61 protein-coding genes are annotated in these 54,696 nt (G+C 58.0%); 37 read left to right on the top strand and 24 right to left on the bottom strand.

Annotated features, from left to right (window positions below):
* Window positions 1-70: 70 nt before the first annotated feature.
* Window positions 71-403 carry an ArsR/SmtB family transcription factor gene (locus ACR0IV_RS18390; protein WP_480660248.1) on the top strand — a complete coding sequence of 111 codons (333 nt, stop codon included), beginning with the start codon at window positions 71-73 and terminating at the stop codon, window positions 401-403.
* Window positions 404-406: 3 nt separating this feature from the next.
* On the opposite strand, the gene ACR0IV_RS18385 is transcribed toward ACR0IV_RS18390, so the two are convergent.
* The 3 genes from ACR0IV_RS18385 to ACR0IV_RS18375 form a co-directional block, all read right to left on the bottom strand.
* Window positions 407-820, bottom strand: coding sequence for a universal stress protein (locus ACR0IV_RS18385; RefSeq protein ID WP_480660249.1), 414 nt, complete (start codon window positions 818-820; stop codon window positions 407-409).
* A 90-nt stretch (window positions 821-910) separates the two neighbouring features.
* A complete protein-coding gene (locus tag ACR0IV_RS18380) occupies window positions 911-1,822 on the bottom strand; it encodes a DMT family transporter (protein WP_480660251.1) in 912 nt (303 codons plus the stop codon).
* Window positions 1,819-2,697, bottom strand: a complete 879-nt coding sequence (locus ACR0IV_RS18375; RefSeq protein ID WP_480470726.1) for a LysR family transcriptional regulator — start codon at window positions 2,695-2,697, stop codon at window positions 1,819-1,821. Before ACR0IV_RS18375 ends, ACR0IV_RS18380 begins: the two co-directional genes overlap by 4 nt.
* A gap of 120 nt (window positions 2,698-2,817) precedes the next feature.
* Here ACR0IV_RS18375 and ACR0IV_RS18370 point away from each other — a divergent pair, with 120 nt between their 5' ends.
* Together ACR0IV_RS18370 and ACR0IV_RS18365 are read left to right on the top strand one after the other, a co-directional pair.
* Entirely contained in the window at window positions 2,818-3,399 is a 582-nt protein-coding gene (locus ACR0IV_RS18370) for an FMN-dependent NADH-azoreductase (RefSeq protein WP_480660254.1), read from the top strand.
* Between the two features lie 64 nt (window positions 3,400-3,463).
* Window positions 3,464-4,204: an aspartate/glutamate racemase family protein gene (locus tag ACR0IV_RS18365; RefSeq protein WP_480660256.1), complete on the top strand. Its 741-nt coding sequence runs from the start codon at window positions 3,464-3,466 to the stop codon at window positions 4,202-4,204.
* On the opposite strand, the gene ACR0IV_RS18360 is transcribed toward ACR0IV_RS18365, so the two are convergent.
* Window positions 4,205-4,735 (bottom strand): prolyl-tRNA synthetase associated domain-containing protein, encoded by a 531-nt coding sequence (locus tag ACR0IV_RS18360; RefSeq protein ID WP_480660258.1) that lies wholly within the window; start codon window positions 4,733-4,735, stop codon window positions 4,205-4,207.
* An 88-nt stretch (window positions 4,736-4,823) separates the two neighbouring features.
* On the opposite strand from ACR0IV_RS18360, the gene ACR0IV_RS18355 reads away from it, so the two are divergent.
* A complete protein-coding gene (locus tag ACR0IV_RS18355) occupies window positions 4,824-5,342 on the top strand; it encodes a hypothetical protein (RefSeq protein WP_480660260.1) in 519 nt (172 codons plus the stop codon).
* Between the two features lie 3 nt (window positions 5,343-5,345).
* Here ACR0IV_RS18355 and ACR0IV_RS18350 read toward each other — a convergent pair whose 3' ends face one another.
* Window positions 5,346-6,233: a sulfotransferase domain-containing protein gene (locus ACR0IV_RS18350; RefSeq protein ID WP_480660262.1), complete on the bottom strand. Its 888-nt coding sequence runs from the start codon at window positions 6,231-6,233 to the stop codon at window positions 5,346-5,348.
* Between the two features lie 256 nt (window positions 6,234-6,489).
* On the opposite strand from ACR0IV_RS18350, the gene ffh reads away from it, so the two are divergent.
* The 12 genes from ffh to ACR0IV_RS18290 all read left to right on the top strand — a co-directional run bounded on the left by ffh (window position 6,490) and on the right by ACR0IV_RS18290 (window position 13,835).
* The gene (gene ffh / locus ACR0IV_RS18345) at window positions 6,490-7,998 is read left to right on the top strand and encodes a signal recognition particle protein (RefSeq protein ID WP_480660264.1); all 1,509 of its coding nucleotides are present in this window, start codon (window positions 6,490-6,492) and stop codon (window positions 7,996-7,998) included.
* Window positions 7,995-8,552, top strand: coding sequence for a GNAT family N-acetyltransferase (locus ACR0IV_RS18340; protein WP_480660266.1), 558 nt, complete (start codon window positions 7,995-7,997; stop codon window positions 8,550-8,552). Before ffh ends, ACR0IV_RS18340 begins: the two co-directional genes overlap by 4 nt.
* Window positions 8,549-9,100, top strand: coding sequence for a GNAT family N-acetyltransferase (locus tag ACR0IV_RS18335; protein WP_480470734.1), 552 nt, complete (start codon window positions 8,549-8,551; stop codon window positions 9,098-9,100). Before ACR0IV_RS18340 ends, ACR0IV_RS18335 begins: the two co-directional genes overlap by 4 nt.
* Window positions 9,097-9,636, top strand: coding sequence for a GNAT family N-acetyltransferase (locus ACR0IV_RS18330; protein ID WP_480470735.1), 540 nt, complete (start codon window positions 9,097-9,099; stop codon window positions 9,634-9,636). Before ACR0IV_RS18335 ends, ACR0IV_RS18330 begins: the two co-directional genes overlap by 4 nt.
* Window positions 9,633-9,929, top strand: coding sequence for a chorismate mutase (locus tag ACR0IV_RS18325; RefSeq protein ID WP_039541590.1), 297 nt, complete (start codon window positions 9,633-9,635; stop codon window positions 9,927-9,929). The genes ACR0IV_RS18330 and ACR0IV_RS18325 overlap by 4 nt, the downstream gene beginning before the upstream one ends.
* Before the next feature lie 43 nt (window positions 9,930-9,972).
* Window positions 9,973-10,362 carry a 30S ribosomal protein S16 gene (gene rpsP / locus ACR0IV_RS18320; RefSeq protein WP_010437590.1) on the top strand — a complete coding sequence of 130 codons (390 nt, stop codon included), beginning with the start codon at window positions 9,973-9,975 and terminating at the stop codon, window positions 10,360-10,362.
* Window positions 10,363-10,374: 12 nt separating this feature from the next.
* Window positions 10,375-11,010 (top strand): 5,6-dimethylbenzimidazole synthase, encoded by a 636-nt coding sequence (bluB, locus tag ACR0IV_RS18315; protein ID WP_480470737.1) that lies wholly within the window; start codon window positions 10,375-10,377, stop codon window positions 11,008-11,010.
* Window positions 11,011-11,012: 2 nt separating this feature from the next.
* Window positions 11,013-11,159 carry a hypothetical protein gene (locus ACR0IV_RS18310; RefSeq protein ID WP_480470738.1) on the top strand — a complete coding sequence of 49 codons (147 nt, stop codon included), beginning with the start codon at window positions 11,013-11,015 and terminating at the stop codon, window positions 11,157-11,159.
* The gene (gene rimM, locus ACR0IV_RS18305) at window positions 11,152-11,655 is read left to right on the top strand and encodes a ribosome maturation factor RimM (RefSeq protein ID WP_480470739.1); all 504 of its coding nucleotides are present in this window, start codon (window positions 11,152-11,154) and stop codon (window positions 11,653-11,655) included. The genes ACR0IV_RS18310 and rimM overlap by 8 nt, the downstream gene beginning before the upstream one ends.
* Window positions 11,655-12,470, top strand: coding sequence for a hypothetical protein (locus ACR0IV_RS18300; RefSeq protein WP_480660270.1), 816 nt, complete (start codon window positions 11,655-11,657; stop codon window positions 12,468-12,470). Before rimM ends, ACR0IV_RS18300 begins: the two co-directional genes overlap by 1 nt.
* Window positions 12,467-13,276, top strand: a complete 810-nt coding sequence (gene trmD / locus ACR0IV_RS18295) for a tRNA (guanosine(37)-N1)-methyltransferase TrmD (RefSeq protein WP_480470741.1) — start codon at window positions 12,467-12,469, stop codon at window positions 13,274-13,276. The genes ACR0IV_RS18300 and trmD overlap by 4 nt, the downstream gene beginning before the upstream one ends.
* Window positions 13,277-13,472: 196 nt before the next feature.
* Window positions 13,473-13,835, top strand: coding sequence for a hypothetical protein (locus tag ACR0IV_RS18290; RefSeq protein WP_480470742.1), 363 nt, complete (start codon window positions 13,473-13,475; stop codon window positions 13,833-13,835).
* Here ACR0IV_RS18290 and ACR0IV_RS18285 read toward each other — a convergent pair.
* On the bottom strand, window positions 13,832-14,635 hold the full coding sequence (locus tag ACR0IV_RS18285; protein ID WP_480470743.1) for a glycoside hydrolase family 25 protein: 804 nt from the start codon (window positions 14,633-14,635) through the stop codon (window positions 13,832-13,834). The two genes, ACR0IV_RS18290 and ACR0IV_RS18285, sit on opposite strands and share 4 nt — an antisense overlap.
* A gap of 377 nt (window positions 14,636-15,012) precedes the next feature.
* Between ACR0IV_RS18285 and rplS the strand changes: the two genes are divergently transcribed.
* The gene (rplS, locus tag ACR0IV_RS18280; RefSeq protein ID WP_170575547.1) at window positions 15,013-15,396 is read left to right on the top strand and encodes a 50S ribosomal protein L19; all 384 of its coding nucleotides are present in this window, start codon (window positions 15,013-15,015) and stop codon (window positions 15,394-15,396) included.
* Between the two features lie 11 nt (window positions 15,397-15,407).
* Entirely contained in the window at window positions 15,408-15,629 is a 222-nt protein-coding gene (gene rpmE, locus ACR0IV_RS18275; protein ID WP_420586214.1) for a 50S ribosomal protein L31, read from the top strand.
* A gap of 79 nt (window positions 15,630-15,708) precedes the next feature.
* Here the strand turns inward: rpmE and ACR0IV_RS18270 are convergent, their stop codons facing one another.
* The 3 genes from ACR0IV_RS18270 to ACR0IV_RS18260 all read right to left on the bottom strand — a co-directional run bounded on the left by ACR0IV_RS18270 (window position 15,709) and on the right by ACR0IV_RS18260 (window position 19,009).
* The gene (locus ACR0IV_RS18270) at window positions 15,709-16,386 is read right to left on the bottom strand and encodes an SOS response-associated peptidase (protein WP_480660274.1); all 678 of its coding nucleotides are present in this window, start codon (window positions 16,384-16,386) and stop codon (window positions 15,709-15,711) included.
* 51 nt (window positions 16,387-16,437) lie between these two features.
* Window positions 16,438-18,027, bottom strand: a complete 1,590-nt coding sequence (locus ACR0IV_RS18265) for an MFS transporter (RefSeq protein ID WP_480660276.1) — start codon at window positions 18,025-18,027, stop codon at window positions 16,438-16,440.
* 94 nt (window positions 18,028-18,121) lie between these two features.
* Window positions 18,122-19,009 carry an AEC family transporter gene (locus ACR0IV_RS18260; protein ID WP_480660278.1) on the bottom strand — a complete coding sequence of 296 codons (888 nt, stop codon included), beginning with the start codon at window positions 19,007-19,009 and terminating at the stop codon, window positions 18,122-18,124.
* Between the two features lie 218 nt (window positions 19,010-19,227).
* On the opposite strand from ACR0IV_RS18260, the gene ACR0IV_RS18255 reads away from it, so the two are divergent.
* A complete protein-coding gene (locus ACR0IV_RS18255; RefSeq protein WP_480470747.1) occupies window positions 19,228-20,037 on the top strand; it encodes a division plane positioning ATPase MipZ in 810 nt (269 codons plus the stop codon).
* Between the two features lie 87 nt (window positions 20,038-20,124).
* On the opposite strand, the gene ACR0IV_RS18250 is transcribed toward ACR0IV_RS18255, so the two are convergent.
* Window positions 20,125-21,369, bottom strand: a complete 1,245-nt coding sequence (locus tag ACR0IV_RS18250) for an adenylate/guanylate cyclase domain-containing protein (protein ID WP_480660280.1) — start codon at window positions 21,367-21,369, stop codon at window positions 20,125-20,127.
* Window positions 21,370-21,431: 62 nt separating this feature from the next.
* Window positions 21,432-21,884, bottom strand: a complete 453-nt coding sequence (locus tag ACR0IV_RS18245; protein ID WP_480660282.1) for a MarR family winged helix-turn-helix transcriptional regulator — start codon at window positions 21,882-21,884, stop codon at window positions 21,432-21,434.
* 58 nt (window positions 21,885-21,942) lie between these two features.
* On the opposite strand from ACR0IV_RS18245, the gene hmgA reads away from it, so the two are divergent.
* The 3 genes from hmgA to fahA are packed head-to-tail and all read left to right on the top strand — an operon-like array spanning window position 21,943 to window position 25,200.
* A complete protein-coding gene (gene hmgA, locus ACR0IV_RS18240) occupies window positions 21,943-23,298 on the top strand; it encodes a homogentisate 1,2-dioxygenase (protein WP_480660284.1) in 1,356 nt (451 codons plus the stop codon).
* A complete protein-coding gene (locus ACR0IV_RS18235; RefSeq protein ID WP_480660286.1) occupies window positions 23,295-23,918 on the top strand; it encodes a LysE family translocator in 624 nt (207 codons plus the stop codon). Before hmgA ends, ACR0IV_RS18235 begins: the two co-directional genes overlap by 4 nt.
* Before the next feature lie 22 nt (window positions 23,919-23,940).
* Window positions 23,941-25,200: a fumarylacetoacetase gene (gene fahA, locus ACR0IV_RS18230; RefSeq protein ID WP_480660288.1), complete on the top strand. Its 1,260-nt coding sequence runs from the start codon at window positions 23,941-23,943 to the stop codon at window positions 25,198-25,200.
* Between the two features lie 20 nt (window positions 25,201-25,220).
* Here fahA and ACR0IV_RS18225 read toward each other — a convergent pair whose 3' ends face one another.
* Complete coding sequence (locus ACR0IV_RS18225; protein ID WP_480660290.1) at window positions 25,221-25,784, bottom strand: DUF2585 domain-containing protein; 564 nt, start codon at window positions 25,782-25,784, stop codon at window positions 25,221-25,223.
* 52 nt (window positions 25,785-25,836) lie between these two features.
* Between ACR0IV_RS18225 and ACR0IV_RS18220 the strand changes: the two genes are divergently transcribed.
* The 6 genes from ACR0IV_RS18220 to ACR0IV_RS18195 all read left to right on the top strand — a co-directional run bounded on the left by ACR0IV_RS18220 (window position 25,837) and on the right by ACR0IV_RS18195 (window position 30,349).
* Entirely contained in the window at window positions 25,837-26,787 is a 951-nt protein-coding gene (locus ACR0IV_RS18220) for an MBL fold metallo-hydrolase (protein WP_480660292.1), read from the top strand.
* Between the two features lie 134 nt (window positions 26,788-26,921).
* Window positions 26,922-28,532, top strand: a complete 1,611-nt coding sequence (locus ACR0IV_RS18215) for an FAD-dependent oxidoreductase (protein ID WP_480660294.1) — start codon at window positions 26,922-26,924, stop codon at window positions 28,530-28,532.
* Between the two features lie 5 nt (window positions 28,533-28,537).
* Window positions 28,538-28,735: a DUF2783 domain-containing protein gene (locus ACR0IV_RS18210; protein WP_480470756.1), complete on the top strand. Its 198-nt coding sequence runs from the start codon at window positions 28,538-28,540 to the stop codon at window positions 28,733-28,735.
* Between the two features lie 5 nt (window positions 28,736-28,740).
* Window positions 28,741-29,283 carry a VOC family protein gene (locus tag ACR0IV_RS18205; RefSeq protein WP_480660296.1) on the top strand — a complete coding sequence of 181 codons (543 nt, stop codon included), beginning with the start codon at window positions 28,741-28,743 and terminating at the stop codon, window positions 29,281-29,283.
* A gap of 7 nt (window positions 29,284-29,290) precedes the next feature.
* Complete coding sequence (gene maiA, locus ACR0IV_RS18200; protein ID WP_480660298.1) at window positions 29,291-29,929, top strand: maleylacetoacetate isomerase; 639 nt, start codon at window positions 29,291-29,293, stop codon at window positions 29,927-29,929.
* A gap of 87 nt (window positions 29,930-30,016) precedes the next feature.
* Window positions 30,017-30,349, top strand: a complete 333-nt coding sequence (locus ACR0IV_RS18195; RefSeq protein ID WP_480660300.1) for a DOPA 4,5-dioxygenase family protein — start codon at window positions 30,017-30,019, stop codon at window positions 30,347-30,349.
* On the opposite strand, the gene ACR0IV_RS18190 is transcribed toward ACR0IV_RS18195, so the two are convergent.
* Window positions 30,346-31,974 carry an acyl-CoA synthetase gene (locus tag ACR0IV_RS18190; protein ID WP_480660302.1) on the bottom strand — a complete coding sequence of 543 codons (1,629 nt, stop codon included), beginning with the start codon at window positions 31,972-31,974 and terminating at the stop codon, window positions 30,346-30,348. The two genes, ACR0IV_RS18195 and ACR0IV_RS18190, sit on opposite strands and share 4 nt — an antisense overlap.
* Window positions 31,975-32,193: 219 nt before the next feature.
* Here ACR0IV_RS18190 and ACR0IV_RS18185 point away from each other — a divergent pair, with 219 nt between their 5' ends.
* On the top strand, window positions 32,194-33,585 hold the full coding sequence (locus ACR0IV_RS18185) for an aminotransferase family protein (RefSeq protein ID WP_480470761.1): 1,392 nt from the start codon (window positions 32,194-32,196) through the stop codon (window positions 33,583-33,585).
* 98 nt (window positions 33,586-33,683) lie between these two features.
* On the opposite strand, the gene ACR0IV_RS18180 is transcribed toward ACR0IV_RS18185, so the two are convergent.
* Window positions 33,684-36,140: an autotransporter domain-containing protein gene (locus tag ACR0IV_RS18180; RefSeq protein ID WP_480660304.1), complete on the bottom strand. Its 2,457-nt coding sequence runs from the start codon at window positions 36,138-36,140 to the stop codon at window positions 33,684-33,686.
* A gap of 251 nt (window positions 36,141-36,391) precedes the next feature.
* Between ACR0IV_RS18180 and ACR0IV_RS18175 the strand changes: the two genes are divergently transcribed.
* Genes ACR0IV_RS18175 through ACR0IV_RS18165 form a run of 3 tightly spaced genes read left to right on the top strand, consistent with a single transcriptional unit; the run spans window position 36,392 to window position 38,773 of the window.
* On the top strand, window positions 36,392-37,207 hold the full coding sequence (locus tag ACR0IV_RS18175; RefSeq protein WP_480660306.1) for an ABC transporter substrate-binding protein: 816 nt from the start codon (window positions 36,392-36,394) through the stop codon (window positions 37,205-37,207).
* Window position 37,208: 1 nt separating this feature from the next.
* Entirely contained in the window at window positions 37,209-38,042 is an 834-nt protein-coding gene (locus ACR0IV_RS18170) for an amino acid ABC transporter permease (RefSeq protein WP_480660308.1), read from the top strand.
* The gene (locus ACR0IV_RS18165) at window positions 38,042-38,773 is read left to right on the top strand and encodes an amino acid ABC transporter ATP-binding protein (protein ID WP_480660310.1); all 732 of its coding nucleotides are present in this window, start codon (window positions 38,042-38,044) and stop codon (window positions 38,771-38,773) included. The genes ACR0IV_RS18170 and ACR0IV_RS18165 overlap by 1 nt, the downstream gene beginning before the upstream one ends.
* Before the next feature lie 46 nt (window positions 38,774-38,819).
* Here the strand turns inward: ACR0IV_RS18165 and ACR0IV_RS18160 are convergent, their stop codons facing one another.
* The gene (locus tag ACR0IV_RS18160; RefSeq protein ID WP_480660312.1) at window positions 38,820-38,975 is read right to left on the bottom strand and encodes a universal stress protein; all 156 of its coding nucleotides are present in this window, start codon (window positions 38,973-38,975) and stop codon (window positions 38,820-38,822) included.
* A 237-nt stretch (window positions 38,976-39,212) separates the two neighbouring features.
* Window positions 39,213-39,806, bottom strand: a complete 594-nt coding sequence (locus ACR0IV_RS18155; RefSeq protein WP_480734418.1) for a TetR/AcrR family transcriptional regulator — start codon at window positions 39,804-39,806, stop codon at window positions 39,213-39,215.
* A gap of 190 nt (window positions 39,807-39,996) precedes the next feature.
* Between ACR0IV_RS18155 and ACR0IV_RS18150 the strand changes: the two genes are divergently transcribed.
* Window positions 39,997-41,391 carry an aminotransferase gene (locus ACR0IV_RS18150; protein ID WP_480660317.1) on the top strand — a complete coding sequence of 465 codons (1,395 nt, stop codon included), beginning with the start codon at window positions 39,997-39,999 and terminating at the stop codon, window positions 41,389-41,391.
* Window positions 41,392-41,453: 62 nt separating this feature from the next.
* On the opposite strand, the gene ACR0IV_RS18145 is transcribed toward ACR0IV_RS18150, so the two are convergent.
* The 7 genes from ACR0IV_RS18145 to ACR0IV_RS18115 all read right to left on the bottom strand — a co-directional run bounded on the left by ACR0IV_RS18145 (window position 41,454) and on the right by ACR0IV_RS18115 (window position 50,256).
* Window positions 41,454-43,022, bottom strand: coding sequence for a trimethylamine methyltransferase family protein (locus ACR0IV_RS18145; protein WP_480660319.1), 1,569 nt, complete (start codon window positions 43,020-43,022; stop codon window positions 41,454-41,456).
* 24 nt (window positions 43,023-43,046) lie between these two features.
* Entirely contained in the window at window positions 43,047-44,246 is a 1,200-nt protein-coding gene (locus ACR0IV_RS18140) for an aromatic ring-hydroxylating oxygenase subunit alpha (RefSeq protein ID WP_480660321.1), read from the bottom strand.
* Between the two features lie 8 nt (window positions 44,247-44,254).
* On the bottom strand, window positions 44,255-46,321 hold the full coding sequence (locus tag ACR0IV_RS18135) for an FAD-dependent oxidoreductase (RefSeq protein WP_480660323.1): 2,067 nt from the start codon (window positions 46,319-46,321) through the stop codon (window positions 44,255-44,257).
* 92 nt (window positions 46,322-46,413) lie between these two features.
* Window positions 46,414-47,469: an ABC transporter substrate-binding protein gene (locus ACR0IV_RS18130; RefSeq protein ID WP_480468895.1), complete on the bottom strand. Its 1,056-nt coding sequence runs from the start codon at window positions 47,467-47,469 to the stop codon at window positions 46,414-46,416.
* Window positions 47,466-48,581: an ABC transporter ATP-binding protein gene (locus tag ACR0IV_RS18125; RefSeq protein ID WP_480660325.1), complete on the bottom strand. Its 1,116-nt coding sequence runs from the start codon at window positions 48,579-48,581 to the stop codon at window positions 47,466-47,468. The genes ACR0IV_RS18130 and ACR0IV_RS18125 overlap by 4 nt, the downstream gene beginning before the upstream one ends.
* A 20-nt stretch (window positions 48,582-48,601) precedes the next feature.
* On the bottom strand, window positions 48,602-49,396 hold the full coding sequence (locus tag ACR0IV_RS18120; RefSeq protein WP_480468893.1) for an ABC transporter permease: 795 nt from the start codon (window positions 49,394-49,396) through the stop codon (window positions 48,602-48,604).
* Window positions 49,393-50,256, bottom strand: coding sequence for an ABC transporter permease (locus ACR0IV_RS18115; RefSeq protein ID WP_480468892.1), 864 nt, complete (start codon window positions 50,254-50,256; stop codon window positions 49,393-49,395). Before ACR0IV_RS18115 ends, ACR0IV_RS18120 begins: the two co-directional genes overlap by 4 nt.
* A gap of 190 nt (window positions 50,257-50,446) precedes the next feature.
* On the opposite strand from ACR0IV_RS18115, the gene ACR0IV_RS18110 reads away from it, so the two are divergent.
* Entirely contained in the window at window positions 50,447-51,088 is a 642-nt protein-coding gene (locus tag ACR0IV_RS18110) for a TetR family transcriptional regulator C-terminal domain-containing protein (RefSeq protein ID WP_480660328.1), read from the top strand.
* A gap of 398 nt (window positions 51,089-51,486) precedes the next feature.
* Here the strand turns inward: ACR0IV_RS18110 and ACR0IV_RS18105 are convergent, their stop codons facing one another.
* Window positions 51,487-52,362 carry a LysR substrate-binding domain-containing protein gene (locus tag ACR0IV_RS18105; protein ID WP_480660330.1) on the bottom strand — a complete coding sequence of 292 codons (876 nt, stop codon included), beginning with the start codon at window positions 52,360-52,362 and terminating at the stop codon, window positions 51,487-51,489.
* 121 nt (window positions 52,363-52,483) lie between these two features.
* Here ACR0IV_RS18105 and ACR0IV_RS18100 point away from each other — a divergent pair, with 121 nt between their 5' ends.
* The 3 genes from ACR0IV_RS18100 to ACR0IV_RS18090 all read left to right on the top strand — a co-directional run bounded on the left by ACR0IV_RS18100 (window position 52,484) and on the right by ACR0IV_RS18090 (window position 54,317).
* Window positions 52,484-53,233: an SDR family oxidoreductase gene (locus ACR0IV_RS18100; RefSeq protein ID WP_480660332.1), complete on the top strand. Its 750-nt coding sequence runs from the start codon at window positions 52,484-52,486 to the stop codon at window positions 53,231-53,233.
* A gap of 17 nt (window positions 53,234-53,250) precedes the next feature.
* Window positions 53,251-53,640, top strand: coding sequence for an ectoine synthase (locus ACR0IV_RS18095; protein WP_480660334.1), 390 nt, complete (start codon window positions 53,251-53,253; stop codon window positions 53,638-53,640).
* A 257-nt stretch (window positions 53,641-53,897) separates the two neighbouring features.
* Window positions 53,898-54,317, top strand: a complete 420-nt coding sequence (locus ACR0IV_RS18090) for a hypothetical protein (protein ID WP_480692813.1) — start codon at window positions 53,898-53,900, stop codon at window positions 54,315-54,317.
* The last annotated feature ends 379 nt before the right edge of the window (window positions 54,318-54,696 follow it).

The following is a 54,696-nucleotide window of genomic DNA, read 5'->3' as shown; positions in this document are numbered from 1 at the left end:
CGGACCGGGGCGAATTCGCATATTCAACCAAATGGTTGACCAAACTCAAAGGCTATGGTTCAGCGGGACCATGTCCAGTGATCTCGACACCGTATTCGCGGCCCTTGCCGATCCGACCCGCCGCACCATCCTTGCGATGCTGCTGGAGGATGACATGGCCGTCACCGACGTGGCTGAACCGTTCGAGATGTCACTGGCCGCGATTTCGAAACATCTGGTGATCCTGACCAAGGCAGGGCTGATTTCTCAGGAGAAACGCGGGCGGGTCAAATGGTGCAAATTGGAACCCGATGCGCTGCGCGCCGCCTCGGTCTGGATGCAGGGGTTCGGACAATTCGAACCGGTCAATCTGGATGCGTTCGAGCGGTTTCTTGAGGTCGAACTGCCCTCGGAAGAGCCCTAGGCGTCAGCGCACGACAAAGACAGACATACTGGCATGTTTGGCCAGATAGCCGGCATGGCTGGAAAACAGATAATCGGTGATGCGCGGCGCGTGGGTTCCCACGACAATCAGATCGGCATCGATTTCTTCTGCGGTCCGGGTCAGGTCTCCGTCGACTTCCACCGCGACATCGACCGAATGGACATTGCGCGTATGAACCTCGGCCCCGCTTTGTTCGGCGATTTCGCGGGCGCAGGCGTTCAGCTTTTCCTCTATCGTGTCTTTCTTCAGGGCAACGTCGCCGGGCTGCGTTCCGGTCACGCTGACAATGGTGATCCTGGCACCCTGCCATTTGGCCAATTGCGAGGCGACCGCAACCGCCTTTTCGATCTCAGGCGGCATATGAAGGTCAATCGGGATCATGATATGTTTGAACATTACGTCTTCCTCCTCCGCCTAATGCATAGAGAAATTCGAATGTAATGGCTTTGACCTGCCTCAAAAGGGGTCAGATGCGGGCAGAGAGGGCTATTCCTGAATGGGGGCGGTATTGGCCGGGGCGTCCTCGCCCTTCAGCAGCAGCAACAGGGCCACTGCGGTCAGGACCGCACCGACCAGAACCAGCGCGGTCGGCGCAGGGCGGCCCAGCGAGATTTCCCACAGGATCACCCAGCTGGGGATCAGGTAGGTATAGGCCATGACCTTGGCGGCGGGCAGACACAGTGCCGCAAATTGCACGAGAACAAAGCTGGCGGCTGTCGCAAACAGCGAGATGTAGATCAGAGTCAGCCAGACGATCCCCGGCAGTCTCGCCCAATCGGTGGCCCGGATATCGGACCAGCCCCACAGGGTCAGGATCAGGCACCCGGCCAGAAGCGTGCCGAAGGCGAAGACAACCGCGGGTTCACCTCGGTTCAGTCGCCGCACCATCGGTGTATAGATCGCATGCGCGGCGCAGCCCCAGAAATAGATGATTTCTCCGACCCCGATCTCGAAAGCCTGAAAGGCCTGCCAATCGGCCCGGAAGATGACCCAAAGCGCCCCGACCGCGCCGACCGTCAGGGCCAGTGCCATGCGCGGGGTCGTTATCTGGCGCAGCAACACCCATCCGGCCAGTGCCGACATGACCGGGGTCAGCGTAAAGACCGCCGCCGCACTGACCGGGGGTGCGGTTTTCAAGCCATAGAACATCAAAACGAAATAACTGCCAAAGAGTGCGCCCAGCACCAGATAACGCCAGGGTGCCTGTGCCGCGCTACGCGAAATGCCCGTCGTGGCAAGCGCCGCGACGCCGATCACCACCGCCGCAATTGCAAAGCGCGCCGCCGTGATCGCCGAGGGCGCGATCTCGTTGGCTACCATCGAACCCAGCGAGAAGCTGCCCGCCACCAGTGCCGAGAATACCAGCATGGCCAGATGGCCGCGTGCCTGCGGTGTCACGGCAACCAGCCCTTGGATTGATCTTTCAGGAAGGACAGGAAGGATTGTACCTTGGTGGTGCGATGCAGATCCACGTGGGTCACTAGCCACAGCTTGCCCGACCACTCGGGCAGAGGCTCCATCACTTCGACCAAATCGGGGTCGCGCGCGGCCTCCCACCGGGCCATGAAACCGATGCCAGCCCCGGCCAGAACGGCTTCGCGCATGCAGAAGTTGTTGGTGCAGCGGAAGGTGATCGATTGCTCGGGCGCATTGGCGCGCAGCCAGCGGGAAAACGGCGCGCGGCTGTTTTCGTCGTCATTGCCGACGAAGTGGTGGTTGCCGAAATCCTCGACACCGGTGGGTTTGCCATGGCGGGCGATATAGGTCTTGCTGGCAAACAAGCCGATCTCTTGCGGGATAAAGGGCTGCACCACGTTATCTGGCTGATCCGGCGCGGCCCCGGCGCGAATGGCCACATGCGCTTCGCCATATTCAAGACGGAACAACCGGTCGCCGGTCAGGTAGCGCACGATCAAACCCGGATGCGTCCGCTGGAATTCGCTGAGCGTCGGTACGATCAAAGGGGCCAGCGAAGCCAACGACGTTACCACCAGCTCGCCCGAGACATCATCGCCGCGCCCTTTCATGCGGCCAACCAGCTGGTTGAACTGATCCTCGGTCGCCTGCGCCACGCGCAGCAGATCCTCACCCGCTTCGGTCGGGGTATAGCCGCGCGCGTGACGCTGGAACAGTTTCACGCCCAACCGTGCCTCGATTGCGTCGATATGGCGGATCACTGTGGCATGGTGCACACCCAGCACATCCGCTGCCCCGCTGACGGTTCCCATACGCGCCACCTGATAGGCGGTTCTCACTTCATCCCAATTGTCCATTGCATCTGATCCAATGTGCAAATTCTAACAATGCTTGTTGATATATCCGAGTTTTGTTCACAATCGCAATAGTCATATTGAGGCAACAGAAGGTAAATCCGCAACAAAGGACACCCCGAAATGACCAATACCATCCTGCATATCGACGCCTCTGCCCGCCGCACCGGATCTGCGACGCGTGATCTGTCTGACCGGGTGGTGCGCCACCTGAACGCCAGCCGGATCATCCGCCGTGATCTGGCCAGCCCCCTGCCCCTGCTGACCGAAGACTGGATCGGTGCCAATTTCACCCCCGCCGACCAGCGCGACGCGGTACAGCAAGACCTGCTGGCCCTGTCAGACGAATTGGTGGCCGAGCTGCAAAGGGCCGATACCATTGTCATCGGGCTGCCGATCTACAATTTCTCGGTTCCCGCAGCGTTCAAGGCCTGGATCGATCTGGTCGCCCGTGCGGGTCTGACATTTGCCTATTCCGAGGAAGGTCCCAAAGGCCTGCTGGAGGGCAAACGCGCCATCCTCGCTGTTGCTTCGGGCGGTACCGCTGTCGGCTCCGAGATCGACTTTGCCACCACCTATGCCCGCCATGTTCTGGGCTTTATCGGCATCCATGATGTCGAAGTTATTGCCGCAGACCGCATGGCATTGGACCCTGAGGCCACTTTGTCCAAGGCACAGAAAGCGGTCACAGAGCTGGCCGCCTGATTGACCTGCACCCCTTGAACCGTCCAGTCTGCGCCAAGGCAAATCAGCAGACTGGGCGTTTCACATGAAGAAGATCGGGATTTTGGGTGGTGTAGGCTGGGCTTCGACCGTCGACTATTACCGCGCGATTTCCGAAGGCGCGGGCCGGTATTTCGCAGAGCGCGGCCATGGATCGCCACTGCCCATTCCACCCATGACCATCGAATCCGTCACCCAAGCCAAAACCCGCGCCTTGCGCGGCGTGGCCGGTGATGAGGAAAGCTGGGCCGCTTTCGATGCCGTGTTCCGAGAGGCCCTGCTGACATTGCAAAACGCAGGCTGTGATTTTGGCATCATCGCCTCGAACACACCCCATGCGCGCCTTCATGCAATCCGCGCCGGGGTCTCGATGCCCATTCTCAGCATTTTCGATGCGACTGCAGACGCGACCGCCTCAACCGGTACGACCAAGGCGCTGGTTCTGGGCACGACGGTCACCATGCAGGCCAGCAATTATGCCGATCGACTGGCCAAAGAAGGCATCACCGCAAATCCCCGGCTGCCCGAGCCCGAGATTGCCGAGATGCAGGCGATGATCGACAGCGATTTTTATGGCGGCGCGTCCGGCACCGCCCGCTCTCGCTTGTTGGCCTTTTGCGACAAACACGCCTCATCCGGTACGGCCATTCTGCTGGCTTGTACCGAGTTGCCGCTGGCCTTCCCCAATCATCTTGACGATCCGGTGTTCGAGGCGGATGGCCACCTGTTCGTCAACCCATCAGCCGCCCATGTCGCTGCGGCATTGAACGAAGCGCTGGACAGGTGATCAGGGCAGCCAGGTCACCTCGCACCCGATCCTGGCAAAGAATGTCATCAAATCATCGCGCGTGAACGCGACGGTGCGGTCATTCACCAGCGGGTGCATGTAGATCACGTCTGCCCTCTGCGCCGCGGCATCCATGAAAAACCGAACGTCATTCTGAACCCCGTTGATCATGGCCAACGGGCTGACTGCACCGGGACGAATGCCCAGATTCTGCATCAGCCGATCGGCCGAACCGAAGGACAGATTGCCAATCCCCAATTCAGAAGCCAGCGCCTTGAGGTCAATCTCGCGGCTTTGTTCCAACGTGACCAGATAGTTCCGCTTTTTCTTGTCGCGCAGGTACAGGTTCTTGAGCCGCAGGGCGTTTTCGCCCGGCACCATGAACGGATCCTCAACCCCTTTGGCGTCTTCCACCGTGCGCAGCGGGATATGGGTGTGCAACCGATAGGGCAGCCCCCAATCGTCCAGCCGCGCCAACAGCGCATCCGAGCTGAGCGGCAATGTATCCTGAAAGGTAGATGACGCGTCCATGGGAACCTCCTGTCTGACGCGCTCATCGCGCAACGGCCGTGCAAATTCAAGCCACGACAGATGCAGCGTTCGGTGCTAGCGTGCCGCCATGAAAGTTGCACGAAATACATCGAACCAGTTGATCCTGTCAGATACGCCCTGGTTCATCGGCATCACGCTGGTCTTCTTCATTCTGGCCTTTGTCGGCGCTGGCCTGTTCATGGTCAGCGAGGGTGGTGAGAGTATCTTGTTCGGTATCTTCTTCGCACTTTTCGGCGGCGGGATGGGTGTCGGAGCGTTCTGTGCCTTCGTCCGCCGCGTGCAGGTCATTCTGGATCGCAACAAAGACAGCGTCCTGATCCGCAGGCAATCTGTCTTTGGTTATGACGCAGTCGAACACAAGCTTTCAAACCTGTCGCATGCCGAAATCGAAAGCACCATTTCGCGTAGCAACAAGAGGACATCGACCCTCTATCGTCCTGTCTTGATACTCGACAAAGGCATGAGCGCCGGACGGCATCCGATCGTCGAGGCATTCTCGAACGGGCGCGGCGCGCATCAAATGGTTGACGCGGTCAACACCTGGCTACCCGCGCGGCAGCAGGACGAAACCCGGGAACAGGCCTGACGGTCATGGGCTTTGTCCGTGCTCCAGCCATGCCTGCTCAGCCGGGGTGACCATCTCGGACAGGCGCGCATCATATCGGGCCATGTCATCTGCGGTCAGCTTGCCCTCCCACTTGTTGCTGGTCCCCGAGGCGAAGAACTGAGCATAGTCCTGAAACGCGCTTTTGAACCCAGGTTGTTGCGACGCATGTCTGGCGTTCTCTTTCATCGAACCAAAGCTTGCAGCCTGCGCGATCTCGTCGATCAACGCCGGCTCGATCTCCGTCCCCATGATCCCGGCGATCCGTGCCACCTGCCCCGGCAAGTCCCGGCTGAGTTCCGCGTAATGCAGGAAATGGATATTCGGCAGATGCCGGAACTGCCGAAACGACCGATAATGGTGGACGAACGAGGCCAGCGTCAGATCGTCGGTGCCTTTGGATGAGGCGGGTCGGTCGAGGAACATCGCGAAGGCTTTGGACATATCCTCGGGGAACATGTAGTCCAGCCAGTCGTCTTTCATATTCGCCACATGGGCGCGTAGCGAGAAATGCACGTCGACCGGGTGGCGATGCACCACAAGATAGGTGGCGTCAGGGGAATAGGTGATCCCGTCCAGCGGCGTGTGGGTCTTGATGCAGCGCCTGTGCGTCTGCGCCGCCAATAGCGTGTCCTGCTCCTCGCGGTCTCTGAACCCGCAATCCAGCCAGGGTGAGACCCGATTGTTGTAGATCGCGGGATCTGCGGTTTTGGTGATCAGCATGCGGACCAGGGTCTGCGTCCATGTGGTACCGCATTTGGGCGGCGTGCAGACAAAGATGTCATCCGGGCGGATTTCGAAGCTGGACCAGATGTCGGTATTGGTGACTTCACCAACATAGTCTCTGGTGCGCTGCGGTAATGGTTGACCCATGATTAATCTCCAGACCTGACCCCGACCTCAGGACGCTACACCAACCGGACTTTTGCTCAAAGCGCTTGCCTTGACTCAGGGGGCGCTTGGGCGTAGAGGACCCCAAACATCCGGAAGCGTTTGATCTTCCGGTCCCTTGAGTCGTTCAGGGATCGCCCCCCACCAGCGAGTTTCGCCCGTGGGGGCAATTGTGTATTTAACCGGTGTTTCTTATCTGAGAAGCGCCACCAGATAACCGGCTAAGGAGGCCGAAGGCATGTTTGAAAATCTATCCGAACGCCTTTCCGGCGTCTTTGACCGGCTGACCAAACAGGGTGCCCTGTCTGAAGAAGACGTGAAAACTGCCCTGCGCGAAGTCCGCGTTGCCCTGCTTGAGGCCGACGTCTCGCTGCCGGTGGCGCGCGAGTTCGTCAAGAAAGTACAGGAACAGGCGACCGGTCAAGCTGTCACCAAATCGATCACGCCCGGCCAGCAGGTCGTCAAGATCGTGCACGACGCGCTGGTAGATACACTGCGTGGCGAGGAAGACCCCGGCGCGCTGAAGATCGACAACCCACCTGCCCCGATCCTGATGGTCGGCCTGCAAGGCTCGGGCAAGACGACCACCACCGGTAAGCTGGCGAAACGCCTGAAAGAGAAAGAGGGCAAGAAGGTCCTGATGGCCTCGCTCGACGTCTATCGCCCAGCGGCGATGGATCAGCTTGCGGTTCTGGGCACGCAGGTTGGTGTAGATACGCTGCCGATCGTACCCGGTCAGACGCCGGTCGATATCGCCAAGCGCGCCAAGCAGCAGGCGACGCTGGGTGGCTATGACGTCTACATGCTCGACACTGCGGGCCGTCTGCATATCGACGAAGTCCTGATGGACGAGGTCGAGCAGGTTCGTAATGTGGTTGACCCGCGAGAGACGCTTCTGGTGGTCGACGGTCTGACCGGTCAGGTCGCCGTGGAAGTGGCCGAAGAGTTCGACGCCAAGGTCGGTATCTCGGGCGTGGTTCTGACCCGGATGGACGGTGACGGACGTGGCGGTGCGGCCCTGTCGATGCGCGCAGTCACTGGTAAGCCCATTCGCTTTGTCGGTCTGGGCGAGAAGATGGACGCGCTCGAAACCTTCGAGCCGGATCGGATCGCCGGTCGTATTCTGGGCATGGGCGACATCGTTGCTCTGGTCGAAAAGGCCCAGGAAACGATGGAGATGGAACAGACCGAGCGCATGATGAAGCGCATGGTCAAAGGTCAGTTCAACATGAACGACCTAAAAATGCAGCTGGAGCAGATGATCCAGATGGGCGGCATGCAGGGCATGATGGGGATGATGCCGGGCATGGGCAAGATGGCCAAGCAGATGGATCAAGCAGGTCTGGACGACAAGATCCTGCGCCAGCAGATCGCCATGATCCAGTCGATGACCAAACGCGAACGCGCCAACCCGCAGTTGCTGCAAGCCAGCCGTAAGAAACGGATTGCAGCCGGTTCGGGGATGGAGGTCAGCGACCTCAACAAGCTGCTCAAAATGCACCGGCAGATGTCGGACATGATGAAAAAGATGGGCAAGATGGGCAAAGGCAAGATGCTGAAACAGGCCATGAAAGGCATGTTCGGCAAAGGCGGCCCCTCGCCCGAGGAAATGGCCGCAGGCATGGACCCCAAGGCGCTGGAACAAGCCGCCAAAGCGATGGGTGGCAAGATGCCCGGCGGCATGCCCGGACTGGGCGGCGGCATGGCCCTGCCCCCGGGTCTAAGCGGGTTCGGAAAGAAAAAATGACACCAGCACGCTGCACCCAGCCCCCGTCCGGTAAGGCGGCGATGGCAGCGGCGCAGTATCGCGCGGCCCTGCCGGTCATTCAGACCCGGCGGCTGGTTCTGCGCGCACCCACACTGGACGATCTGCCGGTATGGACGTCGATCTGCAAAGACAGCTTTGGCGATACCGAGCAGGAAGCCTGGACCGAATTCTCTTACTATACGTCCGGTTGGCTTCTGCATGGGCATGGATTGTTTGCCGTCACCCTGAAAGAAGATGATCGGGCCATTGGCTTCGTCATTCTGGGCCTCGAATGGGACGATCGCGAGCCCGAGCTTGGCTATATGATCGACGCGGATCACCGCTTGCAGGGATACGCGACTGAGGCTTGTTCTGCCGTGCGCGATTTCGGCGTTAATCTCCTCGGATCGGGGCAGTTCGTAAGCTACGTGTCTGCCAGCAACACCCGATCGAACGCACTGGCCGAACGGCTGGGCGCATCGCGAGACGCAGTGGCTGAGCGCGCAATCGGAGCGGATCAGCATGTCTGGCGTTACGGAGAGGTGCGGTCATGAGCTTCTCGCTGCCCATCCCCGTTCTTGAGACCGAGCGCCTGATTATGCGTGCACCGTCCGAGGTTGATCTGGACGCTGACACCGCGTTCTTCGCCAGCGATGCCGCAAGGTTTGTCGGCGGGCCATTGCGCCGGGATGAGGTCTGGAGGGTGGTCGCCTCGCTGCTGGGCCATTGGGCGCTGCGCGGCTATGGGTACTGGAGCGTCGATGAGAAAGACACCGGCGCTTATGTCGGTCGCATCGGCCTGTGGTTCCCCGAAGGCTGGCCTGAGCCTGAGGTCGGCTGGACGCTGATGAACCACGCCACCGGCAAGGGTTATGCGACCGAGGCCGCGCTGGCCGCACGCACGCATGCCTATGATGTGCTGGGCTGGGATACTGCGATCTCGCTCATTGATCTCGACAATCACGCCAGCAAGGCTGTGGCCAAACGTCTGGGGGCGCAGTTCGAATATCACTATGAACACCCCAAGTTCGGCAAGACCGAAATCTGGCGGCATCCGGCGCCTGCCGATCTTGTGAATGGCGGAATGGAGGCCTACGCGTGACCTCTTTCACCATCCCCACCGTCGAGACCGAGCGTCTGATCCTGCGCGCGCCGCAACTGGATGACCTGCCCGCGATGACCGCGTTCTTCGCGACCGAGCGCAGCCATATGGTTGGCGGCCCCAAGAACGAATTCGAGTGCTGGAGCTCATTGTCGAACCGGCTGGGCCATTGGGCGTTGCGGGGCTATGGCCTTTGGCACCTGACCGAGAAATCCAGCGGCGCGTTTGCTGGCTGGGCCGGCATGATCTACGTGCCCGGCTGGGCCGAACCCGAGCTGGGCTGGACCCTGATGGCCGAGTCCGAGGGCAAAGGTCTGGGCTTTGAGGCTGCGGCGGCTGCGCGTGACTACGCGGCAAGGCATCAGGGTCTGAACGGTGTGATTTCGTACATCGCCCATGCCAATGACCGCTCACGCGCTTTGGCCGAACGGCTTGGCGCATCGCTGGAACTTGAGAATGCTGAACTTTTGGGCAAACGCGCCCAGATCTGGCGCCATCCGCAGATCGACCTGACCACCGAAAGGACCGGCCAATGACCAACCCCGTGACACAGGCTGCCGCGCTGTTGAAGGACCACCGCGAAAGCATCGACCGGCTGGACGCGATCCTCGTCTATACGCTGGGCGAGCGGTTCAAGCACACGCAGGCTGTTGGCAAGCTCAAGGCCGCACACGACCTTCCCCCGTCCGATCCTTCGCGCGAGGCCGCGCAGATCGCACGGTTAGAAGACCTGGCGAAAGAGGCCGATCTGGACCCCGATTTCGCCAAGGCTTTTCTGAATTTCATCATTCAGGAAGTCATCCGACACCACAAGAAACATCAGAATTAACCGGAAACGATCCCGGTAAACGCCATCTAAAGGAGATACCACCATGGCAATGAAAATTCGTCTCGCCCGCGGCGGCTCGAAAAAGCGTCCCTTCTATCGCATTGTTGCGGCTGACAGCCGTATGCCGCGCGATGGCCGTTTCATCGAAAAGCTGGGCACCTACAATCCGCTGCTGCCGAAAGACAGCGAAGAGCGCGTGAAAATGAACATGGAGCGCATCCAGTACTGGCTGGATCAGGGCGCTCAACCCACCGACCGTATCGCACGCATGCTGGAAGCAGCTGGCGCACGCGACAAGGCCGAGCGCAACAACCCCAACAAGGGTACCCCGGGCAAGAAAGCTCAGGAGCGCGCGGAAGAGAAAGCTGCTAAGGCTGCTGAGGCTGCCGAAGCTGCAGCTGCCCCGGCCGAAGAAGCTGCTGCAGAAGAATAAGCAGGCGGACGCGTGCAGGATCAGGCTTTTACCGACGATTTTCGCACGCAGTTCGATCTGTTGATGCGGCTCCGGCGTGATGTGCGCCGGTTCCGCACCGATGCGGTAGACGAGGCAGTGCTGACGCGCTGCCTCGACGCGTTTCGGCTGGCCCCCTCGGTGGGGCTGAGCGAACCCTGGCGCGTGATCCGCGTCAAAAGTGACGCCGCGCGGGACGCGGCATTGAAGAATTTCCAAAGCGCGAATGCTGAGGCGTTGGAGGGCTATTCCGGCGAAAAGGCTCGGCTCTACAGCCAGTTGAAACTGTCGGGCATGCAAGAGGCCCCGGTGCAACTGGCGGTATTCTGCGACGATGCCACCGACAAGGGGCAAGGACTGGGCGCGGGCACCATGCCCGAGATGCGGCGTTATTCCGTTGTTTCGGCCATCACCCTGTTCTGGCTCGCACTGCGCGCCGAAGGGCTGGGGCTGGGCTGGGTGTCGATCCTTGAACCCGACCGCATGGCCCGAGATCTGAATGTGCCCGAAACCTGGCGTTTGATCGGCTACTTCTGCGTGGGCGTGCCCGAGACCGTATCGGACACGCCGGAACTGGAACAGGTCGGCTGGGAAGACCGCACCGACACCCTGCCCGTCGAGGTACGCTAGACATGTTCGGATTGTTACGGCTTCCCATCCTGCTGATGATCGCCTTTATTGTGGGCGTGTTCTTTGAACGCTCGAACCAGCGCGAGGCCTGCGAAGGGGTCGGGCAATGGCGGGGCGGACTATGTGTAACGGAAGGCTCAAATGAGTGATCTGATCTGCGTCGGCAGCATTGCGGGATCCTATGGCGTGCGCGGCGAGGTGCGGCTGAAAAGCTTCTGCGCTGTGCCCGAAGATATCGAGGCTTATTCGCCGTTGACCGACGAAGAGGGAAAAGAACGCTATCCGGTCGTTCTGACCCGCCCGATCAAGAACGGTTTCTCCGCCCGGCTGGGTGGGGTCGAGACCAAGGAGGAGGCGGATGCGCTCAACGGCCTGCGTCTTTACGCGCGGCGTGATCAGCTGCCGTCTCTGCCGGATGATGAGTTCTATCACACCGACCTGATCGGGCTGGAGGTCTATGATACCGGCGGCACCCTGCTGGGGCGGGTCAAGTCCGTTCAGAACCACGGTGCCGCGGATTTGCTGGAGTTGCACGGCCCTGGCCTGAAAGCCACGGTCCTGCTGCCCTTCACGCTGGAGGCAGTGCCCACGGTTGATCTGGACAGGGGCCGTATCATCGCCGATCCGCCCGAAGGCCTGCTGTAATGCGCCGCGTGCTGCTGCATCTGGGTCTGCACAAGACCGGGACGACGGCGGCACAATCCTTTCTGTTTGAGAACCGAGCGCTGATCTGGCCGCATCATGCACTGGTCCTGCCCTATCGCACGCGGAATTCCGGCTTGTCCGAGGCTGCAACGCGCTACTCGCTCTATGGCACGCCCGGCGCGCTGAGCGATTTCAGCGATCAGATGCGGCAGTTTCTGAAATCGCTGACTTTCGGCCACAAGCGCGGGCTGGTGCTGAGCGAAGAGAATTTCTCGGGCCTGCGACCCAGCCGCAATCTGGCCGTCGGGTATGAGGCAGCGCCGGAGCTGGCCACCTGTCTGATCGATCTGGTCCGCGAACGGTTCGCACAGGAAGAGCTTCAGATCACGCTCTACCTGTCACTGCGCCAGCGTGAGAGCTGGCTACGTAGCCTCTGGGCTCATGACCTGCATCGCACGCGCATGGTTCTGGATTTCGACACGTTCCGCGATCGCATGGCACCTGTCGCGTCCCCGCTATCCGTCGCGGAAGAGATCAGGGGCCGGTTGCCCTCGGTTCAGGTGCGCAGCCAATGGCTTGAGGATCTGCGCACGCGTCCCTTTGGCCCCGGAACACCCTTTGCCGATTTTCTGGACCTGCCCGCAGCAGAGGCCGCGCAACTGGTTGGCCCAACCCGCGCGAATACCGGCTTGCCCGAAGACGTGCTGGCACGGATGCTGGAAATGAACCGATCCGCTCTGGACGATACGGCGCTGATCGATCAAAAGGCGGCTTTGGTTGAACGCGTTCAAACGGATCTGATCGGCACATCATGACAGACACGCCCGCAAAATCTCATGGCCGCAAAGCCATCCGCCCGACCCTGAAGCCGCGCGAACTGATGAACCCCAGCCCAGACCTGCATGGGGTGTGGAAAGCCAAGATCATCACGCTGTTCCCATCTGCCTTTCCCGGCGTTCTGGGTGAAAGCCTGACGGGCAAGGCGCTGCAGGAAGGATTGTGGCAGCTGGAAACCGTCGATCTGCGTCAGTTCGGCGTCGGCAAGCACCGCAATGTCGATGACACCCCCGCGGGCGGAGGCGCGGGCATGGTCTTGCGGGCCGATGTACTGGGCGAGGCCATCGAGCACACGATGGCGGGTATCCAGGGTAACTGGCCGCTGATCTACCTCAGCCCACGTGGCCGCCGGATGGACCAGCGGATGATGCAGAACCTGGCGCGCTGCGATGGCATGACGCTGCTTTGCGGTCGGTTCGAGGGCGTCGATGAGCGCGTGCTGGAACACTACGGCGTGCAGGAAGTCAGCTTGGGCGATTTTGTCATGACCGGGGGCGAGATCGCCGCGCAGGCCCTGATCGACGCCACGGTACGGCTGATCCCCGGCGTTCTAGGCAATCAGGCGTCAGCAGAGGAGGAAAGTTTTTCCTCGGGCCTGCTGGAGCATCCGCAATACACCCGTCCCGCCGAATGGAAAGGCCGCGCGATACCGGATATCCTGATGTCCGGCCACCATGGCCGTATCGCCGAATGGCGCCACGACATGTCCGAACAGATCACCCGCGAGCGGCGGCCTGATTTGTGGGAGAACTATCGCAAGACACAGAACGAAACGTCCGATTGACGAACAAAGTGTGGCCCGCAGGTCGCAGCTTTGGGGTTTCTTTGAACACATCTTGTGGCTGATGAAACTTAAAAATACTCATCTAAAAGATGTTGCTTAAATCAATTTCCAACCCCGTATCACGGATTGTTAGATTAAGAAAATCATTTGTCTGGCTGTGCTTGGGGTTTCGGCCTGCACGACCAAACCTCTTGAAATGTCGGTACCCACGCAGGCGGGGCATAACCTGCACTCGGCCCGGGTGGCGGTTGAGTATTGTGCCTCAGAAGCGGATATCGGCGGCAATGCTGCTGTGATTGGTGCATACCCTGCTTTCATTCTGATGTCATCGGTTTTGGTCGGTTCAGTTACCGCCTATACCGGTCGGCATGAATTGCGCCGTCAGGGTGAAATTGATCAGGTCGATCGCTGCATGACCGAACGTGGGTTCGAGCGCCGCGACCTGACTGCTGGTGAGCGTTTCTGGCTGCGAGATTCGGTCGGAGAGGAGCGTGTGCGTCGGCTTGACCACCTTGTGAGTGGTGGCACAATCGAAACCTATGGCGTGCCAACAACTTAAGGTGTCCCCGCCTTCCACCGCGCCCAGATTTCAGGCGCGCCGTTGAAGGTGTTGATGTCCACCTTGCCCTGCACACCCGGCACCAGCCCGGTGCCGGTGTACTGCCAGAACCGCCAGATTGCGCGCGGATAGACGTTGCGGGGATGGCCCGCGACCGAGCGCAACCAGAACTCGGTTTTGGGCAGGCGACCGATATCGGTGTCCTGATAGAAATCCACGGTCGTATAGACGATCGGGCGGCGGCCATAGTGACGTTCGAGGATATCGAGGAACTTTTGCGCCTCGGACCGCACCGTGCGGCCATCGGGGCGCAGGGTGCAGGTTTTGGAATGAGGCGTCCACTCCATATCGAGGACATGCGGCAGGTCGGCCCCTCTGGGCACGTTGCGGATGAACCACCGGGCTTGTTCCGCCGCGGGACGGCAAAAATAGTAGTAGTGGTAAGCGCCCCACGGCACACCTGCCGCCTGTGCCCCGCGCCGATGCTCTTCAAACATCGGATCGGTGAAGTCCCCGCCTTCAGTCGCCTTGATGAAGACAAAGCTGACGCCCGAAGCACGGGCGGTGCGCCAGTCGATTGGACCCTGCCAGCGCGACACGTCCAGACCATGCACCGGATAATGCCCCGGATGCCGCCCTTCCCACGGGTGCGGGTCGGCATCCCCGAACGCAGGGAAGATCACTGCAGGAGGCGTCGTGTCCGCAAAGGCCTGAGGCTCGACGGTCTGGGGGGCGGGGCCGCGGCGACCGCAGGAGAGAACGGCAAGGGCTATGGCAGCCAGCAGGAGGGCTTTGCGCATCATCTGGAATATCTCAAATCTGCTCTTGTAATTGCCTCCAGAATGCCTGATCGGGCGGACAAGGCAACGATACTTTTGCGCGACGGCAAAAACCCACCGCCACAGGTCGCGAATTATAGCAGTTTAGGCTTGATCCCTGCCCTCAAAGCCCGTAAAGCACCGCAATCCGGTGTAGCTTTGCGCGACTCCGGTGTTTTGGTTTGCATCATGGCGTGACGCCCGGCTTTCTTCAGCCAAGGCGCGTCAGGGCGGACCGGACCAAAGGAACATTCGATCTGATCTCTGGCGGGCTGTACGCAGGACCCGGTGAAGACCAAGAGCTCTCAGGCCGTGCCCAAACTTCGTGGACCAACCACGAGCAGATAGGAGTTAATGCGATGGACCTGATCGCACAGCTTGAGGCGGAACAAATTGCCGCCCTGGGGAAAGACATCCCCGACTTCAAAGCCGGTGACACCATCCGTGTCGGCTATAAGGTGACCGAAGGGTCGCGCACCCGTGTGCAGAACTACGAAGGCGTCTGCATCGCGCGCAAGAACGGCGAAGGCATCGCCGGATCGTTCACCGTCCGCAAGATTTCGTTTGGCGAAGGCGTGGAGCGTGTGTTCCCGCTGTATTCGACCAACATCGACAGCATCACCGTTGTCCGCCGTGGCCGCGTCCGTCGCGCCAAACTGTACTACCTGCGCACCCGTCGTGGTAAATCCGCACGTATCGCAGAGGTCACCAACTACAAGCCCAAGGCTGGCGCCGAGGCGTAAGGAGCGGAAAGATGAAAAAAGACATCCATCCCGATTATCACGTCATCGACGTCAAACTGACCGATGGCACCGTGGTTCAGATGAAATCCACCTGGGGCGCCGAGGGCGACCAGCTGGCCCTGGAAATCGACCCCTCCGTGCACCCCGCATGGACCGGGGGCGGCGCGCGTCTGATGGACGCCGGCGGCCGTGTGTCGAAGTTCAAGAAGAAATACGAAGGTCTGGGTTTCTAAGCCTAAGCCGTTTGACATGCGAAAGGCCGTCCTTTTGGGCGGCCTTCTTTGTTTTAGCCTGCCGCGTTTTACATCAGGCTCAGAAATCAAACCCAGTCTGTACAGGGGGTGTGTACGGCTCGATCATATCCTCGCCCTCGGCACCGCGCTTGATGGGTTTTACGGTGTGATATTCAAACCGGCCCTCGTAATGTGTGCCCAACGATTGCTGCGCCTCTTGCGCCGTCGTAACGCCGGAAAGCCAGTTTTCGATCTCATCCGGGGTTAGGATCACCGGCATTCGGTTGTGAATATGCGCAATCTGCGGGCTGGGTGTGCGGGTCAGGATCGTGCAGCTGTGGCTGCCGTCAACGGTTCGATAGAACCCGGCAAAGAACATCGCTGAGGCGTTGCGCTGAACCGTGATGTAGACCGGGCAATCATGGCCTTGATCCTTGGGCCATTCATAATAGCCCAGCGCTGGGATAAGGCAGCGCCCCTTGTTCCAATATTCCTGCCAGAAGCTAACATTTTCGATCTTCGAATTGATCATCGGCTTCTTGCTGCGCGGGTCCTTGATCTGCCAGCGCGCCGTGGCCAACTCAGCCCTCTCACCGTCCCAACGGACAATACCAACCCGATTGGTGGGAGACACATTGTACCCGCCCGAAGGCAGTTGTTCGGGCAGATGAGGCGAGACCTTGCCGTAGAGAAAATATTCGATAATCGCCAGCATTTCCCGCTGCGTCAGATGACCGGCTGCAAATTTTCCACACATGGCAAAAGCTTAGGCCGATTGATCGGTCGTCACAAGGGAACCATTGGGCCGTCAGTCCCTGGTCAGATCCACCGCGCTGTGAACAGGTGGGACGGGTCCCTTCAGCAACATCAGCGCAAGCAGCATCGCCACGATTGCCGCGATTGCAGCGACCAGCATTGCGCTGTCAAAGGCGTTATCCTGAAGATCGCGCAATGCTTTGGCCAGCTGTGCGCCGCTATCCGGGTCCAGCCCCGTGATCAGTTGCTGAACCTGACTGGGAGTGCCATGCGTCAGAGCATGGGCTAGGTCGGCACGTTGGGTGGACCCTGCGGGCAATGCATCGATGACCTCGGACAGCCCTCGGCGGATGGTGATGGATTCGGCCAGTCCTCCGACAACCGCGCCCAGGGTCGCTCCGAAATACAGGAATGCGTTGATCACGCCTGATCCCTGGCCGACATGTTCTTCGGGCAGCAGGCGCAGACCGAGGCGGGGCAGCAGCGAAAAGCCGATCCCCAGACCGATCCCGACGATGACCAGTTTCCACCATATCCCCGAATAGCTGGTGGTGTTCGTGGTCGTCATCAACAGCAGAAATCCACAGGCCATGAACCCCATGCCCAGCGCGACCGGCCATTGAAAGCTGTAGGGCGCCAGGAATCGCGGCGCGGTGACGGATATGATGAACATGCTGATACTGAGCGGCAGGATCGCACTGCCTGCGCCAATCGCGGAGTATCCGAATGCATCGGGCGATTGGACGAAGACATTGAAGTAGACAAAGAAGGCAAAAAGCGTGAAGCCGGTGAAGAACATTCCGGCCGCCGCCATGAAGTAGCGAGGATGACGGAAGTATCGCAGCTCGATCAGCGGGTCCCGGCTGCGTCGGGACGTCAGGACGAGCGCCACCACCGCGCAGGCCGAAACAGCCAGCGGAACCAATGTCAGGGCCGTCCCCCACCCCCTGCTTTCCCCATTGCTGAGTGCAAAAGACAGCGGGCCGAGAAGCAGGATCATGGCAATAGCCCCGGCATAGTCGAATCTGGCATCGGCCTGACGCATGTCCGGGACATATTTGTGTTTGCTGACTTGCAGCCCGATCACAAAGGCAATGGCGAGCAGCACCAGATCCGTGGCGAACACGGCTCTCCAACTGATATAATGCGCAAAGGCGCCGCCAACGATGGGGCCGACGCCGATGGCAAGGCCAACAATCGCGCCCCAGGCACCGGTGACGCTTGCACGCTGGTCCTCGGGCGTGGCGGCGGTCAGGATGGACAGGGATGTACCGAACAGCGCCGCAGCCCCTGCCCCTTGCGCACCGCGCCCAATCAGGATCATCGTCGCATCCTGCGAAATCAGGGCAAGGGTCGATCCGACAGCAAAGACGATCATACCAAAGAAAAACACGCCCATCTTGCCGGTGATATCCCCCAACCGGCTGACAATGGTCACAAGCGTCGCGCTGGCCACCGTATAGGCCGCCATCACCCATTGCAGGCCCGAAGGGGTCAGATCGAACTCGGCCTTGAGGTTGGGCAGGATGGTTGCAACGGCCGTGGTATTGAACCCGACAACCATCATGCAAATGGCCGTCATCAGCAGCACCATGCGCGCGCCACCCGCAACAGATTCGCCATCGGGTTGATTGGTCGACATTGCTCCCCCCTGCAGAAAGCCGCGCGCCATCGCCGCGCGCCGCCAATTTAACACACGGGCATTAAAGCATTTTTCTACGTTCAGGCATAGGGCGTCAAATCCAGTAGGACAACGCCAGCGGCAGCACAAGGATCGTCGCCAGTGTCGACACCAGTATAAAGCCAGCCACATCGGGCGCATATTCGGGCACGTGTTGGTCGATGAACAGATAGGTCGCGACGGATGATGGCATCAGGCAACAGAGAATGACCGCCCCACGTTCCGCCCCGGTAAATCCGAACGTCCAGACCAATGTGCTGGCGATGACAATGGCCAGCCCTAGGTGCAAAACTGTCAGCAGAAGGGCACGGCCAAGGCTTTTGATGCGCAGTGTCGCAAGGGTATGGCCAAGCGTCAGCAACATCAGCGGAATTGAAAGTCCGCCCAGAATGTCAAAGGACTTGGAGACCGGCTGCGGCAAGCTGTAACCCGTCGCCATCAGCACCAGAGACAAGGCCACCGCGTAGATGATCGGAGAGGTCGCAAGCTTCCTGGGTGAAAACTCCCCGGCCGGTATCCACATGCCAACCGTGAAAATACTGATCAGGACCACCACCACAAAGGCCATTGTGTAGGCCATCCCCGCGTCACCCAGCGCCAACAGGGTGATCGGTAAGCCTATGTTGCCCACATTGCCGTGCATCAACGGGGTCAAAAAAGCGCGGACCGGCAGCCGCAGCAGCTTGAGCAGCACAAACCCCATCACGCCGAAGCCTGCGATGGCCAGAGCAGCCGCCGTCATGACGTCCAGAAAAGTCCCGACGGCGATCTTTGTGGTCGAAAGATGAGAGATGATCAGCGTCGGATATCCCACCTTCGAGACAATCCCGCCAATAACTTTGTTGTCGAACGGAGCTTTGATCAGGGCCAGCCCATAACCGATTCCAGCGCAGATCAGCACCGGCAAAACCACGTTCAGGACGTTAAGAAACAGGTGATCCAAAGACAGTCCTCGATCGCGGTTGCCATGTCCGGACAGTGAAACAGAGGGGGCAGTTTGACAAGTGTTCGCGCTAAGCCCCGCCCGCTGCTTGGTTTTCCAAAATCGTCTCTGATATTGTCCCTCAGAGACGCCCGAGGTCCTTTCCTTCGCCGTCCACACAACATATAGTGGCAGACAACAACGTGTGGGCAAACACGGCGGGACTTGGGAATACAGGCATGGCACATATCATTGTGGTCGGGAACGAAAAGGGCGGCGCAGGTAAATCGACCGTGTCGATGCATGTGGCCACCGCTCTGGCGCGGCTGGGGCATAAGGTCAGCACCCTGGATCTGGACCTGCGCCAGCGCAGTCTGGGGCGCTATTTTGAAAACCGCCTGAACTTCCTAAATGGCTCGGAGTTGTCCCTGCCCAGCCCGCGCCATCACGATCTACCCGAGATCGACGCCAGCATGTTGAAACCGGGCGAGAACATCTATGACCATCGCCTCTCAGCCGCTGTGGCGGAACTGGAAAGCGACAGCGATTTTATCCTGATCGACTGCCCCGGCTCGCATACGCGACTGAGTCAGGTGGCGCACTCGCTGGCCGATACGCTGATCACACCGCTGAACGACAGTTTCATCGATTTCGATCTGCTGGCGCGGATCGATTCCAAGGGCGAGAAAATCCTTGGACCATCTGTCTATTCCGAGATGGTCTGGAATGCTCGCCAGTTGCGCGCGCAGGCAGGGTTGAAACCGATCGACTGGGTGGTCGTGCGCAACCGGGTCGGGACCCAGCGCATGGTCAACAAGGAGAAGATGCAACGCGCGATCGAGATGCTGTCACAGCGCATCGGTTTCCGCATCGCCTCGGGCTTTTCCGAGCGGGTCATTTTCCGCGAGCTGTTCCCACGTGGCCTGACCTTGCTGGACCTCAAGGATATCGGGGTCAAACAGCTCAACATCTCGAACATCGCCGCGCGGCAGGAATTGCGCGACATGATGAAAGAGCTGAACCTGCCGGGTGTTGAGATCGATTTCTAGATCATTTTGGCGCGTACTGCGTCCCGATTGCCCGGTCATAAGATTGCGAAAACTCGGCAGTTCCCACTTCTGCGGATACAGATCGCGCTATCTCTCACCGCCGCCTGCGCCATACACCGTAAACAGCTCTTTCGGCTCTGCCACTCCGCGCAGCATGTAACGCCCGACCGAAATCAGTTCCTGTTCGCAGGGCTGCGCCGCGCGTGCGACGTCGTCCGAGATCAGGATGCGCTGCCCCAGTGAGCGATGCATCCCCGCGATCCGTGCTGTCTGGTTGACTGCAGGACCGATTACAGTGAAATCCAGCCGGGTGTCAGAGCCGATATTGCCATAGAGGATCTCACCCGAATGCAGGGCCAATGTGTAGTTCGACACAGGCTGGCCATGGGATGTGCGCTGCGCGTTCAATTCGGCCATCCGGTCCTGTAACAGGGTCACCGCACCCAGCGCCGCGCGGGCATCGGCATCGATCTCGCCGACGTCAAACATCGCCATCACGCCGTCGCCCATGAATTTCAGGATGTTGCCATCGCATTGATGCACCACCTCCACCACCACGGCGAGGTAATCGTTCAGCATGTCGATGACCTCGGTGCCCGGCAAATCCTCGGACAGGCTGGTGAAGCCTTCAAGATCAAAGTTCCAGATCACCGCATCGATCTGCTGCAATGATCCCCGGCGGATCTCGCCAGACAAGACCCGCTGCCCGGCATCGCGCCCCAGATAGACACGCATCAGATCCTTCGAAACGCGCGCATTCGAAGCTGATTTCAGCGCCAATCCTAAATGAGGCAGCGCGCTGTTGATCAGCTCCAGATCATCGTCGCCGAACCCCTCAGGCGCATTGCTGGCCCAAGACATAAGCACACCGTTTATGGCCCTTTTTGCATCCCGCGCACCGCGATGGGTTGGCACATCAAAACTGACGCCGGTGGCGTAGTAATCCGTCGCGCCGTGTTCCCGCAGTTCGTTCAGCAGGGGAAAACGGCTGGGTTCATTCTGGTCGACCAATCGTTCACGGACGGCGTCGACATCATCGTTGAGGATGACAAAGAGCGGGCTGCTCTTCCAGACCTCGCTGGGCTCTTCGGTGTATTCAAAGGTCTGAAAATCCCCGCCGCGTCCTTGATACCAGCTGTAGCCGGTGCCGCCATAGACGGGATGCAACGCCGGTTGGGCCGCGTGAAATCGCATCAGCGGAACGCCCAGCTCGACCAGTTGATTGCAATAGCCGTCCAGCAGCGCTTCTTTGTCCGCCCCTTCCAGGCCGCGTGTGACAAGCCAGTCGATCAAAGCATGGGATTTCGCCGCGTTGGGGTCCGTGGCTGTCATTTCACCTTCCTGTGTCCGTTCTGCTGTTGATCTGGGCGCGGCGGCCTCAAATTACCAGTGCGTCAATCCATCCCGGCCAAACGGCGCAGCATCATCCGCAAAAGCGCCGCCTCGCCAGTGGTGAAGCGCGCCGCCAGCTTTGCGTCATAGTCGCGTGCTATGTCGCGCAGCTCACGATACACGGCCTGGCCCGAATGTGTCAGCGACAACTGCTCGGACCGCCGGTCGTTCTCATCCCGCAAACGTTGCAGATAACGGCGCTGTTCCAATCTGCGCACCGCGCGGCTGATCTTGGTCTTGTGGATTTTGGCCCGCAGCCCGATCTCTTTTGCGGTCATCTCGCCATAATTGCCAAGGTGAAACAGCACCCGCCATTCGGTGCGCAACATGCCATAGCGATTCTTATAGACGCGCTGGAACTCGAGCGAGCTTTCCTCGGCCGCCTGATTCAACAGGAATGGCAGGAAATTTCGCAGATCAAACTCATCTTTTTCGTCATTATTCTGCTGGGTCATTCTTGTTAGTTACAAAATCAACTATTATCCGACAAGCAGCAACTTGAAGGAGCGTCCGATGAATCGCCCCACCGATCCGCATAAGATGACTCAGGCCAGTACGCCTGTTGGCACCCATCCCGGCTATATGCCCGGCTTTGGCAATGACTTTGAGACCGAGGCCCTGCCTGGCGCGCTGCCACAGGGCATGAACAGCCCGCAAAAGTGCAACTATGGCCTTTATGGTGAACAACTCAGCGGCACCGCTTTCACCGCCAACCCGCCGGAACGCACGTGGTGCTATCGCATCCGGCCTTCGGTGAAGCATTCGCATCGCTATGAGAAAATCAACCTGCCCTATTGGAAATCGGCCCCCTGCGTTGATCCGGACGTGATTTCGCTGGGACAATACCGCTGGGATCCGGTGCCGCATTCGGATGAGGGTCTGACCTGGCTGACCGGTATGCGCACGATGACCACCGCCGGAGATGTAAATACGCAAGTCGGCATGGCCAGTCATATCTATCTGGTCACTGAATCGATGGTGGATGACTATTTCTTCTCGGCTGACAGCGAGTTGCTGGTGGTGCCGCAGGAGGGCCGCCTGCGCTTTGCAACCGAGATGGGCATCATTGATCTGGAGCCCAAGGAAATCGCCATCATCCCGCGCGGGTTGCTCTATCGGGTTGAGGTGCTGGAAGGCCCGGCGCGCGGCTTTGTCTGTGAGAATTACGGGCAGAAATTCGAACTACCCGGACGTGGACCGATCGGGGCGAATTGCATGGCCAACCCGCGTGATTTCAAGGCCCCGGTGGCAGCGTTTGAAGACCGCGAGGTGCCCTCGACCGTGACTATCAAATGGTGCGGCCAGTTCCACACGACGAAGATCGGTCATAGCCCGTTGGATGTTGTGGCATGGCATGGCAACTACACACCCTATAAATACGACCTGCGCACTTATTGCCCGGTCGGCGCGATCCTGTTCGACCATCCTGATCCGTCGATCTTTACCGTGCTGACCGCGCCTTCAGGCCAGCCGGGTACGGCGAATATCGACTTTGTCCTGTTCCGCGAACGCTGGATGGTGATGGAAGACACGTTCCGCCCGCCCTGGTACCACAAGAACATCATGTCCGAGCTGATGGGCAACATCTACGGTCAGTATGACGCCAAACCGCAGGGCTTTATTCCCGGCGGCATGAGCCTGCACAACATGATGATCCCGCACGGACCAGACAAGGAAGCCTTTGAAAAGGCATCAAATTCGAACCTCGGACCGGACAAGCTGGAGAACACCATGTCCTTCATGTTCGAAACGCGCTTTCCACAGCATCTGACAGCCTTTGCTGCGACCGAAGCGCCGCTGCAGGATGACTACATCGACTGCTGGAGCGACATTGAGAAGAAATTCGACGGGACGCCGGGCAAAAAATGAGCATTGAGACCTGGATAACCTATGTGCTGACCGTCCTGCTGCTGATGAGCACACCCGGACCCAGCCAATTGCTGATGCTGTCAAACTCGGCCACCAATGGGTTGCGTCACGGGCTGTTCACCGCCGCCGGAGATCTGACGGCCAATTTCCTGCAGATGCTGGCCGCAGGGCTGGGTCTGGCCGCCCTGATCGCCACGTCGGGGACCGCGTTGGCAGTGATCAAGTGGCTGGGCGTGGCCTATCTGGTGTTTCTCGGCGTCAAGCAAATCCTGAAAGCCCGAACCGCCGCCACCGGCGAAGCCCCGCGCGCCAGCCGCAAGGCGTTGTGGATGCAGGGGTTCATCACCTCTGCCGCAAACCCCAAGGCGGTGGTCTTCTTTGCTGCTCTGTTTCCGCTATTCATTGATGGCGCGCTGCCCTTCTGGCCGCAATTTGCCATCCTCTCGGCCACCTACCTGATCGTGGACGGGTTGTTCCTGACGGCCTATGGCGCCAGCGCCAGTTGGCTAGCGCAGCGGCTGCAGGGGCCTGCACGGCTCTGGCTCGACCGGATCGGGGGCAGCTTCATGATTTTGGCGGCAGTTCTGCTGGGCTTCAAATCCCTGCGCGCTGCCTCGTAACTGAAAGACATAAGGACGTCACATGCCTTTGATGAAATCCTGGGTCGCATCGGCCAACTCCGCCGACCACCCGTTTCCGCTGAACAACCTGCCTTATGGTGTGTTCTCGACCGAAACCACCGAAGCCCGCTGCGGCGTCGCCATCGGCGACATGATTTTCGACGTGACTGCCGCCGAGGCCGACGGGCTCATCACATTGTCCGACGAGCCACTGTTCGATCTGCCCTTCTGGAACCCGCTGATGGAGGAAGGCCCCGCCGTCTGGGCCGCCCTGCGCGAGCGCCTGACGGCGCTTCTGGCCGAAGGCTCGGACGAGCAACACAAGATCGAGGCGCTGTTGATCCCGCAGAGCGATGCCGAGATGCACATGCCTTTTGCCGTCAGCGAATATACCGACTTCTATGCGGGTCGGAACCACGCCTTCAATGTCGGCACCATGTTCCGCGGCCCCGAGAATGCGCTGCCCCCCAACTGGCTGCACATCCCCATCGGCTATAACGGGCGCGCGTCTTCCGTTGTCGTTTCGGGCACCGATATCCGCCGCCCGTGGGGTCAGCTGAAATCCCCCGATCAGGAGCTGCCTGCTTTCCTGCCCTCCCGTCGCTTTGATATCGAGCTAGAGATGGGTGCAATCGTGGGCACACCGTCTGACGGCCCAATTTCAGTGCAGGAGGCCGATGACAACATCTTCGGCTATGTCCTGCTGAACGACTGGTCGGCACGCGACATTCAGGCCTGGGAATACCAGCCGCTTGGACCGTTTCAGGCCAAGGCGACGGCGACCTCGATCAGCCCATGGATCGTGACCAAAGCGGCGCTGGAACCGTTCCGCTGCGATACGCCCGCGCGTGAGTTTGAGTTGCTGGATCACCTGAAAGACTGCGGTCCGATGCTCTATGACATTGACCTATCGATCACCATGGCCCCCGAAGGTCAGGGGCCGACGACCATCGCAAGCACCAACTACAACCAGATGTATTACTCGGCGGCACAACAACTGGCGCATCATACGACTTCGGGCTGTCCGATGAATACTGGCGATCTGTTGGGGTCAGGCACCATCTCGGGCCCGACCAAACCGGAGCGCGGCTCATTGCTGGAACTGAGCTGGGGCGGCAAGGAGCCCCTGACGCTCGACACCGGCGAAACCCGCAACTTCATCGAGGACGGGGATACTCTGACCCTGATCGGTGCCGCCAAAGGCGATGGCTATACCATCGGCTTCGGTGACTGCACGGGCACCGTTCTGCCCGCGCTCGAAAATCCGTTCGCCAGAGATTGATGCAGGTTCGGCCCACATATTCAGAGCGCGCTCTGCCAGTCCTTAACGGCCTCGATGGGATAGAGCAGCATCAACACGTTCAGTGTCAGACCATCGCGGATCAGCGCGGTGGTCAGGATTTCGAATCCCAGCGCGATGGTAACCGTCATCCAGATCGGCAGACGGCGGGCCAGCCAGAAGCCCAGCATCATCGCGCCGATATCGGCGATCGAGTTGACGACACTGTCGCCGTAGTAATCCAGCGAGATCGTGACCGCGCGGTAATGTTCGATCACGGCATTGGTGTTCTCGGAAATCTCCCACGCGACTTCGATCAGGGTGGCGATGAACAACCGCCAGCCAACGGCAAGGCGGCGCGCCACCAGCCACAGAAGGCCGTAGAACAAAAAGCCATGAATGATGTGGCTGGGCGTGTACCAGTCTGTCAGGTGCTGCGAGCTTTCGGAACTGAAGGTTTCACCATGCCACAGCTTGACAAAACCGCATTTGCAAATCGGTTCGCGCCCCATCCACAGCAGGATGATGGCGCAGGCAATGACAACACAAGCGGTTGCCCAATAAGGCAAAAATCGACGTTCAAACATATGGCGACAACATCATCAAAGCCAGTCGCTGTCCAGAAGGGAAATCACTGATATGGCCAAGGCATTTGCGTCCCAGGGGGACATGTCGGAAAAGAAAATCAGCTTCACCGAGGTGGGCGAAGGGCTGTATGCCTTCACCGCCGAAGGCGATCCAAACTCGGGCGTGATCATCGGCGATGACAGCGTGATGATTGTCGAGGCGCAGGCGACCCCGCGTCTGGCCAACAAGGTGATCGAATGCGTGCGCTCGGTCACGGACAAGCCGATCACACATGTGGCGCTGACGCATTACCACGCGGTTCGTGTGCTGGGCGCCAGCGCTTTTGGTGCGCAGCAGATCCTGATGTCTGACATGGCCCGCGCCATGGTTGTTGAGCGTGGTCAGGAGGATTGGGACAGCGAATTCCAACGCTTCCCCCGCCTATTCGAAGGGCATGAGAGCATCCCCGGCCTCACATGGCCCACCACCACATTCAGCGACACCATGACCGTTTATCTGGGCAACCGTCGGATCGACCTGATGCATCTGGGCCGCGCCCATACGGCAGGCGATATCGTCATCCATGTGCCCGATCAGAACGTCATGTTCACCGGTGATATCGTCGAATACCACTCGGCCTGCTATTGCGGCGACGGGCATTTCGGCGATTGGGGCGACACGCTGGATGAGATCAAGTGGTTCGACGTGGACGCTATCGCTCCGGGGCGCGGCGACGCTCTGGTCGGTAAAGACATGGTCAATGCGGCCATCGAAAACACCCGCGATTTCGTGGAAAGCACCTACCGCCCGGCAGCAAAGGTCGCGGCGCGTGGCGGCAGCCTGAAAGAAGCCTGGGACGCGGTTCGCGTCGAGTGTGATCCGAAATTCGCCGACTATGCGATCTACGAACACTGCCTGCCCTTCAATGTTGCCCGCGCCTATGACGAGGCCCGCGGCATCGACACGCCCCGTATCTGGACCGCCCAGCGCGATCTGGAGATGTGGGAGGCCCTGCAGGGCTAAGAATTCCGGGCCGGATTTGATCCAGATCGTGGCGGCCCGGATTTGACGGTGAAACTCTAACGCAAGACCTCCGGCGCAACTGTGCCGGGGAACAGATGAGGTGCGCCCGATGCGCCAGAAATGGGAGAGAGAGAGTGAACAAGATTTTTGAAGTTCCACTTTATGCCTACGAGGCCAGCCCGGATCAATCCGCGCCAGCGCCCGTGCGCCACAAGGTCATCGTTGTCGGGGCCGGTCCGGTGGGTCTGGCCGCCGCGATCGATCTGGCCCAGCAAGGGGTCGAGGTGCTGGTGCTGGACGACAACGACAAGGTCAGCTTTGGCAGCCGCGCCATCTGTTTTGCCAAACGACCGCTGGAAATTCTTGACCGTCTGGGCTGTGGCCAGCCGATGGTCGACAAGGGTGTGCTGTGGAACAAGGGCAAGGTGTTCTTCGACGAACGCCAAGTCTATGAGTTCGACCTGCAACCCGACAGCGGCGATCAGCGACCCGCCTTCATCAACCTGCAGCAATACTATTTCGAACAGTTTCTGGTCGACCGAGTCCGCGAGTTGCAGGAACAGGGTGCGCCGATCGAAATCCGGGGCCGCAATAAGGTCGAGGCGGTGGGTACCCATCCCGATCACGTCAAGCTTGAGGTTGAAACCCCGGAAGGCTCCTACACCATCGAAGCCGATTGGGTCATCGCCTGCGACGGCGCGGGCTCACCCATGCGGGCGATGCTGGGAAAGGATTTCGTCGGTCGCGTGTTCGAAGACAACTTCCTGATTGCCGACGTGATCATGGAGGCGGATTTCCCCTCGGAGCGTTGGTTCTGGTTCGACCCTCCGTTCAACAAGGGCCAGTCCGCGCTGCTGCACAAGCAACCCGATGGTGTCTGGCGCATCGATCTGCAGCTGGGCTGGGATATCGACAAGGAGCGCGAGAAACGCCCTGAAAACGTGATCCCACGCCTCAAGGCGATGCTGGGCGACGACGTTCAGTTCGAACTGGAATGGGTCAGTATCTACACTTTCCAATGCCGCCGGATGGAGCAATTCCGCCATGGTCGCGTAATCTTTGCAGGCGACAGCGCGCATCAGGTCAGCCCATTCGGCGCGCGTGGTGCCAATTCGGGCCTACAGGATACGGACAACCTGTGCTGGAAGCTGAAACTGGTGATTGACGGCGAGGCCCCTGAAACACTACTCGACAGCTATGATTCCGAACGTATTCAGGGCGCGGATGAGAACATCCTGAACTCAACCCGGTCCACCGATTTCATCACGCCGAAATCACAGATGTCCCGGATTTTCCGCGACGCCGTGCTGGATCTGAGCGAACATTACGATTTCGCGCGGCCCCTGGTGAATTCCGGTCGTCTGAGCGTGCCTTGTGTCTATGACGGGTCACCTCTGAACTCTGCCGACGCGCTGAACGGACCAGCGCCGACCCGACCGGGCGCCCCCTGCCCCGATGCGCCTTTGGGCGATGGCTTCCTGCTGCCCAAGCTGGCCGGAGAGTTCACTCTGCTGACCATCGACGCGGACGCCCCGGATGAGATCGAAGTAGACGGGATCACCGTCAAACGTCTGGCTCTGTCGATCAAGGATGATCCCACTCTGACGCTGAAACATCGCTATCTGGGCGATGCCACCAGCGCGGTCTATCTGATCCGGCCCGATCAGCATGTGGCTGCGCGTCGCGACACCTACGAAGAAAACGCATTCCGGCACGCGGTCCGCCGCGCCACAGGCAAGGAGTAAGCGATATGGCCGATCTGATCCTCTCACCCAACCTGACCCGTGCAGACGATTTCTATGCCGACCTGCTGGCGGCTCATGAAGGGCTGGACCAAGCCGACAGCGACGCGTTGAATGCGCGGCTGGTATTGGTGCTGGCAAACCATATCGGCGACAACGCCGTGCTTAAGCAGGCGCTGGACGCCGCTGCGTTGAAACAGGAGTAAGCGTCATGAAAATCGAACAGATCCACCACGTCGCCTATCGCTGCAAGGACGCGAAAGAGACCGTAGAATGGTACGGCAAGATGCTGAACATGGATTTCATTCTGGCGATTGCCGAAGACCATGTTCCGTCCACGCATGAGCCCGACCCCTACATGCACCTGTTTCTGGACGCCGGCAACGGCAACGTGCTGGCGTTTTTCGAGTTGCCGACAAAGCCTGAAATGGGCCGTGATCCGAACACGCCCAAATGGGTGCAGCATATCGCGTTCAAGGTGAAGGACCGTGACGAGCTGGTCGCGTTCAAAGACCATCTTGAGGCCAACGGGGTCGAGGTTCTGGGTGTGACCGACCATTCGATCTTTCACTCGATCTATTTCTTCGATCCCAACGGGCACCGCGTCGAACTGGCTTGCCCCGACCCCGAGGAAGAGGCCATGCTGGCCCGGTTGGATTCGGTGAAATGGGACATGCTGGAAGAATGGTCGCGCACCAAGAAGGCGCCTCAGCACGCCGACTGGCTGCACGCCAAGGAACTGAGCAAGGGCTGATTGGGGAATGACCGAAGTTGTTCTTTATGACTATTGGCGTTCCTCTGCCAGTTACCGGCTGCGGATCGCGCTGAATCTGGCGGGCATCGCTTATCGCCCGGTGGTGATAGATTTGGTTGGTGGCGCGCATCGCGCGCCGGATCATCTGGCACGCAATCCGCAAGGCTTGGTCCCCGTGTTGGACATCGACGGGGTGCGCCTGACGCAGTCTCTGGCGATCCTCGACTATCTGGACGAGACCCGGCAGCTGGGTCTGATGCCGCAGGATCCGGCCCGACGGGCGGCGGCGCGGGCACTGGCACATAGCATCGCGGTTGATATCCACCCGGTCTGCAACCTGTCAGTTGCACGTCACGCCACACAGTTGAGCGATGGTGCGGGTGATATGCCCGGCGACTGGATGCGCCATTTCATTCGCCCCGGACTGCTGGCGTTCGAGGCGTTGCTGGGTAAATTCGATCAGAGCCCATTCTGCACTGGCGACACACCCGGTCTGGCCGATATCTGCCTAATCCCGCAGCTCTACAATGCCCGCCGTTGGGAGGTCGATCTGTCCGATATGCCGCGCCTGTTGGCGGTCGAGGCTGTTTGCTCGGATCACCCGGCCTTTGCCGCCGCACATCCGGACTTGCACGCCCCCATCTGACCGGTGCACAGGGTCTGTGTGGCAATGCAGGTGCCAAAGGGTTTAGCTGATCCTTAGGTTGCCCTGTAACGACATACGGAGACCACCATGCCCGAGATCACCGGCTATCACGCCCATGTCTATTTCGACGCCGGCACGCAAGACACCGCGCAGCAGGTCTGCGGAGAGGCCGCGCGCCTGTTCCCTGCCGTGCAGATGGGCCGCATGCATGCGCGTAATGTCGGGCCACATCCGCGCTGGAGTTGCCAACTGGGCTTTCCAGCCGAGGCCTTCGATCAGGTCTTTCCCTGGCTGATCCTGAACCGTCAGGGCCTGACCATCTTCACCCACCCCGAGACCGGTGACCACCTGGCAGATCACCGGGATCGCGCCATCTGGATGGGCGAGATGCTGGAGCTTGATCTATCGATCTTTGACTAACTTAGCGCGCGTGCGTGATCGCGCAGGATGAACTTCTGAATCTTCCCGGTCGAGGTTTTTGGCAGCGCCCCGAAGACAACGGTTTTGGGGGCTTTGAAATGGGCCATGTGGTCACGGCAGAAGGCGATGATGTCAGCCTCACTCGCCTCTGCCTGCGGTTTCAACTCGACAAAGGCACAGGGCGTTTCGCCCCATTTTTCGTCCGGACGGGCGACCACCGCAGCCTCCATCACGGCCGGGTGCTTGTAGAGTACATCCTCAACCTCGACAGATGAGATATTCTCGCCGCCCGAGATGATGATGTCCTTGGACCGATCCTTAAGCGCGATATAGCCATCCGGGTGCATCACACCCAGATCGCCCGAGGCAAACCATCCCCCGTTGAAGGCCTTATCGGTGGCATCGGCGTTCTTGAGGTAGCCCTTCATGACGATATTACCCTGCATGAAGATCTCGCCCATGGTCTCACCATCCGAGGGCACGGGTTCCAGCGTCTCGGGATCGGCAACCATCAGGCCCGAGAGCACCACGTACTTGACGCCCTGACGAACCTTCAGCGCGGCGCGATCCTTGGCCTCCTTGTCGTTCCATTCGTCTTTCCAGGCGCAGACAACAGAAGGCCCGTAGGTCTCGGTCAGGCCATAGACATGGGTGACTTCGACTCCCATCCCCTCCATCGCTTCGATCACCTTGGCGGGCGGTGGGGCACCTGCGGTCATCACCTTGATCTGCTGGCTGAAATCCTTGAGATGATCCGGCGCGTTGGCCAACATGTTCAGCACGATTGGCGCGCCGCAGAAATGGGTCACACCCTCTTCGCGGAAGGCGCGATAGATCGGCTCATCCCGCACGGCGCGCAGGCAAACAGACGTGCCCGCATTGGCCGCCATCGTCCAGGGGAAGCACCAGCCGTTGCAATGGAACATCGGCAGCGTCCACAGATAGACCGAATGCTGCGGCATACCCCAAGTCAGAATGTTCGAGGTCGCGTTCAGCGCCGCGCCCCGGTGGTGATAGACCACACCCTTGGGATTGCCGGTGGTGCCCGAGGTATAGTTCAGCGTGATCGCGTCCCATTCGTCTGAGGGCAGAGACCAGTTGAATTCCGGATCGCCCTCAGCCAGCAGCCCCTCATAGGTCAGATCACCCAGCCGCTCACCGCCGTCAAAGCTGACGTCTTCGATGTCGATGACAAGCACGTCATGGTCGACCTCCGTCAGCGCCTGTTTCACAACGCCCGAAAACTCGGGGTCGACCAGCAGAACCTTCGCCTCGGCATGGTTCAGGATGAAAGCGATGATCGGTGCATCCAGCCGCGTGTTGATCGCGTTGAGGACGGCACCTGCCATGGGCACACCAAAATGCGCCTCGTAAAGTTCAGGGATATTGGCGGCGATGATAGATACCGTGTCGCCCTGCCCGACCCCTCGGGCTGCCAGTGCGCTGGCCATCTGGCGACAGCGGGCATAGGTCTGTGCCCAAGTATACCTCCGGTCCCCGTAAACAACGGCTGGATAATCCGGATAAACCGCCGCTGTCCTCTCGATATAGCTCAGCGGAGACAGCGGAGTGAAATTCGCCGGGCCTTTGTCCAGATGCTGTTCATAGATGTTTGCTGCGCTCATCCGGTGCTCCTCCCAAACGCGACAGATTTGGCGTATTGAGCACAAAGCTTACGCCAAAACAAACCCGTAAAAATACGCGATTTTGGTACACTGGCGCTATTCTATGAGTTAATCTGGCCCTACTGTGCGGGTCTCATTCGCGCTGATCTGCAGCATCACGTCATCGCGCGCCCGTCCGGGAGTTTGATTCCTGCGCGCCCCACCCTGAAAGGACATGTCATGGACGGCACGTTCAACGAAAACGATCTCTCTCGCGTCGTCGAAGCTGACCGCGCGCATATCTGGCACCACCTGATCCAGCACAAACCCTTTGAAACCAACGATCCGCGCATCATTGTCGAAGGCAAAGGCATGCGCGTCTGGGATCAGAACGGCAAAGAACATCTGGACGCAGTCTCGGGCGGGGTCTGGACGGTGAATGTCGGCTACGGTCGCGAATCCATCTGCAAGGCCGTTTATGACCAGTTGATGAAGCTGTGCTATTTCGCCAATTCCGCGGGCTCGATCCCCGGGTCGATCTTTGCTGAAAAGCTGATCAGCAAGATGCCCGGCATGAGCCGCGTCTACTATACGAACTCCGGCTCGGAAGCGAATGAGAAGGCGTTCAAGATGATCCGTCAGATCGCGCACAAGCGCTATGGCGGCAAGAAGACCAAGATCCTGTATCGCGACCGTGACTATCATGGCTCGACCCTCGCGGCGATGTCTGCTGGTGGTCAGGACGAGCGCAACGCGCAATATGGCCCCTTCGCGCCCGATTTCGTGCGCGTGCCGCATTGTATGGAATACCGCAAGCATGAGCTGAACGGCGCGCCCGAAGAGAATTTCGGTGAATGGGCTGCCGATCAGATCGAAGAAGTCATCCTGCGCGAAGGCCCCGACACCGTGGGCGCACTGTGCCTTGAGCCGGTAACCGCAGGCGGCGGTGTCATCGAAGCGCCCGAGGGTTACTGGCAGCGTGTGCAGGAAATCTGCAAGAAATATGACATCCTTCTGCATATCGACGAGGTCGTCTGCGGCGTGGGTCGGACCGGCACTTGGTTCGGCTATCAGCAATATGGCGTGAAACCCGATTTCGTCACGATGGCAAAAGGCGTGGCTTCGGGCTATGCGGCGATTGCCTGCCTGGTGACAACCGAAGACGTCTTCGAGATGTTCAAGGACGATGCAGCGGACCCGATGAACTATTTCCGCGACATCTCGACCTTCGGTGGCTGCACCGCGGGACCGGCAGCGGCGATCGAGAACATGCGCATCATCGAAGACGAGAACCTGCTGGGCAATTGCTCGGCCATGGGTGATCGCATGATGGGCAATCTTCAGGCGCTGATGGAAAAGCACAAGGTCGTCGGCGACGTGCGCGGCAAGGGTCTGTTCCTTGGAGCCGAACTGGTCTCGGATCGTGCGTCCCGCGAACCGGTGGATGAGAAACTGGCTCAGGCGGTTGTTGCTGACTGCATGGCGCAGGGTGTGATCATCGGGGTCACCAACCGCTCGGTCCCCGGCAAGAACAACACGCTGTGCTTCTCGCCCGCGCTGATTGCGACACCGGACGATATTGATCAGATCACTGATGCTGTGGACGGTGCGCTGGGGCGGGTCTTCGGCTAAGCCAAACCTTTGACGCAGATACGAAAAACCCGCCGGTCAACGGCGGGTTTTTTTATTGTACCGGCAGCGGGATTAAGCCGTTTCCAATCTGGCGCAGATCAGAAATTCCACCTTATTCCGGCCAGGAAATTCGGACCTTGTGCTTCATTGCCGATCTCATGCTCTGCCGTGACCTCAAGGCGCATGTTTTCTTGCAGATCATGTTCATATCCAACAAGAACACTTGCGCCGGTGAAATCGGTCGCAGCAAAGGACAGGGTCTGTGTGTCGGAAAAGACGGTCACATCGGCATCAGTATCCCCAAGATCGCGCCGCACGACGCCGCTGAGTTTACCGATCAGAAGGCCGCCATCTGCCAGAGTTTTCTCGACCTCAACGCCAAGGCGCGCTTCAATTACTTCAGTAGTCGTTTCACCAACTGAAGCATTCGCAATCGATCCGGTTTCGGAATAGCTGTCATCCTTTTGACGCGTATAGCGGACGTCGCCGAACCCAAACAGACCAAACGTATCACTGACGTCAAAGCTGCGCTTGGCACCGATATGCGCGGTGAACAAGGTGCTGTCAAAATCAGCTTCGGCATCGGAACTACCCGAGACCTGACGCGACCGATCGGTGGACAACCATCCAAACCCCAGACCGCCTTCCACAGTGAATGCCCCGAACTGGCGGCCGAATGCAGCGTCCAGGTAGATACCGGTGGTATCGAAATCGGTGGTATCGGTGTCGCCATCTGATCGGAATACACCCAGTCCAAATGCCATCGACAAACCGTTCTCGGCCTGACCGGAATACCCCGCCACACCGTTGAACACCTCCAGATCGGTATTGATGCCGGGGGTGCTCTCAAACCGTCGGAGTTCAGCGTCAATCATCGCGAAGGGGCGGAAGCCACTGGCGCTGCTTGCAAACGCTAGACCGCGTGCGGGCTGTTCGGGCAGATCATAGCGTAACGCTTCAGCCGTGCGCCCCACGACCGAACCGTAATAGGCGATGATGTCGCCCGAGGTCACGATATCTGCGCCGTCGACTACCGCGTAGACAGGAGCGGAACCGCCTTCATCTTCGACGAACCAGGCCGACCGCCCATCCGAGACGGTGGTGACAAATGCACCTGACCCCGGCGCTGCGTCTTCGAAGAAGAACACGGTGCTGCCACCTTGCGCATCCAGATTGACGTTGTGATCCTGAACCCGGATCAGGCCGGTTACATCGTCTCTGCTGTCGACATTCAGTGTACCTGTACCGGTGCCGAGATAGATCGCATAAGCTTGGCCATTCTCAGAGGTCGCTGAGATCCGGCCCACATCAGCAATCACCCCGTCGAAGTTACCAAAATGTAGTCCGAAAGCATCAGCCGAACCTGCGCCCGAAGCCGTTGCCGAGATCACGCCAGTATTCGAGAACCGACCTTGCATATCGCCGACACGAATGCCCGAGGCTTCACCGGTTCCAGCTGCGGAACCCGCTTCGGCTATGGCGACTACCGAGCCGCTGTTTCGTATCTCGCCGTCCACCCGGCCCGTGATATCGACGCCCGAAGCAATAACACTTGTGGCGCTTTCTGCACGGGCGTCGATTTCACCGCTGTTGATAAAGTTGCCATCCAGATCAGCAGTCAGGTTGTAGCCAATGGCCGTCGCCGACGCGGCCCCCTGAGCTTCGGCAATTGTCTGACCGCTGTTGTTGAAATCTCCGGTCATCAAGCCCTGAACGATCGTACCAATGGCCGAGGCGCTCTCTGCATTTTCGATCGTTGCTTGGATGAACCCTGAATTGTTGATGTCACCAGTCAGCGGCCTGTCCAGGAAAATCTGAATACCACGGGCGTTGCCTATACCGGCATTTGTTCCCTCGGCGCGAATTGTGCCGCTGTTGGTCAGGTTTGTCGCAACTTCGTTGTTGAAAGCCAACCCCAACACATTCAGTTCTACTGTTGAGGAACCGTTTGCGATCGAGATCACTTCTCCGGAGTTCTCGATGGCCGCGCCGGAAAGAACCATTCCATCGAATTGTATTCCAGAAACCAAGGCTGCCCCGGTCCCCGTGGCAACCGTCGAACTGGCTGCAATGCGGCCTGTATTCAGAACGCGCCCACCAACATTCTGAGTGAACTGGATACCGCGTGCAAGCGCATTGTCCGGAGTATCTACAGCGACATCAATCTCGCCATTGTTGATAACCTGACCAGTCGACAAAAGCTGACCAAGAACCTGCACACCATTTCCGATCGATACAAGCGGCGCGGGCCCTCGAACCAGCCCATTGTTGGTGAATACGCTGGAATAGTCCGGGACCAGACCTACTGCCGTCCCACCGATCGAAAGATCCACAGATCCAGTTTCGGTAATCGTATTGTCTTCGTCCAGATTAAAAACAACCGGGAAATCGACGGCTGTCGAGACCTCTTCGGCCGTCAACGGTGAAACCGACAGCGCGACGCCCGCAGCAAACGCAAATGCCGATGATGGTGCAACACTTACGATCTGGCCTTTCAATCTGACCAGACGACCACCACGCGCTGCCCGCGTGCGCTTTGATGCGCATCGACCCATATTCCCATACCTCTACAAAATCACTGATTAATACTTTGTTCAGATTTCTACCCATAGTCGAAGTAAGGCGCAATTAAGGCAGCGCTTTGGATGCACTTCGCAGCCGTAATATTGCACATTGATCACACCGCAGGGCGATTGTTTCCAAAAAAGCTCTGTCGAACCGATGCGGAGCACCGCAACACGTTCTGGACAGCGTGCGCGGGCAGAATTACCGTAGCGGCAAAGCAATCCAGCAGGAGTTTTCACTGATGTCCAAGATGCTCTCAATCGCGGCAGGTTCGGTCCTGTGCCTCTCAACCGCGGCCTTCGCGGATGGGCACTGCGCCGCTGGCAAGACCCTGGCAGAAGGTAAGTTCACCATCGCAACGGGCAACCCGGCCTATTACCCATGGGTGATCGACGACGCCCCTGAATCCGGCCAAGGCTTTGAAGCGGCCGTTGCCTATGCCGTTGCCGAAGAGATGGGGTTCGCCGCCGAGGATGTCGTATGGGTCAGGTCTTCGTTTGATGAGGCCATTCAGCCGGGCGCCAAAGAATTTGACGTCAACATGCAGCAATACTCGATCACGCCCGAACGCGATCAGGTCGTTGATTTCTCGGCCCCCTACTACACCGCGCCGATGGCGGTTTTGGTCAGCCCAAACGCGACAGACACGGCCCCAACAATCGACGCGCTGAAGGGTTTGCAATGGGGGGCCGTCGGGTCGACCACTGCGGTTCCCAAGCTGGCCAGTATCATTCAGCCAGATAGCGACCCGCTGCTTTACGGGGACAACGCCGACGTCAATGCAGCAATGTCGGCCAACCAGATCGACGCAGCCCTGTTTGATCTGCCAACGGCGCTGTTCCTCAGCGCAGTGATGATTGAGGGTTCGAAGGTCATCGGGCAGTTTCCAGCGGACGAAAGCGACAATCCCGATCAGTTCGGGATGCTGATGGAGGAAGGTAACCTCTTGAAAACATGTGTTGATCAAGCTCTGTCAGCGCTGACCGAAAGCGGCAAACTGGCCGCGATCGAGGCCGAATGGCTGCAGGATTCAACCGGTGTTCCGCTGATCAAGTAACATGAGCAGTCAGAAGGCGGGCGGAATGACCCGCCGCGAACGCTATGAGGCGCTACAGCGACGCCGGTCGTTGGTGATCGCCACGATAAGCACGATCACTGTTGTGGCCGCGATATATTTTCTGGTGCCGCTGGCGCCGGGCTGGTCGAAGGTTCAGCAGAGCTTTTTCAACGGAGAGACACTGGTCAAAACCTTCCCGAAACTGCTTGAAGCGTTTCGGATCAACGTGATGATCTTTGCATGGTCCGCGCCCGCCATTGCAGTGCTGGGCCTGCTGATCGCATTGGCGCGGGATGCCAAATCCCCCGCCCTTTTTCCTCTGCGCATTTTTGGCGCAGCGTTCACTGACATTTTCCGCGGCGTGCCTGTCATTTTAACAGTCTATTTGATCGGCTTCGGCATTCCGGGGCTGGGCCTGCCGCGCCCGTGGAACTCTCCATATATCTGGGGCTCGCTGGCGCTGATCCTGACCTATTCAGCCTATGTGGCCGAGATCTTCCGCTCTGGTATCGATAGCGTCCATCACAGCCAACGCGCAGCCGCCCTTTCGCTGGGCTTGTCAGAACGGCAGGTGATGCGCGACGTGGTGTTGCCGCAGGCCATCCGTAACGTTGTGCCCTCGCAGATGAACATGCTGATCGCGCTGCAAAAAGACGTCTCGTTGCTCAGTTTCATCGGCCCGGTCGAGATTTTTCGTCAGGCCGGCGTATTCAAATCCCTGCTGGCCAATTTCACCCCCTATGTTGGAGCGGCGATCATCTTTCTGATCGTGACAATCCCGGCCACACGCTATGCCGATCATCTGATGGCCCGCCAGGTGCGAGAGAGACGCTGATGCCCAAACTGGAACTGAGCGGCGTGGTCAAACGCTTCGGCGACCGCACGGTGTGTGACGGGATCGATCTGACTGTTGAAGAGGGCCAGATGGTCTGCCTGATCGGCGCGTCCGGGTCCGGCAAATCGACCCTGCTGCGCTGCATCAATCTGCTTGAGCCAATCGAGGATGGAGCGATCTTTCTGGACGGCGAGGACATCTCGATCCCCGGCCTGAACCCGCAATCCGTCCGCTCCCGGATCGGCATCGTGTTCCAGAGCTTCAACCTCTTCCCCCATATGACAGCGCTGGAAAACGTTCTGCTCGCCCCTCGCCGGGTTCACAGCCTCTCACGCGCCGAGCTGCTGCCAGAGGTTGAAGCCCTTTTCACCCGGTTTGGGCTGGCCGACCGCATGCACAACTATCCCGATCAGCTGTCAGGCGGACAACAACAGCGCGTCGCCATCGTCCGAGCGCTGGCCATGAAACCCGAGGTCATGCTGTTCGATGAGATCACCTCGGCCCTTGATCCCCAGCTTGTAGGTGAAGTGCTGGATGTTTTGCTGATGCTGAAGCGTCAGGGCATGACGATGGTCATGGCCACTCATGAAATGGGTTTCGCCCGCGAAGCGGCGGACAAAGTCTGTTTCCTGGATGGCGGGCAGATCATCGAAGAAGGTCCTCCGGCGGTTCTGTTCGACAACCCGGCGCATGCGACGACCAAAGCCTTTTTGGCGCGCGCGTTAAAATAACCGCACAGCAGCGACAATCGTCAACTCTGCTACGCTCACCGAAGTGTCAGCCCAGCGGACGCTGGATCAGAACGGAACATGTTGCCCGGCGAGATACACGTGAGGCTGTCGAACCCAGAAAATAGTCCATCGCCGAAGGATGATGCGCACCGACAATGATCAGGTCGGCGCCGATTTCACGCGCGACCTCAGTGATACGCATACCGGGTTTGGCCTACCGTGACCGTTGGAGCAGGTTCGTGTAACGTTCGATAGCAGTGTGAGGCGACAGATAAATATACCGTTGCCTCATCTCTGAGCCATTGCTTCCCACGCCGCGGGAATTTCTTCAATCCACAGGTTTCGCCAATTGCGACACAAATTTTTTCGCTAGGCAGATGCAACCTGTGAGCAACCTTTGGCCCGCAACACTAAAGATGTCCGTATCGAGCCTGACCATTTAGTCACGTTCGCGCATAGTTTGCTGGGCGCTAAAGTGATTTGGAAACATTGATTGCAGTATAAACAGGCAAATCCTCAAGGCCTCCTCGGATTTGAAGATATCTGAGTGCAAATGGTAATCGGTCCACAGCCCTTCCAGCAAAGCAATCAACGCGTCTGTTGCAAGTTTGGCGTCTACGTCCTCGTATTCACCTTCGCTCTTTATTTGCTCCAACAGCGTCAGAATCACCGCTCGGAAACTTTTGTCTCGTGAGTCGATAAAGGGAAATACGTGTGGGTTCGAGAGCGCTTCAGCCCGAAACGAGATCCAGATCGCAATGTCCCTCGCATTAAGAACCAAGGGGTCGAAATCCGCCTTAATGATGGAAATCAGCTTTTTAGCAGCGTCCAGCTCTGAATCGTCTGCGATTGCCTTCCACTGCCCCACATAGCGCGCCGACAAATCCTCGGCCACAGCGAGAAGCAGCTTCTCTTTGGAGCCAAAGTGCAGATTCACCATTCCCCGCGACAAGCCTGACAATTCCTGAATTCTCGCCGAAGTCGTTCCGCGAATTCCATATTTATGGATGGAGTCCGCAGCCGCCTGGATCAATTGCTTTCGGTTCTGCAACCTACTCAGATCTCGGGCATTGGTTGGGGTATCTGGTTCGAGAGTAATCTTGTTTGTCCTTCGCTGGGGCGCTCGCTCTTTGTTTTCTCGCATCTAGTGGAGCAGAAGTTCAAGAATTGACATTGAATGAATATTTGTACATTTTGTGATATATATTACATCCTGGTGCTACATGATCCCATCGAACTCCGGCTTTCCGTCCATACGTGATTGGGACAACGAACATTTCCTCCACCCGTGGGAGGGGATGTCATATCTGGGTCAAAATGAACGGACCTTCACCGAAAGTGGGCTTGGCGTTCATGTCGTGACAGAGGACGGAAAGCGCCTGATAGATGGGCCTGCCGGGATGTGGTGCGTTCAGCTGGGCTATGGAAACACCGAGATCGCTGATGCAATGGCCAAGCAGGCGAAAGAGATGGCGTATTTTTCGCCATTCAACAACGCAAACTCTGCTCCGGCCCAATTGGCACATGAGATCGCCAAGAGAACACCGGGAGATCTGAACCATGTGTTCTTCACGACCGGCGGCTCAACGGCTGTCGATAGCGCTCTGCGTTTTGTACAGTTTCGCAACAACCTGTTGGGCAAACCAGAAAAGAAAATCGTTATATCGCGGCAGAAGGCCTATCACGGATCGACCTACCTGGCGGCTTCGGTATCCGGGAAAGAGCGCGACAAAGGGTGGCTGGACCAAGCCTCTCACCTGACGCGCTTCCTGCCGAACGTGAACCCGTATACCCGCCGCACCGGTCAGACGATCGCAGACTTTCTGGATGAAAAAATCGCTGATCTGGAAAACATGATCCTGCAGACCGGGGCAGACAAGGTCGCGGCTTTCATCGCCGAACCGATCCTGTGTTCTGGTGGAGTCATTGTGCCTCCGCAAGGGTATCATAAGCGCTGTCTGGAAATCTGTCGGAAATACGATGTCCTGTATATATCGGACGAGGTTGTGACTGGATTCGGGCGGCTGGGACATTGGTTTGCTTCCGAAGAGATCTTTGGGATTCAACCCGATATCATCACCTGTGCCAAGGGCATGACGTCTGGATATGTACCCATGGGGGCCTGCATCATCTCTGACCGGCTGATCAAAGACGTGAGCGGTGACAACGCACAAAACGCGACATTCTCGAACGGCTTCACCTATTCAGGTCATCCGGTGAGTGCGGCAGCGGGTCTGAAGACAATCGAAATCATGGAACGCGACGGCGTTCTGGAGCATGTCCGTGCGATATCACCTTTGTTTGAAGAACGCCTTCGCACTTTGGGAGACTTACCGCTTGTTGGCGACACCCGCGGCATGGGGTTGGTTGGCTGCGTCGAATGTGTTGCCGACGCCAATGCCGACAATCTGCTGGATCTCGATAAGTCGGTGGGTGCGTTGATTGATCGACATTGTCAGGAGAATGGGCTGATCCTGCGGCCGATCATCAACATGTGCGTGTTTTCTCCACCGCTGATCATTACGGAAGATGAATTGAACCGGATGTTCGACATCCTCGAAAAGGGTATCCGGCTGGCGACGGAAGACCTGACGCGCCAGGGTGCTTTTCGGGCTTAGGTTACAACAGAGCGGGGTCGCAATCTTACGATTTGCGATGCCTTCGTCGCCCTCTACAGCGCTCAGCCCGCTCGCATCGCCTCGGGCGGCAATTTGATCGGGAACTTGGATCGAACCTCTTCATCCACCTTGCCGCCAAAGTAGTTTGGATAGTGATTGGACAGGATATCCTCCACTATCGACCGACTCCGCTCGAACATATCCTGACGACCGGCTTTCTCCCAGGTATCGGTTAGCTCCCGGTCCATCAGGGTCGGGTAGACATACTCGGTTTCCATGTATTGTAAGGTCTGCGCGTTGCCGAGGAAATGACCGGGGTCGATTGCGCATTCATGGATGACATCGATCGAAAGCGTGTCGTCGCTCACTTCAATCCCGCGAAGCGTTCGCGAGATCATGCCCGCAGCCTCGTTATCGATGACCATGGACTCAAAGCTACACCCCATCAGGCTGCCAACCATCCCGCCAAACTCGCAGAGCCGGTTGGCTCCGGCATGGGCCGCCAAAGCGAAGGTCAGCGCCTTTTCCAGACCGTATTGCGCATCGGGGATCTTGGAATCCGTCATGCCACATCCGACACTGGTGGGCAGGTTGTAGAAGTTACCCATCTGGATGGCCGCAGCTGAAATCAGTGCCTGCTCACCGCTGCCGCCTGTAAAGGAGCCTGTGCGCAGATCGGTGATGAAGGGCCAAGCCGCAAAGACCACTGGGGTCCCCGGGTTGATCAGGTTGGCGATGGCGACGCAGGATAGGGTTTCAGCTACAGCCTGCGCCAAGGTGCCCGCCAGCGGCGCAGGCGACGTCGCCCCGGCCTGCGGCGGGACAGCCAAGTCGCAAACCAACCCCATCTTCGCTGTATCAATCAGGATTTCCAGATTTTCCCGCCCGAACCTTAGCGGCGAAACGATGGGGCAGCCTCCAAAAATGACCGAGGGTTTTTCAAGAAACTTGCCCTCGCCACCCGATGCCAGATCGAACAGATGGATCGCGTCCTGAATATGCTCGCGCGTACGGAACGTCAGGCAAGATGGCTTCTCGCTACCCGCCAAGATGGCGTAGAGCATGCTCATATCGTGCTCGTAGTCCTGCGGCACATCCGTTGCCAGAACCGTATCACCGGTCATGTGAATGTTGTCGAGCCGGTCGACCAGGCGAGTGAAATCGTAAATATCCTTGAGCGTTGATGGCCGGTAACTGCGCGTGTCCGCATCGAATGTAGTCACCGCCGTTCCGGAGTTTGCGTAATACACCTTGTCCTTGGTGCAGTGCATGTCGTCCTTGCCCGCCCGCGATCCGCGCGCGTGCACATAGAATTCACTGGCGGCCTTGGCCAAAAGGTCTTCCACCAGGGTGCGGGGAAAACACAGCCTGCCATGCGCGTTCACCGTTGCACCTTTGGGTAACACGAGATCGAGAACCTCTTGCGTGGGGTCCCCTACCCCGGTGCGTTCCAGAATACAGAGCGCAGCTTCGTGAATACGCGCCATATCGGCGTCCGACAGTGGTTTGTATCGCCCACCCGAAATGCCCGGCCAGATTGCCTGCGAGGCGGCATTGCTGGTCCGCACGGCGGCTCGCGCTTCACGCCCGCCCCCGCGCCGTCTTGATCTGCGCTGCGTTAACTCTGTCATGGTTTTCTCCGAATTCTGAGCGTGTCAGATCATGCTGAAATAGTTGCGATAGAAGCCGGGAATGCTCCATTCCATCTCGGACAGCGGTCCCGGCACGAAGCGGTGGGAGTTTACGCCTTCCTGATTGTGACGGATGATCCGTTCGTCATCGAGCGATGTGACATGCCACAGCCATGTCAGGGCATCCTTATCATAATCGCGACCCTCTTCAGCATCGCCGCGCACGTACCAGACAATCTGAATATCAGTTTCCTGCAAGGCACGCGGGACAAACCGATACCCAACCACGTGATCTGCATAGACGAGGAAGTAGTTCAGCGTCCCAATCCCCAGATCGGTGGCTCCGCCATCATGAGTTTTTAACTCACCCAAGGGTGGTGCCAGTGGGGCGCCGTCCTTGCTGCCAGTCAAATAGCCGGGGAATAGCGGGTAGCGCCGCCAATAGACATCTGCACCCGGCGCGACCGCGTTTTCTCCGGTCACGTCCAACTCCTCCAAGGGAATTCCGGCTTCTTCCATCCGCTCAAGAAGAGCCCCACTGAACTCCAGAACCTGAGCGGGGTCTTTCAGCGAATGGCTGCGTGAATAGTCCTGATGGGATGGCGCGCAGTGATAACATTCCAAATAATTCTCCAAGGCCAGTTTCCAGTTCGCAGGAACCGGATACGAGGCTTCATGGGCGACTTTCAGATTCTCAAAATCGAACGGCTTTGACAGAGGGGCCAACCTCTCCAACGCAGCATCCAGCGACGGGGCGTCTTCTGCTGTGCAGACAAAAATCAGACCTTGGAAGATCTTCACCTGAACCGGAAACAACCCATATTGACCCGGATCAAAATCCGACCCCATTGACCGTCCGTTTCGTAGCTTACCATTCAGGTCAAAAGTCCACGCATGATAGGGGCATATGAAGTTGCGCGCCTTGCCCTTTTGTTCAATGCAAACCCGCGATCCCCGGTGGCGGCAAACGTTCAGATGCGCACGCACCTCGCCCTCGCGATCCCGAACGACAATGATGGACTCGGGCCCATAGTCGAACAGGAAGTAGTCACCGGCTTCGGTAATCTGGCTGACATGGCCGACCCAGATCCAGTTGCGGTTCCAGAACGTTCGGATATCGTTTTCGTATACTGCCTGAGACGTATAGAAATGACGCGGCAAAGCGAACCCTTCCCGCTGCGCGTCCATCAAGTCGCGCATTACTTGCAAGTCATCCTTTGGCATAGCGCACCTCACTCAGTTTCAAGGGAAACGACCTCCCGACGGAAAAACTCGCGGTCGATATGATCCGGATCGCGTTCGAAGTTTCGGGCTGCCATGTGACCAGAATAAACGGCGTCCGCTATCAATCCGGGGTTCGAGGCATCCCCGATCAATTCCAACGTAGTCAGCTGGTTGTCGGGCAAGCTTCGCAGCTCATCGTAAAGGGTGGTTTCGCGCGCGCGCTGCGTCACCAACACCACAGAGCCGCATTCGATGGATTGTTCTCGCCCTGTATAAGCGCACCGCAATGTCGCCTGACCGGGCGCGACGCTGGCCAAGGTTTGTGACAACAGCAGCCGAACGCCTTTTTCCAGTAGGCTGCGCTGTACTTTGGTCTGTTCCAGCGTCAACTCGGTAAACGGCGAAACCATTGAGGCCGGCGTTGCAAAGACGATCTCTTGCCCGGCCTGAGCCAGGTGATCCGCCAGCACTCCGCCGAGATAAGCTTGATCATCATCGTAGACCATAATTGAGCCGTCCGCCGGCATTATCCCGGACATGACGTCGTCCGGCGTGAAAACCTGAGAGCCTGCGCCTATTGAAACGCCCTGAAACGCGGATTTCCCGCGACCATCGCGCCGCCATATTGCCCCGGTTGCCAAAAAGACGTTCGGAATGCCCAGTTCAACAACCTCACTTGCTGACAAGCGGCTGTCGGTAAACAGCTGAACATTTCCGCGTTGCTGCAGGTCGTAGATTCTGTGATCCGTCACGCGTTTCCAGGCGGATAGCCCGGTCAGGCCAGACTCCTGCAACACGCGGCCACCAAGCTCTTGTTTCGCTTCGGCCAGGGTGACCTCGTAGCCCCGGCGCGCCAGCTGCATGGCGCATTCAAGACCGGCTGGCCCACCGCCAACAACAAGCGCGGATTCCTCTTTTCCACGGCGCTCTATGATCTCAGGATGCCATTTTCGCCGCCACTCTTCGCCCATCGTCGGGTTTTGCGTACACCGGATAGGAACGCCCAGCGCATCGGATGAAACGCAGATGTTACAGCCGATACACTCGCGAATTTCTTCGACGCGACCCTCTTTGATTTTGTTGGGAAGAAATGGATCGGCAATCGATGGACGTGCTGCGCCGATAAAATCAAGAATGCCCCTCCTGACCAGCGATACCATCAAATCCGGGGAAGAAAGTCGCCCGACACCTACAACGGGCTTGGAGGTCACCTGTTTGACGAATTCGATGTATGAGGTTTGAAAGCCGTCTCGAGGCTCAAAGCGAGTTGTCGCAGAGTCGTTGCTCCAATCCGCAACGTTTACGTCCCACAAATCCGGCAACTCTGCCAGCAACTCGACAACAGCACGACCTTCTTCCCGCGCTTGCATCCCATCGGACCCGAGCATTTCATCAACCGCGAAACGGATGGCGATGGCGCAATCGTCCCCAACCTCTTCTTTGGTCTCTTCCAGAAGTTCTCGTGTTAGCCGCACCCGGTTCTCTAACGAGCCGCCGTATTCATCGGTCCGGTCATTGAACTGCGGCAACAAAAAGTGGTGCGGCAGGGTCATGTGATGCCCGGCATACACATACACAACGTCAAAGCCTGCCTCGCGCGAGCGCCGTGCTGCCGCGCGGTGCCATTTGCGAAACTCGCGAATGTCAGACTTGTCCATCGCCCGTGCCTGCTTTGGGTAGGCGGTTTGTAAGGAGAGTTCTGAAGGCGCCAGTAAGGGCGCCCGGCTCAGGTGGTTTTGCGCATGGTGGCCGTTATGCGCCAACTCAATGGCCGCCAGTGAACCCTTGTCATGCACCGCTTCGGTCATAAGGCGAAGCGCCGGAATATCCCGCTCGTCCCAAAGCCGGTTTTCGGCATAAGGGGACAGATCAGACGTGGGGTGAATTTCCGTCTCCTGATTGGACACAACAGCCCAACCACCTTCGGCCTTCATCGCCCGCATGGCGGCTTCGGCCTGCGGTCTTAAATGCCCCATGCCATTGCAGTGGGGCACTTGGTAGAAACGGTTTCGGGCTGTCACCGGCCCGATCTGAACCGGTTCGAAGAGAACAGAGTATCCGTCAGCGCCTGACATCGCCGCGCTTCCTCCAGAAAAATTGGAAATATTTCTGCCGGAATGGAAGGGCCGCTTGCCCTGCCATTCCCTGCTGTGTCGTTAAGGTGTTTTTAGAAGCCTGCTTTGATGCGTTCGAACTCCTTCAACATCTTGGCTTCAAGCTCGGGGTTTACCGCGTCGAAGAACAGGCTGCCGTCAAAGAAGCTGTCAACGTCCGAGAACCCATAGGTTTCGATCAGCGCTGGATCCGCCTGCGCAAACGCGTCCTCGTTGGAATGGGCATACCCCCAGCTTTCGATGATGTATTTGCCGCTTGCAGCAGAGCTGAGCGCGTTCAGCATGTCATAGACCTGCTCGTCGGATTGTTTGGAGGACTTCAAATGCACATAGCCACACACCCACGTGGCAATGCCCTTATCCACATCGCGCATCATGACCGCGGGCGTCTCATTCCAGATCAGGTTCAGCTCTGATTGGTTCCAACCCCAACCCAGCGTAACCTCTCCGCTGGCGATTGCCTGATCCAACTGACCCGCATCAGACCAATAAAAGCGAATATTGGGGTGTATGGCACGCAGGTAATCCGCCGCTTTCTGGAATTCCTCGTCGCTCATATCGGTATAGCTGGAGGCACCGGTTGCCAGCGCGGCCATGGCAAAGGCGCTGGAGGCGGCGTCCGGAATGGCAACTTTGCCCTGATAGGCAGGGTCCATCAGCAATTGCAGCGATACATCATCCGCCGAAATCATATCGGTGCGATAGATCAGACCCGTGTTGCCCCACTCGAACGGCACCATGTAGGTCTGCCCGTCAATCGTGATGCCGTCGACCTCTTTGATCTTGGGCATCAGCTTGTCCCAGTTTGCCAGCTTGCTGGTGTCGATCGGCTTAAGCATATCCGCCGCAACCCACTTTCTCAGCGCGTCTGTGCAGGGATGGGCCAGATCAGCCTCAAACCCGGATTGAAGCTTGGTAAACGCCTCTTCCACGCTGCCGAAATAGGTATAGCTGGGTGCGCCGCCGTATTTTTCGACATAATCGCCGTAGAAGCCCTGATCCTCATATCCGGACCAGTCAAAGACGGTCAGATCGGCTGCATTGGCCAGCGCTTGGTTGGCGGTAAAGGTGGCAATGACTGCTGCCGTAAGTGATGCTGTTTTATTCATGTGTCTCCTCCCAAAGATTCACGTTTGCCTAAGTCGATTACCGAGGCGCTTTGAACGCCAAGCCAGACGGTATCGCCTCGGGTGTGATCGACTGTGTGAAAGTAGTTTGGTACTGCGACGGCGATGCTTTCGGGCAGTCCGTCAATACGCACGTAATAGTGGACGCTCTCACCATAGAAGGCGACGTCCGACACCTCGCCCTGTACATAAGCGTCATACCCATCCGGCTGTTTCGCGCTGATCTCCAATTGCTCGGGCCGAACGCCGACCAGCAGTTCCTTGTCATGCACCTGAACATTGGGGTTCACCCCGATCGTCATCCGGCCAAAACCCTGAACATCTACTTCCAACGCTTCCGAATTCTCAGCCGTCACCTCAGCATTCAGAAAGTTCATTCCGCCGATGAAAGACGCCACTTCGCGATTACATGGCTGAGAATACAGGACCTCCGGCTTGTCGACCTGCTTGAGCTGTCCGGCGAACATGACACCGATCCGATCAGACATGGTCATCGCCTCGTACTGGTCATGCGTGACCATCACGAAGGTAATTCCAAGCTTTTGCTGAAGGCGGCGCATTTCCAGCTGCATGGCTTCGCGCAGGTTCTTGTCCAACGCGGAAAGGGGCTCATCCAACAGCAGCACCTTCGGCCGCATAACCAGCGCACGAGCGAGCGCCACACGCTGGCGCTGGCCGCCCGACAACTCATTGGCCTTGCGGTCCTGCAAGCCGCCAAGCTCGACCATCTCAAGCGCTTCGGCGACGCGCTCGTTGATTTCCTTGCGCGAGAGCTTTGTCTTGCGCAAGCCGAACCCGACATTGTCGCCAACATTCAGGTGCGGAAAGATTGCATAACTTTGAAACACCATATTGGTGGGACGTTTGTTGGCAGGCACCTCTCCCATCGTCCGACCATCGATCCGAATCTCGCCCTCTTCGTGATCCTGAAAACCTGCAATGATACGCAAAGCCGTTGTCTTTCCGCAGCCCGAAGGACCAAGCAGCGAAAAGAACTCACCCTCTTTCAACGTGAGGTTCAGATCGGACACAGCCACAAAGGAGCCAAAGCGTTTTTCGACGCCCTGAATTTCGATGATGTTCTGTTCGCTCATCATATTCGTTTCCTTTGGCTTCAATCCGAGGATTGTGTGGAACGGCGGCGGAAATACTCAGCAATCAACAACAGCAGGACTGAGGACATCAAAAGCAGCGACCCCAGTGCCAGTGTGTTGGGCAGTTTTGCCGGGAAGCGAATCTGGCTCCAGATATAAACTGGCAGGGTTGGGCTGTTGCCAGACAGGAAGAAGGCCAGCACGAACTCGTCGAAAGACACGGTGAACGTAACCAGTAGGCTGGCGATGATGCCGGGCGCAACAATCGGCAGAGTGACACGCCGAAACGTTCCGACAACGCTTTCGCCGAGGTCAAAGGCCGCTTCTTCCAGAGACTGATCGAAATCGTCAAAGGCGGATTTCATGATCGAGACCGCAAACGGTAGAGCCACAAATACATGGCCAAGGATCACGGTTGTCAGCGATGGTTTCAGCCCGATGCTGATGAACAGTACCAGCATGGAACTGGCCACGATAATGCCGGGGATGACCAACGGAAGCATGACCAGCCCTTCGGACACTTCCCGTCCCGCGAAACGGTACCGAACATAGGCCCGCGCGGCGAACAGCCCCAAAGACGTTGCCATCAGAGCGGTCACACACCCGACGATCAGCGAATTGACCATCGCCTGTAGCAGCGTGTCCTGCTGACCCAACTGCGCGTACCACTTCAGCGTGAACCCTTTGAGCGGGAAGGCCACGATGGTTCCGTCGTTAAACGAAAACAGCGGCAAAAGCAGAACCGGCAAATAGAGAAACACCAGGTAAGCGACGGCATAGACAAGCAGCCAAGGGATACGAAATGCCTTGCTCATCGGATTCTCCGCCCCAGTGCGGTGACGACCACCACGAACAGGATTGCGACGCAGCCAACCGAAAGCATGGCAAGCAGAGACAGGGTTGCGCCCAACGGCCAGTTATTGGCGGCACCGAATTGCACCTGAATCAAATTGGCCACCATTTTGCCCTGCGATCCACCGACCAGAGCCGGGGTGACGTAATCCCCCACCGTAGGGATGAAAATGATAAGACAAGCCGCAATGATCCCCGGCACTGTCAGGGGCAAAGTCACGCGGACAAACCTTTCGAGTTTGCTGCAACCTAAATCCGTCGCGGCTTCCAAAAGGCTGCGGTCGATCTTTTGGAGCGACACATAAATCGGCAGGATCGCAAATGGAGCCCAGGCGTGGGCGAGCGTCAGGACGACGGCGAATTCGTTATAGAGCAGGAATGTCAGCGGTTCCTGTATCAGCCCCAAAGAAATCAAAGCCGAGTTCATCACACCGTTAAAGCCGAGGATCAGCTTCCAACTGAACACCCGCAGCAGATAGCTGCTCCAAAACGGAATGGTGATTAGCAATAGCCAAAGCGTCTTCTTTTGCGTCCGAAACGCGATGAAATAAGCAATCGGATAGGCCAGACAGACGGTCGCCAGCGTCACCGCACCCGCAATCGCAACCGACCGGATCATCAGATGCCGAACCAAGGGGTCCGTGAACGCCTCTTGGTAATTCGCCCAGGTCAGTGTGCGGTCAATCTCGACATAGGTCTGGGTCCAGAAACTGTAGGCGACAAGAATGCAAAGAGGCACAGCAACAAGTAGGCCGACATAGAGCGTCGCAGGTGCGCTCAGTGCCAGGCCCTTGCCCGTTTCACTTCTTATGACTCCGGCCATACTTCCCTGCTGAACTTTGTTTTCGGTGGCGCAACGACATTCATCACAAAATGGACAATCGTCCATTTAAATCTGGAATTTTCGGACTGGCTGTGTCAACTGATATTTTCACAAGCAGGGCTGGCCAATTTCGCATGAACCGCTAGAAGGCACCGCAAGAGACTGAAAACAAACAGAACCGCCTGACCAAATGACTGGAAGACGCCAAGAAATTCGCGAACGGAACCGCCTGTCTCTGATCGAGGCAGTACTCGACTCGGTTGCCGAGAAGGGAATTTCCGAGACCTCAGTCAGTGAAATCATTCAACGTGCCGAGTTATCCCGCGGTATGATTCACCTTCATTTCGGCGGCAAAGACAACCTCGTGGATGCAGCTGCCCGTCACTCGTCCGAACAATACTACAGTGGCATCAACTCTTTGCTGGAAACGACCGGACAAACTGGCCAGGAACATATCGAGATGATTGTTCGGGGTGATTTGAGCGAAACCATCCTCAACAAGAAGAATGTCTCCATTTGGTATGCATTTCGAGGTGAGGCCCGAAACAGAGCCGCAATCGCTGCCTTCTCAGACACGCGCGATGCAAAGCTTCGAAATCTGGTTTTCAACGCTTTCGCTCGCATTGCGAAAGAAGCTGAACTCGAAGACCCCAATCAGGTCGCACGCGACGCAACTCATGGCACACTCGCAATGCTGGAAGGTATGTGGACCGACTACCTGCTCCATCCGGATTCATTTGATCGTAACGAGGCAATGAGAATTGTGTTCCGATTTTTACGAGCGATGTTCCCCAAGCACTTTGACCTGAGCGGCGCCTTGATGTTCGGATGAATATCTAACGCTAAGTGCCTATCTGACCACTTCTGAATAGGCTAATTTCCATCCTTTAAGTATCTGACGTCCGCACCAATGGGGCAGTATAAGGCGATCCCACATAAGAGAGCTTCTCGCTCTTCTAAACCGTCAAGAAACGGAGGCGAGAAAGAAACCCAGATTCAAGCCGAGTCGCGGCGGGAGCATCGTAAAGGACATTCGTCGTTTGACCCTTAAGCGATATCCAGATCGATGAAGCCGCTCTCGACAATCCGCCTAGGGTCCTCCCAGTATCAAAGCACATGGTTGACGGCCTTACCCATATCGCACTCTCCCAGATGACCCGGCTTTATCTGGTGCAATCATTCCTTAAGTCGGTCTAATAATCTACTCGCGCTTTATCTGACTTCTGGCAGTCAAATCGACATAAGCCACTTCTTGAAAATTCTCACGCATTCCCGCTCCTGATCGCCCGGGCGGCAGACGAAGTAGAGCCCACGATCCAGCGGAACACGGCTATCATCAAGACGGATCAGTCGACCAAGTTTCAAGTCTCTCTCTGCCAAGAGATGTCTTGCCAAGGCCACGCCTTGTCCGTCAATCGCCGCCTCCAACAGAACGGCACTGTCGACGTATTTGATACTTTGCGAGTTGATCTGATCTGCGTTCAGCCCGACTTGCACAGCCCAGGTTTCCCATCCAACGTTGAAAGCATCGTGCAATAGTGGGAGAGCAGCCACGTCTTCGGCACGCATTGGTCGCTTTGCTTGGTCAACAAGGGACGGCGCCGCCACGACAATCAGTTCCTCATGTCTTATTTGCTCATGATACAACCCATCCCAGCCGGGTTCTCCAAACCGCAGAGCTACATCGACCTCGGATGTTTCAAAATCTGCATAGGCATCATTTGTGTCCAGCAACAGTGCGATACCCGGATGCTCTTGCTGAAACGAGCTTAGTAACGGAACAAGCCATTTGAGCGCCAGCGATGTTGACAGGGACACTGTAATCGACTGGCGGTGATGTAATCGCTTCACCTCCGTCACGCCCAATTGCAATGCAGAAAACGCGCTGCGTGTCGATTGATGCAGGCGCTCCCCGGCGGTGGTCAGTTCAACGCCATTGGGGCGGCGGTGAAAGAGCGTCACGCCAAGATGCAGTTCCAGCAACTTGATTTGCCGGCTGATCGCCCCGTGGGTAACGTTCAGAACATCCGCTGCCTTAGTCAGGCTGGAATGGGTTGCGGTTTCGTCAAAGGCCTGAAGCGCCCTAAGATGTCTGAGGTTTTCCATCATGTGAGAAAATCTAACAGCAATGTTCTAAAAATTCGATAGGCACCCTGAAGTTTGAGAAGTTATACTGATCTCAACCTAGTAAATCTCACACCCAATGCGCCCAGAGGGAGTAAACACTATGCCCGAAGTCAAAGTTGCGCTGATGACAGGTACAGGACAAGGCATTGGCCGGGGCTGCGCCATTGAAATGGCAAAGGCTGGCTACAAAGTCTCGCTGATGTCCCCCTCCAACCGTTCTGTCGAACTGGCGGAAGAACTTGGAGGTATAGGTCGCCGCGGCTCTGTTTTGGATGTCGATGATTTGCAAGCGATGATCGATAGCACCATGAGCAGGTATGGCCGGATTGATGCAATTGTCAGCAACATGGGCCACGGCGGAACAGTGCCGGAAGCCATCAAAACCGTCAGCTTCGATCCTGATTTCGATGGGCCACTATTGGAACTCAGTGACGCGTTGTGGCACGAAAGCCTAGACATGTATGTGCTGAATGTCGTGAAGATTGCCCGTATCGTCACGCCCATTCTGATTGAACAAGGCGGGGGTGCTTTCGTAAACATCTCGTCCATGAATGCGGTTGAGCCACGCGCGCCCTATCCCATGAGTATGTTGCGCGGCGCTTTGCACAGTTTCTCGAAGCTTTACGGGGATCGGTATGCGCGGCACAACATTCGCATGAACAACCTGTTGCCTGGTTTTTGCGAGAACGTGAACCTGTCTGAGGAAGCTCGCAGGTCCATCCCGGCGCAGCGGCCTGCGACGTTCGAAGAAATTGGACAAGCCTGCGTGTTTCTTGCCAGCGATGGAGCCCGGTATATCAACGGTCAGAGTATACTGTCCGACGGCGGGATGAACCGCGCAGTTCGTTAGAGAATAGGTGATGATAAATGATTGTTACGGCACTCTCAGATATCCTTGGTACAGATCGAGACGTTTCCGGTCCGGGTTGGAATAGCAGAAGGTTACTGCTTGTCTCGGATGGGATGGGGTTCTCGCTGACGGATACGATCATCAAAAAAGGTATCGTGCTTGAGCTTGAATACACCCATCATCTAGAGGCGTGTTACTGTATCGAGGGCCTAGGGCAGATCAGAGCGTCTTGCGATGAAACCTGGCATTCCCTTGAACCATTCACCCTCTATGCTTTGGATCAAAATGACCGGCACTTAGTGCAAGCGACAGACGCTGATCTGCGACTTGTCTGCGTATTTAATCCACCGCTTAGCGGTCGCGAAGTTCACCGCGAAGACGGAAGCTATGCACCAGTTGAACTATGAAAACACAATAGGTTCCTTCCGAACGCGGAATTCGGCACTTTAAGATCTCTGCAGTAATTGCAGGGAACGCGCACGTCTTTGTTTCACATACGATATGTTACTTGAAAACGATCCAATCTGGGCATTGAGCGCATCTGTAAATCCTGCAACGCTTCCTCCTCAGAGTCGATCTATGTTGACGCATCAGGGTGAAGCTGTCGAGCTGACCCGAACGGCCAAGGCGTTCCATGATGCCGGATACACCGTCCTGATGTTCGATGCCCGGAACCATGGGGGGCGATCAAGGCGCCGTCCCATTCGCTATGGGAACTCAGCAAGACAGCCATGATTTCGTGGCAGCTGTGGATTTTGTAACCAGCTTTCCTGGCTATGAAAACGCCTCCATCAGCGTGACTGGCCTGTGTTGCAGGGCCAGTGTATTGCCCGGTGCCTTTGCGTTGAAAGATGGTCTTGCCAGCCGCGCAAATGTCAAAGCCATCGTGATCATTCAACCCGGCACATGGGGCCAATTCATGCGCAGGGTCATGAAGGATGCCATGGTAGACGAGATCAACCGCCAGCTTATCGAAGCGGGCACCGATGACATGGATATGGACAGCAAGTCCCATACGGCATCGTATCAACGTGTCCGTTATGCTGATGCACAACCAGAACCGCCCGATGGGCAACCAGCCTAGGATAGCTCCATGACCAGTTTGAGCCGTAAGGACACAAATATGAATTTCCGTATTGGCGCGTGGCGCCAATATAGGCTTTAGATGCCTATGCCGGAAGACGCCAATTTGAGGGTCAGATGCAACGCTTACGGTCAGTTGTAACGCGTACGATTTTTCTGGGGTGCCTAACTTTGCTGTGAGGCGTAGCACCGGGCGCTAAGGCCGCAAACACGAAAAGCGCCCCTTGGGGCGCTAAGTACTTGATATCTGACTGGAAGTATTGGTTGCGGGAGTAGGATTTGAACCTACGACCTTCAGGTTATGAGCCTGCCGAGGTTTGATCGTTAAGCAAACAGTCCGGTGGACTGTTTGTAGATCGAACGGGTTGTTTGGATTTTGG

The organism is Ruegeria sp. C2 (genome assembly GCF_056537765.1).
This window is presented reverse-complemented; position numbering and strand designations above follow the sequence as displayed.

Bases quoted from the DNA above. Each gene is read 5' to 3' on its own strand.
- ACR0IV_RS18390 (WP_480660248.1), top strand. From the start codon at position 71: ATGTCCAGTGATCTCGACACCGTATTCGCGGCCCTTGCCGATCCGACC.
- ACR0IV_RS18385 (WP_480660249.1), bottom strand. From the start codon at position 820: ATGTTCAAACATATCATGATCCCGATTGACCTTCATATGCCGCCTGAG.
- ACR0IV_RS18375 (WP_480470726.1), bottom strand. From the start codon at position 2,697: ATGGACAATTGGGATGAAGTGAGAACCGCCTATCAGGTGGCGCGTATG.
- ACR0IV_RS18370 (WP_480660254.1), top strand. From the start codon at position 2,818: ATGACCAATACCATCCTGCATATCGACGCCTCTGCCCGCCGCACCGGA.
- ACR0IV_RS18365 (WP_480660256.1), top strand. From the start codon at position 3,464: ATGAAGAAGATCGGGATTTTGGGTGGTGTAGGCTGGGCTTCGACCGTC.
- ACR0IV_RS18360 (WP_480660258.1), bottom strand. From the start codon at position 4,735: ATGGACGCGTCATCTACCTTTCAGGATACATTGCCGCTCAGCTCGGAT.
- ACR0IV_RS18355 (WP_480660260.1), top strand. From the start codon at position 4,824: ATGAAAGTTGCACGAAATACATCGAACCAGTTGATCCTGTCAGATACG.
- ACR0IV_RS18350 (WP_480660262.1), bottom strand. From the start codon at position 6,233: ATGGGTCAACCATTACCGCAGCGCACCAGAGACTATGTTGGTGAAGTC.
- ffh (WP_480660264.1), top strand. From the start codon at position 6,490: ATGTTTGAAAATCTATCCGAACGCCTTTCCGGCGTCTTTGACCGGCTG.
- ACR0IV_RS18340 (WP_480660266.1), top strand. From the start codon at position 7,995: ATGACACCAGCACGCTGCACCCAGCCCCCGTCCGGTAAGGCGGCGATG.
- ACR0IV_RS18335 (WP_480470734.1), top strand. From the start codon at position 8,549: ATGAGCTTCTCGCTGCCCATCCCCGTTCTTGAGACCGAGCGCCTGATT.
- ACR0IV_RS18325 (WP_039541590.1), top strand. From the start codon at position 9,633: ATGACCAACCCCGTGACACAGGCTGCCGCGCTGTTGAAGGACCACCGC.
- rpsP (WP_010437590.1), top strand. From the start codon at position 9,973: ATGGCAATGAAAATTCGTCTCGCCCGCGGCGGCTCGAAAAAGCGTCCC.
- ACR0IV_RS18310 (WP_480470738.1), top strand. From the start codon at position 11,013: ATGTTCGGATTGTTACGGCTTCCCATCCTGCTGATGATCGCCTTTATT.
- rimM (WP_480470739.1), top strand. From the start codon at position 11,152: ATGAGTGATCTGATCTGCGTCGGCAGCATTGCGGGATCCTATGGCGTG.
- ACR0IV_RS18300 (WP_480660270.1), top strand. From the start codon at position 11,655: ATGCGCCGCGTGCTGCTGCATCTGGGTCTGCACAAGACCGGGACGACG.
- trmD (WP_480470741.1), top strand. From the start codon at position 12,467: ATGACAGACACGCCCGCAAAATCTCATGGCCGCAAAGCCATCCGCCCG.
- ACR0IV_RS18290 (WP_480470742.1), top strand. From the start codon at position 13,473: ATGTCGGTACCCACGCAGGCGGGGCATAACCTGCACTCGGCCCGGGTG.
- ACR0IV_RS18285 (WP_480470743.1), bottom strand. From the start codon at position 14,635: ATGCGCAAAGCCCTCCTGCTGGCTGCCATAGCCCTTGCCGTTCTCTCC.
- rplS (WP_170575547.1), top strand. From the start codon at position 15,013: ATGGACCTGATCGCACAGCTTGAGGCGGAACAAATTGCCGCCCTGGGG.
- rpmE (WP_420586214.1), top strand. From the start codon at position 15,408: ATGAAAAAAGACATCCATCCCGATTATCACGTCATCGACGTCAAACTG.
- ACR0IV_RS18270 (WP_480660274.1), bottom strand. From the start codon at position 16,386: ATGTGTGGAAAATTTGCAGCCGGTCATCTGACGCAGCGGGAAATGCTG.
- ACR0IV_RS18265 (WP_480660276.1), bottom strand. From the start codon at position 18,027: ATGTCGACCAATCAACCCGATGGCGAATCTGTTGCGGGTGGCGCGCGC.
- ACR0IV_RS18255 (WP_480470747.1), top strand. From the start codon at position 19,228: ATGGCACATATCATTGTGGTCGGGAACGAAAAGGGCGGCGCAGGTAAA.
- ACR0IV_RS18250 (WP_480660280.1), bottom strand. From the start codon at position 21,369: ATGACAGCCACGGACCCCAACGCGGCGAAATCCCATGCTTTGATCGAC.
- ACR0IV_RS18245 (WP_480660282.1), bottom strand. From the start codon at position 21,884: ATGACCCAGCAGAATAATGACGAAAAAGATGAGTTTGATCTGCGAAAT.
- hmgA (WP_480660284.1), top strand. From the start codon at position 21,943: ATGAATCGCCCCACCGATCCGCATAAGATGACTCAGGCCAGTACGCCT.
- ACR0IV_RS18235 (WP_480660286.1), top strand. From the start codon at position 23,295: ATGAGCATTGAGACCTGGATAACCTATGTGCTGACCGTCCTGCTGCTG.
- fahA (WP_480660288.1), top strand. From the start codon at position 23,941: ATGCCTTTGATGAAATCCTGGGTCGCATCGGCCAACTCCGCCGACCAC.
- ACR0IV_RS18225 (WP_480660290.1), bottom strand. From the start codon at position 25,784: ATGTTTGAACGTCGATTTTTGCCTTATTGGGCAACCGCTTGTGTTGTC.
- ACR0IV_RS18220 (WP_480660292.1), top strand. From the start codon at position 25,837: ATGGCCAAGGCATTTGCGTCCCAGGGGGACATGTCGGAAAAGAAAATC.
- ACR0IV_RS18210 (WP_480470756.1), top strand. From the start codon at position 28,538: ATGGCCGATCTGATCCTCTCACCCAACCTGACCCGTGCAGACGATTTC.
- ACR0IV_RS18205 (WP_480660296.1), top strand. From the start codon at position 28,741: ATGAAAATCGAACAGATCCACCACGTCGCCTATCGCTGCAAGGACGCG.
- maiA (WP_480660298.1), top strand. From the start codon at position 29,291: ATGACCGAAGTTGTTCTTTATGACTATTGGCGTTCCTCTGCCAGTTAC.
- ACR0IV_RS18195 (WP_480660300.1), top strand. From the start codon at position 30,017: ATGCCCGAGATCACCGGCTATCACGCCCATGTCTATTTCGACGCCGGC.
- ACR0IV_RS18190 (WP_480660302.1), bottom strand. From the start codon at position 31,974: ATGAGCGCAGCAAACATCTATGAACAGCATCTGGACAAAGGCCCGGCG.
- ACR0IV_RS18185 (WP_480470761.1), top strand. From the start codon at position 32,194: ATGGACGGCACGTTCAACGAAAACGATCTCTCTCGCGTCGTCGAAGCT.
- ACR0IV_RS18180 (WP_480660304.1), bottom strand. From the start codon at position 36,140: ATGGGTCGATGCGCATCAAAGCGCACGCGGGCAGCGCGTGGTGGTCGT.
- ACR0IV_RS18175 (WP_480660306.1), top strand. From the start codon at position 36,392: ATGTCCAAGATGCTCTCAATCGCGGCAGGTTCGGTCCTGTGCCTCTCA.
- ACR0IV_RS18170 (WP_480660308.1), top strand. From the start codon at position 37,209: ATGAGCAGTCAGAAGGCGGGCGGAATGACCCGCCGCGAACGCTATGAG.
- ACR0IV_RS18165 (WP_480660310.1), top strand. From the start codon at position 38,042: ATGCCCAAACTGGAACTGAGCGGCGTGGTCAAACGCTTCGGCGACCGC.
- ACR0IV_RS18160 (WP_480660312.1), bottom strand. From the start codon at position 38,975: ATGCGTATCACTGAGGTCGCGCGTGAAATCGGCGCCGACCTGATCATT.
- ACR0IV_RS18150 (WP_480660317.1), top strand. From the start codon at position 39,997: ATGATCCCATCGAACTCCGGCTTTCCGTCCATACGTGATTGGGACAAC.
- ACR0IV_RS18145 (WP_480660319.1), bottom strand. From the start codon at position 43,022: ATGACAGAGTTAACGCAGCGCAGATCAAGACGGCGCGGGGGCGGGCGT.
- ACR0IV_RS18140 (WP_480660321.1), bottom strand. From the start codon at position 44,246: ATGCCAAAGGATGACTTGCAAGTAATGCGCGACTTGATGGACGCGCAG.
- ACR0IV_RS18135 (WP_480660323.1), bottom strand. From the start codon at position 46,321: ATGTCAGGCGCTGACGGATACTCTGTTCTCTTCGAACCGGTTCAGATC.
- ACR0IV_RS18130 (WP_480468895.1), bottom strand. From the start codon at position 47,469: ATGAATAAAACAGCATCACTTACGGCAGCAGTCATTGCCACCTTTACC.
- ACR0IV_RS18125 (WP_480660325.1), bottom strand. From the start codon at position 48,581: ATGAGCGAACAGAACATCATCGAAATTCAGGGCGTCGAAAAACGCTTT.
- ACR0IV_RS18120 (WP_480468893.1), bottom strand. From the start codon at position 49,396: ATGAGCAAGGCATTTCGTATCCCTTGGCTGCTTGTCTATGCCGTCGCT.
- ACR0IV_RS18115 (WP_480468892.1), bottom strand. From the start codon at position 50,256: ATGGCCGGAGTCATAAGAAGTGAAACGGGCAAGGGCCTGGCACTGAGC.
- ACR0IV_RS18110 (WP_480660328.1), top strand. From the start codon at position 50,447: ATGACTGGAAGACGCCAAGAAATTCGCGAACGGAACCGCCTGTCTCTG.
- ACR0IV_RS18105 (WP_480660330.1), bottom strand. From the start codon at position 52,362: ATGGAAAACCTCAGACATCTTAGGGCGCTTCAGGCCTTTGACGAAACC.
- ACR0IV_RS18100 (WP_480660332.1), top strand. From the start codon at position 52,484: ATGCCCGAAGTCAAAGTTGCGCTGATGACAGGTACAGGACAAGGCATT.
- ACR0IV_RS18095 (WP_480660334.1), top strand. From the start codon at position 53,251: ATGATTGTTACGGCACTCTCAGATATCCTTGGTACAGATCGAGACGTT.
- ACR0IV_RS18090 (WP_480692813.1), top strand. From the start codon at position 53,898: ATGCCCGGAACCATGGGGGGCGATCAAGGCGCCGTCCCATTCGCTATG.